This window comes from Nocardia sp. NPDC051052 (genome assembly GCF_044456045.1).
Classification (GTDB): domain Bacteria; phylum Actinomycetota; class Actinomycetes; order Mycobacteriales; family Mycobacteriaceae; genus Nocardia.
Map to the genome: position 1 here is coordinate 115,344 of NZ_JBITFL010000015.1, position 56,487 is coordinate 171,830.

At 67.0% G+C, this 56,487-nt stretch carries 51 protein-coding genes and 3 tRNA genes (2 of these 54 running past the window's edge); 33 read left to right on the forward strand and 21 right to left on the reverse strand.

The window, feature by feature from the left end; genetic code table 11:
- The 3 genes from ACIBCN_RS37360 to ACIBCN_RS37370 form a co-directional block, all read right to left on the reverse strand.
- Positions 1-586, reverse strand: partial view of a ParB/RepB/Spo0J family partition protein gene (locus ACIBCN_RS37360; protein ID WP_396996731.1) — the 5' portion only. Its footprint begins 425 nt before the window's first position; the window shows 586 of its 1,011 coding nt (coding positions 1-586); its start codon is at positions 584-586; its stop codon lies off the left edge, out of view.
- A gap of 1,448 nt (positions 587-2,034) precedes the next feature.
- Positions 2,035-2,108 (reverse strand) — tRNA-Arg (locus ACIBCN_RS37365).
- A gap of 69 nt (positions 2,109-2,177) precedes the next feature.
- A complete protein-coding gene (locus ACIBCN_RS37370; protein WP_396996733.1) occupies positions 2,178-2,564 on the reverse strand; it encodes a DUF4345 family protein in 387 nt (128 codons plus the stop codon).
- Positions 2,565-2,646: 82 nt separating this feature from the next.
- Between ACIBCN_RS37370 and ACIBCN_RS37375 the strand changes: the two genes are divergently transcribed.
- From ACIBCN_RS37375 to ACIBCN_RS37405, 7 genes are all read left to right on the forward strand, one after another.
- Positions 2,647-4,680 carry a cytochrome c oxidase assembly protein gene (locus ACIBCN_RS37375; protein WP_396996735.1) on the forward strand — a complete coding sequence of 678 codons (2,034 nt, stop codon included), beginning with the start codon at positions 2,647-2,649 and terminating at the stop codon, positions 4,678-4,680.
- Positions 4,681-4,749: 69 nt separating this feature from the next.
- Positions 4,750-5,718 carry a serine/threonine dehydratase gene (locus ACIBCN_RS37380; RefSeq protein WP_396996736.1) on the forward strand — a complete coding sequence of 323 codons (969 nt, stop codon included), beginning with the start codon at positions 4,750-4,752 and terminating at the stop codon, positions 5,716-5,718.
- Between the two features lie 188 nt (positions 5,719-5,906).
- The gene (locus tag ACIBCN_RS37385) at positions 5,907-6,398 is read left to right on the forward strand and encodes a single-stranded DNA-binding protein (protein WP_396996738.1); all 492 of its coding nucleotides are present in this window, start codon (positions 5,907-5,909) and stop codon (positions 6,396-6,398) included.
- A gap of 85 nt (positions 6,399-6,483) precedes the next feature.
- On the forward strand, positions 6,484-8,160 hold the full coding sequence (ettA, locus tag ACIBCN_RS37390; RefSeq protein ID WP_396967879.1) for an energy-dependent translational throttle protein EttA: 1,677 nt from the start codon (positions 6,484-6,486) through the stop codon (positions 8,158-8,160).
- 495 nt (positions 8,161-8,655) lie between these two features.
- On the forward strand, positions 8,656-13,605 hold the full coding sequence (locus ACIBCN_RS37395) for an NAD-glutamate dehydrogenase (RefSeq protein WP_396996740.1): 4,950 nt from the start codon (positions 8,656-8,658) through the stop codon (positions 13,603-13,605).
- An 8-nt stretch (positions 13,606-13,613) separates the two neighbouring features.
- Complete coding sequence (locus tag ACIBCN_RS37400; RefSeq protein WP_396996888.1) at positions 13,614-14,069, forward strand: acyl-CoA thioesterase; 456 nt, start codon at positions 13,614-13,616, stop codon at positions 14,067-14,069.
- Positions 14,070-14,112: 43 nt separating this feature from the next.
- Positions 14,113-14,778, forward strand: a complete 666-nt coding sequence (locus tag ACIBCN_RS37405; RefSeq protein WP_396996741.1) for a hypothetical protein — start codon at positions 14,113-14,115, stop codon at positions 14,776-14,778.
- 25 nt (positions 14,779-14,803) lie between these two features.
- Here the strand turns inward: ACIBCN_RS37405 and ACIBCN_RS37410 are convergent, their stop codons facing one another.
- Both ACIBCN_RS37410 and ACIBCN_RS37415 read right to left on the reverse strand, forming a co-directional pair.
- Positions 14,804-15,115: an AzlD domain-containing protein gene (locus ACIBCN_RS37410; RefSeq protein WP_396996742.1), complete on the reverse strand. Its 312-nt coding sequence runs from the start codon at positions 15,113-15,115 to the stop codon at positions 14,804-14,806.
- Entirely contained in the window at positions 15,112-15,861 is a 750-nt protein-coding gene (locus ACIBCN_RS37415) for an AzlC family ABC transporter permease (RefSeq protein WP_396996744.1), read from the reverse strand. The genes ACIBCN_RS37410 and ACIBCN_RS37415 overlap by 4 nt, the downstream gene beginning before the upstream one ends.
- Before the next feature lie 70 nt (positions 15,862-15,931).
- Between ACIBCN_RS37415 and ACIBCN_RS37420 the strand changes: the two genes are divergently transcribed.
- Complete coding sequence (locus ACIBCN_RS37420) at positions 15,932-16,501, forward strand: helix-turn-helix domain-containing protein (RefSeq protein ID WP_396996745.1); 570 nt, start codon at positions 15,932-15,934, stop codon at positions 16,499-16,501.
- 6 nt (positions 16,502-16,507) lie between these two features.
- On the opposite strand, the gene ACIBCN_RS37425 is transcribed toward ACIBCN_RS37420, so the two are convergent.
- Positions 16,508-17,212, reverse strand: a complete 705-nt coding sequence (locus ACIBCN_RS37425; protein WP_396996747.1) for an HNH endonuclease — start codon at positions 17,210-17,212, stop codon at positions 16,508-16,510.
- Between the two features lie 232 nt (positions 17,213-17,444).
- Here ACIBCN_RS37425 and ACIBCN_RS37430 point away from each other — a divergent pair, with 232 nt between their 5' ends.
- The 5 genes from ACIBCN_RS37430 (at position 17,445) to ACIBCN_RS37450 (ending at position 21,379) form a co-directional block, all read left to right on the forward strand.
- Positions 17,445-17,873 (forward strand): globin, encoded by a 429-nt coding sequence (locus tag ACIBCN_RS37430; RefSeq protein WP_396996749.1) that lies wholly within the window; start codon positions 17,445-17,447, stop codon positions 17,871-17,873.
- 134 nt (positions 17,874-18,007) lie between these two features.
- Complete coding sequence (locus ACIBCN_RS37435) at positions 18,008-19,609, forward strand: glycoside hydrolase family 13 protein (protein ID WP_396996750.1); 1,602 nt, start codon at positions 18,008-18,010, stop codon at positions 19,607-19,609.
- A gap of 68 nt (positions 19,610-19,677) precedes the next feature.
- Positions 19,678-19,959, forward strand: a complete 282-nt coding sequence (locus ACIBCN_RS37440; RefSeq protein ID WP_396996751.1) for a hypothetical protein — start codon at positions 19,678-19,680, stop codon at positions 19,957-19,959.
- The gene (locus tag ACIBCN_RS37445) at positions 19,946-20,410 is read left to right on the forward strand and encodes a DUF5130 domain-containing protein (RefSeq protein WP_396996752.1); all 465 of its coding nucleotides are present in this window, start codon (positions 19,946-19,948) and stop codon (positions 20,408-20,410) included. The genes ACIBCN_RS37440 and ACIBCN_RS37445 overlap by 14 nt, the downstream gene beginning before the upstream one ends.
- A gap of 174 nt (positions 20,411-20,584) precedes the next feature.
- Positions 20,585-21,379 (forward strand): NAD(P)H-binding protein, encoded by a 795-nt coding sequence (locus ACIBCN_RS37450; protein ID WP_396996754.1) that lies wholly within the window; start codon positions 20,585-20,587, stop codon positions 21,377-21,379.
- Between the two features lie 110 nt (positions 21,380-21,489).
- Here ACIBCN_RS37450 and pepN read toward each other — a convergent pair whose 3' ends face one another.
- A complete protein-coding gene (gene pepN / locus ACIBCN_RS37455; RefSeq protein WP_396996756.1) occupies positions 21,490-24,069 on the reverse strand; it encodes an aminopeptidase N in 2,580 nt (859 codons plus the stop codon).
- Positions 24,070-24,204: 135 nt separating this feature from the next.
- Here pepN and ACIBCN_RS37460 point away from each other — a divergent pair, with 135 nt between their 5' ends.
- A complete protein-coding gene (locus ACIBCN_RS37460) occupies positions 24,205-25,041 on the forward strand; it encodes a phosphoribosylaminoimidazolesuccinocarboxamide synthase (RefSeq protein ID WP_396996758.1) in 837 nt (278 codons plus the stop codon).
- Between the two features lie 3 nt (positions 25,042-25,044).
- Here ACIBCN_RS37460 and ACIBCN_RS37465 read toward each other — a convergent pair whose 3' ends face one another.
- The 4 genes from ACIBCN_RS37465 to ACIBCN_RS37480 form a co-directional block, all read right to left on the reverse strand.
- Positions 25,045-25,530 (reverse strand): NUDIX domain-containing protein, encoded by a 486-nt coding sequence (locus tag ACIBCN_RS37465; protein ID WP_396996759.1) that lies wholly within the window; start codon positions 25,528-25,530, stop codon positions 25,045-25,047.
- Positions 25,531-25,581: 51 nt separating this feature from the next.
- Entirely contained in the window at positions 25,582-26,862 is a 1,281-nt protein-coding gene (locus ACIBCN_RS37470; RefSeq protein WP_396996761.1) for an RNA polymerase sigma factor, read from the reverse strand.
- Entirely contained in the window at positions 26,859-27,260 is a 402-nt protein-coding gene (locus ACIBCN_RS37475) for a YciI family protein (protein WP_396996763.1), read from the reverse strand. Before ACIBCN_RS37475 ends, ACIBCN_RS37470 begins: the two co-directional genes overlap by 4 nt.
- A 109-nt stretch (positions 27,261-27,369) precedes the next feature.
- Positions 27,370-28,605 (reverse strand): NAD(P)/FAD-dependent oxidoreductase, encoded by a 1,236-nt coding sequence (locus ACIBCN_RS37480; protein ID WP_396996765.1) that lies wholly within the window; start codon positions 28,603-28,605, stop codon positions 27,370-27,372.
- A 182-nt stretch (positions 28,606-28,787) separates the two neighbouring features.
- Between ACIBCN_RS37480 and ACIBCN_RS37485 the strand changes: the two genes are divergently transcribed.
- On the forward strand, positions 28,788-29,435 hold the full coding sequence (locus ACIBCN_RS37485) for a disulfide bond formation protein DsbA (RefSeq protein WP_396996767.1): 648 nt from the start codon (positions 28,788-28,790) through the stop codon (positions 29,433-29,435).
- 45 nt (positions 29,436-29,480) lie between these two features.
- Here ACIBCN_RS37485 and ACIBCN_RS37490 read toward each other — a convergent pair whose 3' ends face one another.
- Positions 29,481-30,569: a M48 family metallopeptidase gene (locus ACIBCN_RS37490; RefSeq protein ID WP_396996768.1), complete on the reverse strand. Its 1,089-nt coding sequence runs from the start codon at positions 30,567-30,569 to the stop codon at positions 29,481-29,483.
- Between the two features lie 199 nt (positions 30,570-30,768).
- Here ACIBCN_RS37490 and ACIBCN_RS37495 point away from each other — a divergent pair, with 199 nt between their 5' ends.
- A complete protein-coding gene (locus ACIBCN_RS37495) occupies positions 30,769-31,242 on the forward strand; it encodes a ribose-5-phosphate isomerase (RefSeq protein ID WP_396996769.1) in 474 nt (157 codons plus the stop codon).
- A 13-nt stretch (positions 31,243-31,255) separates the two neighbouring features.
- On the forward strand, positions 31,256-32,068 hold the full coding sequence (locus ACIBCN_RS37500; protein ID WP_396996770.1) for an Fpg/Nei family DNA glycosylase: 813 nt from the start codon (positions 31,256-31,258) through the stop codon (positions 32,066-32,068).
- A gap of 4 nt (positions 32,069-32,072) precedes the next feature.
- Here the strand turns inward: ACIBCN_RS37500 and ACIBCN_RS37505 are convergent, their stop codons facing one another.
- Complete coding sequence (locus ACIBCN_RS37505; protein WP_396996771.1) at positions 32,073-33,023, reverse strand: diguanylate cyclase domain-containing protein; 951 nt, start codon at positions 33,021-33,023, stop codon at positions 32,073-32,075.
- Positions 33,024-33,936: 913 nt separating this feature from the next.
- Here ACIBCN_RS37505 and ACIBCN_RS37510 point away from each other — a divergent pair.
- The 5 genes from ACIBCN_RS37510 (at position 33,937) to ACIBCN_RS37530 (ending at position 36,952) form a co-directional block, all read left to right on the forward strand.
- Positions 33,937-34,010: transfer RNA gene (locus ACIBCN_RS37510), tRNA-Gly, on the forward strand.
- Between the two features lie 47 nt (positions 34,011-34,057).
- A tRNA-Pro gene (locus tag ACIBCN_RS37515) sits at positions 34,058-34,131 on the forward strand.
- A gap of 169 nt (positions 34,132-34,300) precedes the next feature.
- Complete coding sequence (locus tag ACIBCN_RS37520; protein WP_396996773.1) at positions 34,301-35,449, forward strand: NAD(P)/FAD-dependent oxidoreductase; 1,149 nt, start codon at positions 34,301-34,303, stop codon at positions 35,447-35,449.
- Positions 35,446-36,348: an RNA polymerase sigma-70 factor gene (locus tag ACIBCN_RS37525; RefSeq protein WP_396996775.1), complete on the forward strand. Its 903-nt coding sequence runs from the start codon at positions 35,446-35,448 to the stop codon at positions 36,346-36,348. The genes ACIBCN_RS37520 and ACIBCN_RS37525 overlap by 4 nt, the downstream gene beginning before the upstream one ends.
- A 136-nt stretch (positions 36,349-36,484) precedes the next feature.
- Positions 36,485-36,952: a flavodoxin family protein gene (locus tag ACIBCN_RS37530; RefSeq protein ID WP_396996777.1), complete on the forward strand. Its 468-nt coding sequence runs from the start codon at positions 36,485-36,487 to the stop codon at positions 36,950-36,952.
- A gap of 6 nt (positions 36,953-36,958) precedes the next feature.
- Here the strand turns inward: ACIBCN_RS37530 and ACIBCN_RS37535 are convergent, their stop codons facing one another.
- The gene (locus ACIBCN_RS37535) at positions 36,959-38,023 is read right to left on the reverse strand and encodes a serine hydrolase domain-containing protein (protein ID WP_396996778.1); all 1,065 of its coding nucleotides are present in this window, start codon (positions 38,021-38,023) and stop codon (positions 36,959-36,961) included.
- Between the two features lie 129 nt (positions 38,024-38,152).
- On the opposite strand from ACIBCN_RS37535, the gene ACIBCN_RS37540 reads away from it, so the two are divergent.
- A complete protein-coding gene (locus ACIBCN_RS37540; protein ID WP_396996780.1) occupies positions 38,153-38,581 on the forward strand; it encodes an ester cyclase in 429 nt (142 codons plus the stop codon).
- Between the two features lie 137 nt (positions 38,582-38,718).
- On the forward strand, positions 38,719-39,252 hold the full coding sequence (locus ACIBCN_RS37545) for a GNAT family N-acetyltransferase (RefSeq protein WP_396996781.1): 534 nt from the start codon (positions 38,719-38,721) through the stop codon (positions 39,250-39,252).
- On the opposite strand, the gene hspQ is transcribed toward ACIBCN_RS37545, so the two are convergent.
- Positions 39,219-39,446 (reverse strand): heat shock protein HspQ, encoded by a 228-nt coding sequence (hspQ, locus tag ACIBCN_RS37550; RefSeq protein ID WP_396996782.1) that lies wholly within the window; start codon positions 39,444-39,446, stop codon positions 39,219-39,221. The genes ACIBCN_RS37545 and hspQ overlap by 34 nt on opposite strands.
- A gap of 276 nt (positions 39,447-39,722) precedes the next feature.
- Between hspQ and ACIBCN_RS37555 the strand changes: the two genes are divergently transcribed.
- The gene (locus ACIBCN_RS37555) at positions 39,723-40,493 is read left to right on the forward strand and encodes a trans-aconitate 2-methyltransferase (RefSeq protein ID WP_396996784.1); all 771 of its coding nucleotides are present in this window, start codon (positions 39,723-39,725) and stop codon (positions 40,491-40,493) included.
- Between the two features lie 35 nt (positions 40,494-40,528).
- Here the strand turns inward: ACIBCN_RS37555 and ACIBCN_RS37560 are convergent, their stop codons facing one another.
- Positions 40,529-41,173 carry a TetR/AcrR family transcriptional regulator gene (locus ACIBCN_RS37560; protein WP_396996786.1) on the reverse strand — a complete coding sequence of 215 codons (645 nt, stop codon included), beginning with the start codon at positions 41,171-41,173 and terminating at the stop codon, positions 40,529-40,531.
- A gap of 68 nt (positions 41,174-41,241) precedes the next feature.
- Here ACIBCN_RS37560 and ACIBCN_RS37565 point away from each other — a divergent pair, with 68 nt between their 5' ends.
- On the forward strand, positions 41,242-41,637 hold the full coding sequence (locus ACIBCN_RS37565; protein WP_396996787.1) for a DUF1801 domain-containing protein: 396 nt from the start codon (positions 41,242-41,244) through the stop codon (positions 41,635-41,637).
- A 1-nt stretch (position 41,638) separates the two neighbouring features.
- On the opposite strand, the gene ACIBCN_RS37570 is transcribed toward ACIBCN_RS37565, so the two are convergent.
- On the reverse strand, positions 41,639-42,865 hold the full coding sequence (locus tag ACIBCN_RS37570) for a serine hydrolase domain-containing protein (RefSeq protein ID WP_396996788.1): 1,227 nt from the start codon (positions 42,863-42,865) through the stop codon (positions 41,639-41,641).
- 189 nt (positions 42,866-43,054) lie between these two features.
- Here ACIBCN_RS37570 and ACIBCN_RS37575 point away from each other — a divergent pair, with 189 nt between their 5' ends.
- Complete coding sequence (locus ACIBCN_RS37575; protein WP_396996790.1) at positions 43,055-43,633, forward strand: hypothetical protein; 579 nt, start codon at positions 43,055-43,057, stop codon at positions 43,631-43,633.
- Positions 43,634-43,725: 92 nt separating this feature from the next.
- Here ACIBCN_RS37575 and ACIBCN_RS37580 read toward each other — a convergent pair whose 3' ends face one another.
- From ACIBCN_RS37580 to ACIBCN_RS37590, 3 genes are all read right to left on the reverse strand, one after another.
- A complete protein-coding gene (locus ACIBCN_RS37580; RefSeq protein WP_396996890.1) occupies positions 43,726-46,311 on the reverse strand; it encodes a polynucleotide kinase-phosphatase in 2,586 nt (861 codons plus the stop codon).
- Positions 46,311-47,921 (reverse strand): 3' terminal RNA ribose 2'-O-methyltransferase Hen1, encoded by a 1,611-nt coding sequence (locus tag ACIBCN_RS37585; protein WP_396996791.1) that lies wholly within the window; start codon positions 47,919-47,921, stop codon positions 46,311-46,313. Before ACIBCN_RS37585 ends, ACIBCN_RS37580 begins: the two co-directional genes overlap by 1 nt.
- Positions 47,922-47,987: 66 nt before the next feature.
- Complete coding sequence (locus ACIBCN_RS37590) at positions 47,988-50,456, reverse strand: phosphoketolase (protein WP_396996793.1); 2,469 nt, start codon at positions 50,454-50,456, stop codon at positions 47,988-47,990.
- Between the two features lie 191 nt (positions 50,457-50,647).
- On the opposite strand from ACIBCN_RS37590, the gene ACIBCN_RS37595 reads away from it, so the two are divergent.
- The 4 genes from ACIBCN_RS37595 to ACIBCN_RS37610 all read left to right on the forward strand — a co-directional run bounded on the left by ACIBCN_RS37595 (position 50,648) and on the right by ACIBCN_RS37610 (position 54,411).
- On the forward strand, positions 50,648-51,229 hold the full coding sequence (locus tag ACIBCN_RS37595; RefSeq protein ID WP_396996794.1) for an FKBP-type peptidyl-prolyl cis-trans isomerase: 582 nt from the start codon (positions 50,648-50,650) through the stop codon (positions 51,227-51,229).
- A gap of 169 nt (positions 51,230-51,398) precedes the next feature.
- Positions 51,399-52,811 carry a trigger factor gene (gene tig, locus ACIBCN_RS37600; RefSeq protein ID WP_396996796.1) on the forward strand — a complete coding sequence of 471 codons (1,413 nt, stop codon included), beginning with the start codon at positions 51,399-51,401 and terminating at the stop codon, positions 52,809-52,811.
- A 272-nt stretch (positions 52,812-53,083) separates the two neighbouring features.
- On the forward strand, positions 53,084-53,674 hold the full coding sequence (locus tag ACIBCN_RS37605; protein ID WP_396996797.1) for an ATP-dependent Clp protease proteolytic subunit: 591 nt from the start codon (positions 53,084-53,086) through the stop codon (positions 53,672-53,674).
- Between the two features lie 65 nt (positions 53,675-53,739).
- A complete protein-coding gene (locus ACIBCN_RS37610; RefSeq protein ID WP_396996799.1) occupies positions 53,740-54,411 on the forward strand; it encodes an ATP-dependent Clp protease proteolytic subunit in 672 nt (223 codons plus the stop codon).
- On the opposite strand, the gene ACIBCN_RS37615 is transcribed toward ACIBCN_RS37610, so the two are convergent.
- Positions 54,399-54,680 (reverse strand): hypothetical protein, encoded by a 282-nt coding sequence (locus ACIBCN_RS37615; protein WP_396996801.1) that lies wholly within the window; start codon positions 54,678-54,680, stop codon positions 54,399-54,401. The two genes, ACIBCN_RS37610 and ACIBCN_RS37615, sit on opposite strands and share 13 nt — an antisense overlap.
- Before the next feature lie 180 nt (positions 54,681-54,860).
- On the opposite strand from ACIBCN_RS37615, the gene clpX reads away from it, so the two are divergent.
- Complete coding sequence (clpX, locus tag ACIBCN_RS37620; RefSeq protein WP_150403131.1) at positions 54,861-56,141, forward strand: ATP-dependent Clp protease ATP-binding subunit ClpX; 1,281 nt, start codon at positions 54,861-54,863, stop codon at positions 56,139-56,141.
- Between the two features lie 261 nt (positions 56,142-56,402).
- Positions 56,403-56,487, forward strand: the 5' end (the start) of a protein-coding gene (locus ACIBCN_RS37625) for an STAS domain-containing protein (RefSeq protein WP_396996803.1). Its footprint extends 305 nt past the window's final position; 85 of the gene's 390 nt are visible here — the first part of the coding sequence; its start codon is at positions 56,403-56,405; its stop codon lies beyond the right edge, outside the window.

Below are 56,487 nucleotides of genomic sequence, written 5' to 3' on the forward strand. Positions count from 1 at the left end.
AGCTTTCCGCACGCCGTCTGCCCTCGCCGCCGTCCAGCGGCCGGGTCCGGCCGTCTCGGCCCAACCTGGTGTTCAACTGAGGCGCGATGTCAGTTGAACGATATCTGATGGTGGATACCGTTCTGGTAGAAAGTCCGGCGCAGGCGGCGATAGCTCGATCCGACCAGTCGGGATGCATGGCAATAATCCGAGTTGCTGCTGCGGACCGGTCGCTCGCGGACAGGGGTAAGCCGTGGCTTGTATTTGCCCGGACGGATAGTATGTACGCATCGTCCGCATCCCCGTCGAAATAGAGCGCCTCGATGTGCGTGGCACCACGTTCTCGCGCAGCTCGTAATCGATGGAAGCCATCGATTACCCGCATAGTCGACCGATGAACGACGATCGGCGGAAGTGGTTCTTCCAGCTCGGCGATCCGGCGAATATGTTGCGGATCCTCGCCGTCCGATCTCGGTGAGCCGACGATCTGCAACTGTTCTATCGCGATCGAGAAAGGCCCGGATAGGTGATTCCACCTATCCGCATCAACATTCGAGTCGCCGTCAGTTTCGAGACCCATTTCACCTTCCAGTTTCAGCGTCGGCAAAGTGTGTGTCGTTCAATACGCGCGAGCTCCGCAAACGGTTCAACGGATCGGACGCAGGCTCGGTCGATCGACGTCAACAGACAGTGATAGAGCTGTCGCCATCCGTAGTAGTTCGAGCCGCGAGGTGTGACCGATCAGCGGGCCTCAACCAGTTGATCGATGGATAGCAGGATCGTCGCTCCCAGGTTACCGCTGCGGTCGCAGTAGTCGCCTCGACGAAATTGCCCGCGATATTCGAACTCGGGTTGCGGGAGTTCCGGCTCCTTGTTTTCGGTGCCGCAAACCTGTGGCACCCACAATCGCCGATCCGGATATTTCAAGCCCCTTGGCAAAAGGACAGGCATGATCGGCAGTCACGACGAACGTTCGCGGCGCCCGAACACGGGCGAGTCTTCCTAGCTGGCTAATCGGACAGATAGCGTGCCCGCGGCGCCCCAGGCACCTGGCTGCTGCCGGGTAACTGCCTCGTCTGGTCCGGTACCGCGGCGATGCCGGTTGTGTCGGCCCGTAAGGCAGATGGGCGGCGCACCCGGAAGCCCAGTATCGGACATATGTCGCATGAAAGGGCCCTCGGCAGAGTCGATCTTGCGAGCCGAACCGGTTGAGCACCAATGCAATTGCGTACAGTTTCCGGAGTAAAACCTCCGGATCCGATACCGGGGTCGTCGGTTCCGATCATGCCCAAGCTCTGCGCTTTCGCGTTGAACCCAACAACCTTCGGAGATGGCGTCGAACCGAGCATGACAAGTAGGCCGCGTGCGGAGTGAGTCGATCTCGTGAGGTGGGCCGGTGGCTGGATTCCGCGCAAACCACGCGAGTTCACCCGGTTGTTGGCATACGACACGGGTTCATCATCGGTGAGTTCGCTTGTGACTTCACCGGAATGCGGGCACACAACCGAGCGAATCGTGGTCGAGGCTCTGTATTCCGGCACTCAAGTGGTCCTTTGCCGGCGCCTCTGACCCGAGGCGTTCGCCGATCCTGGGAAGCAAGAACACTGCATCTCCAGACCCACAGGTCGATTCGTGTGTTTAGCGCGTGTGTCCCGCTGCCGAGCTGAACCCCTGTCCCTCAGTAGGGCGCGCCGATACGGCACCGCCGTGGCGAAGGACCGCTTTAACAAGGTTTGCCAACTGATAACCGGCGGAAAAATTTGTCGGCGTGTTGCATGCACGACACGCCGGTTGGGGCGACCGGGAGGTTTGTCGCGGGAATCACGCGGGTACGGAGAGGTAGACGTTGCAGTCAGGGCCGCGCCGCGGCCGAATCCGACTGGGGTGATACGGCCTGCCAGCTACAGATGAGCCATAACCTGCCATTACGGCTCTCCATTTACTCTTCACATTGGATGCCATAAGGCCCCAGAACGGGCCATATGGCGAGTTCCTCGTGGGAGGAAAGCGCCTGGTAAGGCGCCATATTTGCCATACGGCCCGTGCTGGGTTATGCGCCCCCGGCAGGAATCGAACCTGCGACCTAGGGATTAGAAGGCCCTTGCTCTATCCAACTGAGCTACGGAGGCAGTGGGTTCCACCATGACCGACATTGGTCGTGCTGTCCAGCGCGCCAATTGTAGCGACCGACCAGATGGCTAAGGGGCCAACGTGACCGCGAGTACGAGCATTGCGGCCATGATCACCTCGAGCACCAGGTAGAACCAAACGGGGAAGAAGGCGGAGGGGCTTTCCACGAAGCCCGACCAGATCCGGCCGAGCGCCATGCCGCCGAGCGCGGCGGCGACCGCCACACAGGTCCCGAATCTCAGGTCACCGACGTCGGCGGCGGCCAACCCGAGGACCACCGCGATCGCGATTCCGAAACCGCCGTAGACGGCTCGCACCTCGGCGCGGGCATCCGCACGATCAGCGAGCAGCCCGAGCGGGTCGACGAGTTGGCTGGGCCGCAACAGCCCGTAGACGCCCATGGCGGCGAAGAACAACGCCACCAAGGCAATCAACACGATCGACACGATCGACATTGCACCTCCGTGATCCGCCGACCACCCTATCGGCCCAAACCCGACGCGGCCACGCGATAACAATCGAACTACGCTCAGTCGTATGTCGTCAGCGCAGGACCCGTCCGCTTCACCTGATCTGGAGGTCACCCGGACGGCGGCGACATACGCTGCGCTGATCGCCCTGACCGGCGCGATCGCGGCGGTCGTTGCCGCGCTGGTGGTCGGGCTTTCCGCGGCGCAGGCGTTGAGTCTGCTCGGCATCCCCGATCCCGGTTCGCTGACCACCTACGGCCTGCCCGCGGTGCGCGCGCTCGCCGATCTGTCGGCGGCGCTGACGGTCGGTTCGCTGTTGTTCGCCGCGTTCCTGGTCCCGCCGCAAGCGAACGGGCTGCTCGATGTCGGCGGGTATCGGGCGGTGCGCCGCGCCTCCAATTTCGCGCTCATCTGGGCCTGCTGCGCGGCGCTGCTCATTCCGCTGACGGTGTCCGACACCACCGGACAGCCGGTCAAGGACACCCTGCGCCCGGAAGCCCTGTGGCGCGCCATCGACCAGATCGAGCTGGCCGGTGCCTGGCGTACGACGGTGCTGTTCGCGCTGATCGTCGCGGTCGGTGCCCGGGTCGCGTTGCGCTGGGGCTGGACGCCGGTGCTGTTCGGCGCGTCCATCGTGACGATGATGCCGCTCGCACTGACCGGGCACTCGTCCTCCGGCGGCGCGCACGACCTCGCGACGAACAGCCTGATCCTGCACCTGGTTTCGGCCGCGGTCTGGGTCGGCGGCCTGTTCGCGCTACTGGCGCACGCGCGCCGCGGCGGCGCGCACACCGACCTTGCCGCGCGGCGTTTCTCGCTGACCGCCAGCATCGCGTTCGTCACCATCGGCGTCAGCGGGGTGATCAACTCCTGGGTCCGTGTACCGTGGGACGAACTGTTCACCACCACCTACGGCAGGCTGGTGCTCGCCAAGGCCGCCGCGCTGATCGTGCTCGGCCTGATCGGCTTCGCGCAGCGGCGCGCCGCACTGCCCGCGCTCGCCGCGAATCCGCAGGACCGTGGCGCGCTGATCCGATTCGCCGGGGTCGAGGTACTGGTCTTCGCGGCGACCATGGGCCTCGCGGTCGGCCTCGGCCGCACCCCGCCACCACCGCCGACCTCGGTGCCGACACCCGCCGAGGTCGAACTCGGCTACAACCTGGCGGGCCCGCCGAATGTGCCACGGCTGCTGTTCGACTGGCGCTTCGACCTGACCTTCGGAACGCTCGCGATCGTGCTCGCGGTGCTGTATCTGCTCGGCGTGCGCCGACTGCGGGTGCGCGGCGACGCGTGGCCGATCGGGCGGACCATTGCCTGGCTGTCCGGCTGCGTGGTGCTGCTGATCGCCACGTCGTCCGGGGTTGGACGGTATTCGCCCGCGATGTTCAGCGTGCACATGGGCGCGCACATGGCGTTGTCCATGCTGGCGCCGATCCTGTTCGCGCTCGGCGGCGCGGTGACGCTGGCGCTGCGGGCGCTGCCTGCCGCCGGGCGGACCGGCGTGCCTGGACCGCGCGAGTGGATCCTTGCCGCCGTGCACAATCCGGTGTCGCGTTTCCTGACACAGCCGATCGTGGCGGCGGTCATCTTCGTCGGCGGGTTCTACGCGCTGTACCTGGGCGGGATCTTCGACGCGTACGCGGACTCGCACGCCGCGCACCTGATGATGAACGCGCACTTCCTGCTCAGCGGCTACCTGTTCTATTGGGTCGTCATCGGCATCGATCCCAAACCGCGTCAGGTGGAACCGCTGACCAGGCTCGGCATGGTGTTCGGCTCGCTGCCCTTCCACGCCTTCTTCGGCATCGCGCTGATGAGCATGAACACGGTGCTCGGCGGCTGGTTCTACCGCGGCCTCGGCCTCGGCTGGAACGGCGACCTGCTCGGCGACCAGCGCACCGGCGGTAGCCTGGCGTGGGCGAGCGGCGAGGTGCCGTTGGTGGTGGTGATGCTCGCGCTGCTCATCCAATGGTCGCGCAGCGATCGCAAGCTGGCGCAGCGCACCGATCGGGCCGCCGACCGCGACCACGACGCCGCCCTCTCCGCGCACAACGCGATGTTCGCTGAGCTGGCCAAACGTGACCGAGGGGTACATAAGTAGGTGACGGCGCAATGCCTTCGGGCATGAAGTCTCAGGTCATGGTGGAGTCGAGTTGGTCAAGGTGTGGTTGTGAACGAGCGGTCCGTAGTCTTCTCCGAACACAGACCGATCGATCGGATCTATCGATCCGATGTGCGGGCCGCGCGTAGGCGGCTGGCCGGGCGGATACGCAAGACGCCGGTTTTCCATACATCCGTCGTCGGGCCCAACGGTCCGGTGCCGGTCACGATGAAACTCGAATACCTGCAGTACGGCGGCACTTTCAAGGTTCGCGGCAGCTTCAACGCACTGCTGGCGGCCCCGGACGGCACCGACCAGGTGGTCATCGCCTCCGGCGGCAACGCGGGGATCGCCGCCGCGCTGGCGGCCGCGCATCTCGGAAAGTCGTGCACCGTGGTGGTTCCGGAGTCGGCGCCGCACACCAAGGTCGCCGCGATGTGGTCGCACGGTGCCGAGGTGCTCTGGCACGGAACGACTTACACCGAGGCGCTCGGCTACGCCGACCAGCTCGCCGCGGAACGCAACGCTTTGCAGCTGCACGCCTACGACCTGCCCGCCATCGTCGCGGGCGCGGGCGTGGTCGGCCTGGAGATCGAGGAGCAGGTGCGCGGGCGGCCGTCGGTGCTCGCCGCGGTCGGCGGCGGCGGTCTGGTCGCGGGGATCGCGGCCGCGATCGGCCGTCGCCAGCAGGTGGTCGGCGTGGAGCCGGAAGGTATCCCGACCCTGAATGCCGCGTTGTCGGCGAACCGGCCGGTCGAGGTCGGGGTGTCCAGCATCGCGGCGGAATCCTTGGGCGCCACCAGGATCGGGGATATCGCCATGGACATCGCGCGCCGGTATCAGGTGCGTTCGCTGCTGGTCACCGACGACGCGATCGCGACGGCCCGCGACTATCTGTGGCGCGAGTTCCGCGTCGTGGTGGAATTTGCCGGTGCGGCCGCCCTGGCGGCGGTGCAGAGCGGCGTCTACGTTCCCGCGCCCGACGAGCGCCCGGTGATCGTCCTGTGCGGCGCGAACACCGATCTCTCGGTGCTGTAACCACTTTCGCGTTAGGCACGCCCGGCCACCTCGAAAGAAGCACTGGATATCCACATTCGAGAAAGTTGTGCACATTCTCGGATCGCGCCGCCCGAACGACCGTCGCATCGGTGAGGCTGGAGCAGTCCTCCTCGCGGGGAGGAAGTCTCCGGGCAACCGCCACGGGCCGAATGCGAAGGGGCGTCATCATGTACGAGGCGAATGCGACCGTGATCGGCACCATCGTCAACACTCCACTGAAGCGCGAGCTGCCGAACGGCGACCAGATACTCACCTTCCGGATGGCGAGCAACTCGCGCCGACTCGACCACAACACGGGGGAGTGGGTGGACAACGGCACCCTGTTCCTCAACGTGAGCTGCTGGCGCAGGCTGGTGGCAGGCGTGGAGGCATCGCTGCGGCGCGGCGATCCGATCATCGCGCACGGCCAACTGCGCTCGCACGAATATCGCAGTAGAGACGGGGTGGAACGGCGTGACCTGGAGATGCGGGCCAGCGCCGTCGGCCCCGACCTCGGTCGGTGCACCGCCCGGGTGACCAGGTGGTCGGAGATGCGGAATACTGGGGACCGCTTCAGTGCTGAACATCAGGTGCCGGCAGGCGACGGGCTGGGGGAGAATGTCGCAGCCGCCTCTGCGGCGCCACCCCGAACGACCCACCCCGAGCACGCCGACGCCTGACCAGGCCGCGCACTTTTGGCCGCGCGCTGCGAGGGGTATCCGCCGGTTCAACTCACCGTTTCCGACACCGATAGGCTTCCTCCTTATGGCTGAGTTCATTTACACAATGAAGAAGGTTCGCAAGGCGCATGGTGACAAAGTCGTACTCGACGATGTCTTCCTGAACTTCCTTCCCGGCGCCAAGATCGGTGTCGTCGGCCCGAACGGCGCCGGTAAATCCAGCGTGCTGAAGATCATGGCGGGCGTGGACCAGCCGAACAACGGCGAAGCGTTCCTGGCGCCCGGCGCGACGGTCGGCATCCTGATGCAGGAGCCCGCGCTGAACGAGGAGAAGACGGTCCGCGGCAACGTCGAGGAAGGCCTCGGCGAGGTCAAGGTGAAGCTGGATCGCTTCAACGAGATCGCCGAGCTGATGGCCACCGACTACTCCGACGAGCTCATGGACGAGATGGGCAAGCTGCAGGAGTTCCTCGACCACGCCGACGCGTGGGACGTCGACTCCCAGCTGGAGCAGGCCATGGACGCACTGCGCTGCCCGCCGCCGGACGAGCCGGTCACCAACCTCTCCGGTGGTGAGCGTCGCCGCGTCGCGCTGTGCAAGCTGCTGTTGAGCAAGCCCGATCTGCTGCTGCTCGACGAACCGACCAACCACCTCGACGCCGAGAGTGTGCTCTGGCTCGAGCAGCACCTGGCCGCGTACGCGGGCGCCGTGCTCGCGGTCACCCACGACCGGTACTTCCTGGACAACGTCGCCGAGTGGATCCTCGAACTCGACCGCGGCCGCGCCTACCCCTACGAGGGCAACTACTCCACCTATCTGGAGAAGAAGGCACAGCGACTGGAGGTCCAGGGCAAGAAGGACCAGAAGCTGCAGAAGCGGCTCAAGGACGAGCTGGCCTGGGTGCGTTCCGGTGCCAAGGCTCGCCAGGCCAAGAACAAGGCTCGCCTCGGCCGGTACGAGGAGATGGCGGCCGAGGCCGACAAGCACAGGAAGTTGGATTTCGAGGAGATCCAGATTCCGGCGGGCCCGCGCCTCGGCAGCGTGGTGGTCGAGGTCGCGCACCTGGACAAGGGCTTCGGCGATCGTCAGCTCATCAAGGATCTCTCGTTCACCTTGCCGCGCAACGGCATTGTCGGCGTCATCGGCCCGAACGGTGTGGGTAAGACCACGCTGTTCAAGACCATTGTCGGCCTCGAGGCGCCGGACAGCGGCGAGGTGAAGGTCGGCGAGACGGTCAAGCTGAGCTATGTCGACCAGAACCGGTCCGGCATCGACCCGAAGAAGAACGTCTGGCAGGTGGTGTCCGAAGGGCTCGACTTCATCCAGGTCGGCAATCAGGAAATGCCGTCGCGCGCCTACGTCAGCGCGTTCGGCTTCAAGGGCCCGGATCAGCAGAAGCCGGCCGGGGTGCTCTCCGGTGGTGAGCGCAACCGGCTGAACCTGGCGCTCACCCTCAAGCAGGGCGGCAACCTGATCCTGCTCGACGAGCCGACCAACGACCTCGACGTGGAGACCCTCGGTTCGCTGGAGAACGCGCTGGAGCAGTTCCCCGGCTGCGCCGTGGTGATCTCCCACGATCGCTGGTTCCTCGACCGCACCTGCACGCACATCCTGGCGTGGGAGGGCGACTCCGACAACGACGCCAAGTGGTTCTGGTTCGAGGGCAACTTCGAGGCCTACGAGGCCAACAAGATCGAGCGCCTCGGCCTGGAAGCCGCTCGCCCGCACCGGGTTACGCACCGCAAGCTGACCCGCGACTGATCCGATGACGGGCTAGAGCCCGTCGGTTGCGGACTTGATCCGGGATCGAGTCGCAGGCGTCGAACACGACGTCACGACTCGGTCCCGGCGCTCGCCGCAATACCGTACGTCCGTTATGTCTCGTATCCGGCACAACGGCACTGGACCGGCGCCCACGGCGTCCACGAATCTCGCTACTGTGGGACACGTGAATGCGCAGGTACAGTTCGAGCAATCGGCGGTCCCCACCGTCGACCTGGTGGCCGAGCTGAACCGAGGTGCTTCGGCCCCGCTGCCGCCGCAGAAAGATCCTGTCGCGCACACCTGACGTTCGTGAGTCCGAACGATGCTGTGCCGAGAACATTTATCCGAGCTGGGCAATCGCGTGGCGAATGTTGCCGTGATGGTGAACACCCCAGGATTGGAAGGGATTTCACCCCCTCGTCTTCCACGCACAGCTACTCTCGGACCGGCGTCGCTTTGTCACGGAACCGAATCCGAGGAGTTGGCGAAAAAATGACGGTCTCGTCCGAATTGTCCAGTGCGGCGTGGGCCGCGAGTTTGCCGCAGGTACTGCGCGGCGAACTGGCGACCCTCGAGGAGGCGTATTTCCGCCACGTCGACGCTGGCGATGTGGACTGCGCGATCACCGGCATCACTCAAATCTTCCGGCGGCACATGGAGTTGGCCATGCACCGCCCGGCGGGCCGGGCCCTGGTCCGGGTGTATCACCCCGACGACGGCTCCGGCCTCGGCGCGGCGGTACAGCTGGTCACCGATGACATGCCGCTACTTGTCGAATCAATCACCTCATCGCTGACCCGGCTCGGTGTCAGCGTGAGCGAAGTGATCCACCCGATCTTCGAGGTGGATCGCGATGCGGACGGACTGCTGCAGCACGCCGCACCGCACGAAGTCGACGGCACCAACGGCGCGACCGCGCTGCGCGAGTCGTGGATGCACCTGCAACTGCACCCGTCCACCAGTCGGGCGCTGCTGAGCCGGATCGAAGCCGCGATGCCGAATGTTGTTGCCGACGTACGTCAGGTCATCGGTGACACCGAGGCCATCAAGGACGTGCAGAGCAAGTTGGCCGACGATCTGGAGCTGGCCGCGAAGTCGGGCACCGCGCCGTTCGCCGACACCGATCTGGTGGACACCGCGAACCTGCTGCGCTGGCTGGCCAGCGGCAACTTCACCGTGCTCGGCTATGCCCGCTACCAGCTGAGTGCCGAGCAGGGGCGGGAGTCGTCCAACCCGATGCCGGGTACCTGTCTCGGCGTGCTCCGGCCCGACGTCGGCACCGATTTCCGGGTGCCGATCAACGCCGCCGACCGGCCGCTGCTGATGCTGACCCAGGGTCTGGTGCCCGCCACCGTGCATCGCTCGGTGTACCCGTACTTCATCGGCGTCGCCGACTTCGACGACGCGGGCACCATCGTCGGTGAGCACCTGTTCATCGGCGTCTTCACGGTCACCGCGGTGCACGAGAACGTGCTGGACATCCCGGTGATCGAGCGCCGGGTGCGCGCGGTGATCGAGGAGAGCGGATTCGACCTGGAGTCGTTCTCCGGGCAGGCGATGCTCGAGGTCATCCAATCCTTCCCGCGCACCGAGCTGTTCTCTTCCGACACCGGGACGATGCGCCGGACCGCCCTTGCGGTTTTGAACATCGGGCTGCGTCGTCAGGTGCGGCTGTTCCTGCGCGCGGACGGTTACGGCCGATTCGTGGCGTGCATGGTCTACCTGCCGCGGGACCGCTACACCACCAGGGTGCGGCTGGAGATGCAGGACATCCTGGTCCGCGAATTGGGTGGCGTCTCCATCGATTACTCCGCCAGGGTCGGCGAAAGCGACTTGGCCAGTGTGTATTTCACGGTGCGCATGCCGGAGGCCGAGCACGGTGCGCCGCGCTACGCGGCACCGGCCGCGGACACCTCCGAGGCCAACCGGCTGCGCATCCAGGCGCTGCTCGGCGAGGCGAGCCGGACCTGGGAAGACCTGCTCAACGACGAGGTCAGCACCTCGACGATGCTCGACCCCGCGGTGGTGCAGCGCTACTCCGAGGCGTTCCCCGACGCCTACAAGGAGGACTTCGAGGCAGGCCGAGCGCTCGCCGACATCGTCCGCCTGGAGCACCTGCGCGACGGCGGCATCGATCAGTACCTGTACCGCAACGTCGCCTCCGACCCTGGTTCCTGGCGGTTCTCGCTATACGTCGCCGGCCCCGGCATCTCGCTGAGCCAGGTGCTGCCGGTGCTGCAGAGTCTCGGTGTCGAGGTGGTCGATGAGCGGCCTTACCAGCTCGAGCTGGAGGCCCAGCCCGGCGGCGACCCGAGTACCGGCGGCGAACGCTGGATCTACGACTTCGGCCTGCTGGCCAGACCCGAATTGCTGCGCAGCGCGCTCGACCGGGATCTGGACGCGGAGCTGCTCGAGTCGTCCAAGCGGGCGGCCGTGCTGGAGGCGGAGGTTCGTGGGCTGCGCGAGCGGTTCACCGAGGCCTTCGAGGCGGCCTGGTACGGCCGCGCGGAAGCCGACCCGCTCAACGAGCTGGTGCTGCGCGCGCGGCTGCCGTGGCGCGCGGTGTCGATCCTGCGCATGTACGCGAAGTACTTGCAGCAGGCCGGTTTTCCGTACAGCCAGGCCAACATCTCCCGGGTGCTGCTCACCTACCCGGATGTGGCGCGGCTGTTCGTCGACCTGTTCGCGGCGCGCTTCGACCCGGACACCGTCTCGGCCGACCATGCCGCCGAGCTCGAGGTGCAGGTGCGTGGCCGGATCGACGACGTGGTCAGCCTCGACGCCGACCGCATCCTGCGTGCCATCCTCAACCTGATCAGGGCGACGCTGCGCACCAACTACTACGTCACCGACGCCGAGGGCATGTCGCGTGACTACGTGTCGGTGAAGGTGGAGCCCCGCGAGATCAGCGAATTGCCTAAGCCGAGGCCGCAATTCGAGATCTTCGTGTACTCGCCGCGAGTCGAGGGCGTGCACCTGCGGTTCGGTCCGGTGGCCCGTGGCGGGTTGCGCTGGTCCGACCGTTTGGAGGACTTCCGTACCGAGGTGCTCGGTCTGGTGAAGGCGCAGGCGGTCAAGAACGCGGTGATCGTCCCCGTCGGCGCCAAGGGCGGCTTCGTGGTGAAGCAGCCGCCGGCCGCCACCGGTGATCCGGTCGCGGATCGTCAAGCGCTCGGTGCCGAGGGCGTCAACTGCTACCGCACCTTCATTTCCGGCCTGCTCGATGTCACCGACAATGTGGATCGCGCGACCGGCGAGGTGGTGCCGCCCGCCAGGGTGGTGCGCCGCGACGGCGACGACACCTATCTGGTGGTGGCCGCCGACAAGGGCACGGCGACGTTCTCCGATATCGCCAACGATGTGGCCAAGCGCTACGGCTTCTGGCTCGGCGACGCGTTCGCCTCCGGCGGCTCGGTGGGCTACGACCACAAGGCGATGGGCATCACCGCCAAGGGTGCGTGGGAGAGCGTCAAGCGCCACTTCCAGGAAATGGACATCGATACCCAGACCCAGGACTTCACCGTCGTCGGCGTCGGCGATATGAGCGGTGATGTCTTCGGCAACGGCATGCTGCTGTCCGAGCACATCCGCCTGCTCGCGGCGTTCGACCACCGGCACATCTTCTTGGATCCGAACCCGGACACCGCCGCGTCCTACGCCGAACGGCAGCGGATGTTCCAGCTGCCGCGCTCGTCGTGGGCGGACTACGACGCCTCGCTCATCAGCAAAGGCGGCGGCGTCTACGACCGCACGGTGAAGTCGGTTCCGATCAGCCCGCAGGTCCGAAAGGCGTTGGGGCTGGCCGACGGTGTCGAATCGCTGTCCCCGCCGGAGCTGGTGCACGCGATCCTGCTCGCGCCGGCTCAGCTGCTGTGGAACGGCGGCATCGGCACCTACATCAAGGCGAGCACCGAGGTGAACGCCGAGGTGGGCGACAAGTCCAACGACGCGGTCCGGGTCAACGGAAACCAGTTGCGGGTCAAGGTGATCGGCGAGGGCGGCAACCTGGGCGCGACGGCGCTCGGCCGCATCGAGTTCTGCCGCAGCGGCGGCAAGATGAACACCGACGCCCTGGACAACTCGGCCGGTGTCGACTGCTCCGACCACGAGGTCAACATCAAGGTGCTGCTCGACGGCGTGGTCAGCGCGGGCCAGCTGCCCGAGACGGAACGCAACCCGCTGCTCGCCTCGATGACCGACGAGGTCGCGCAAATGGTGCTGGACGACAATGTGGCGCAGAACTTCCTGATGGGCATGTCCCGCACCGACGCACCGCAGATGCTGAACGTGCACATGCGGCTCATCGACGATCTGGAAACGCGCCGTGGTCTCGACCGCGAGCTGGAGGCACTGCCCTCAGACGCGGAGCTGAAGCGCATGCTGGAGGAGGGCGCGGGGCTCACGTCACCGGAACTCGCCAATCTCATGGCACACGTGAAGCTTTCGCTCAAGGCCGACCTGCTCGACACCGATCTGCCGGACAGCCCCTTCTTCGTCACCCGGCTGCCCGACTACTTCCCGACGCCGCTGCGGGACCGGTTCGGTGCCGCGATCAAGAAGCACCGGCTGCGCCGGGAAATCCTCACCACGATGATCGTGAACGAGATGGTCGACTACGGCGGCATCACCTACGCGCACCGGTTGAGCGAGGAGACCGGCGCGACGCCCACCGACTCGGTGCGTGCGTTCGCGGCGGCCACCGAGATCTTCGGCCTGCCGGAGATGTGGGCGCGGATCCGCGCGGCCGACGCCGCCACCGCGGTGCGTGACCTGCTGGAACTGGAAACCAAGCGGACGCTGGATCGGGCATCGCGCTGGTTCCTGAGCAACCGGCCGCAGCCGATCGCGGTCGGCGCGGAGATCAACCGGTACTGCCAGGACGTGCAGGCGCTGGCGCCGAAGGTGCCGGGCTGGCTGCGCGGACATCACGTCGCGACGCTCACCGATCAGTCGGCCGAGCTCATCGCCCGCGGTGCGCCGACCGACCTGGCCACCGAGGTGTTCGGGCTGCTCAACCTGTTCCCGCTGCTCGACATCGTGGACATCGCCGACATCACCGACCGCGACGGCGACGAGGTCGGCGCGCTGTACTACGCGCTCAACGAGCACCTCAAGATCGACTGGCTGCTGCAGGCGGTCAGCCACCTCGAACGGGGCGACCGCTGGCACTCGCTGGCCCGGCTCGCGCTGCGCGACGATATGTACTCGTCGCTGCGCTCGCTGACCCTCGATGTGCTCTCCGCCGGCGACCCGGAAGAGAGCGCGGACGAGAAGATTGCATACTGGGAGTCGAAGAACCAGTCTCGGCTCGGGCGTGCCCGGGCCGCACTGTCGGAGTTGTTCGAGTCCGGAACCCACGATCTCGCCACGCTGTCGGTTGCCGCGCGGCAGGTGCGAAGCATGGTGAGCGGGGTGGGCGCCCAATCGGAGGTAGCACGTTGACGAGCTCGTTGAACGGTAACGGGAAGACGCAGGGTAGCAATGTGGTGCTGCCCAAGCGTTTTCACACCCAGGTCGAGGTCAGATGGTCGGACATGGATGCTTTTCAGCATGTGAACCATGCCCGCATGGTGACCCTGCTGGAGGAGGCGCGCATCCCGTGGCTGCTCGAGCCGGGCCGTCCGACCGCCGCCCTCGGGACCGGCTGCGTGCTGGCCGACCTTCGGGTGCGTTACCGCGGGCAGCTCAGGCATGAGGACACACCGCTCGACATCGCGATGTGGATCCAACAGCTGCGGGCGGTCGACTTCACCATCGGCTATGAGGTGCGGGCCGCTGGTGCGGCACCGGACTCGCCCGCCGCGGTGACCGCCGCCACCCAGATCGCCGCGTTCGACATGTCCGCGCAGCGCTTGCGCAGGCTCACCGATGCCGAACGCGACTATCTGGCCCAGTGGCTGGACTGATCCGCATCGGTAGTCGCTGGTCGAGAACGGCAGCACAGCCGTGATGGCAGAACAACGCGTATTGCACGTGGCCGATCCGGCGGAGCGAGAGAACCTCGCGACGTTCCTGATTCGGGCGGTGCGGCTGGACCCCGCGGCGGTGGTACGTATCCGCCGCCGCGGGCCGCAGTACGTCTCGGCCTGGGTGGCAACGGGTTTCGAGGCGCTCGCGGTCCGCACCGTCGTCGGTGAGCTCGGCGTCGACGATGTCACCGTCGGCGCCGACATGGTGCTGGCCGGGCTCGGCTCCGGCCTGCCCATCGACCTCGGCTATTCGATGGATTCCGCGTGGCGCGGCGCGCTACCCCCGGTGGACGGTTTCGCGCACATCGACGACGTGCCCGCCCGTACCCTCGTCGAGCTCGCCGAACAAGGCGCGCAATTGGCCAAGGAACACGGCAGCAGCCACGGCCCACCCGCCTCCCTGCTCGACCAAACCGTGCTCACCGTCTCCGGCGCCGACACCCAGGTGCAGGTCCCCATGCGCGTCGTCTTCGCCCTCACCGCAATGGATTTCATCCCCCATTCCGGTGACAAGGCCGACTCGCGCCGCATCCTCCCCACCGAAATAGTCCGCGTCCGCGCCACCAACACCTGGCTCCGCATCGACGCCCGCTACGGCTCGGTAGCCCGCCGCCGCGCCGGCAGCATCACCCTCTCCCCAAGCTAACGACAAGATCCCTGTCAGCGGTCGGTTAGGGGAGGCCGAGGAGGCGTAGGAGGGCGGTGGTTGCGGCGGCGGCGAGGATTACTACGAGGATGGGTTGTTTGCGCCAGGCTAGGGTTGCAGCGACGAGAACGCCTGCGGGGAGGGCGAATCCGAGTTCGCCGGAGGCGGTTGGCAGAGTCGTCACGGCTACCAATGCGGCTATCAGGACGACGGCGCCGACTTCCAATAGTCGAATCGTGCGGGCGGGGAAGCGGATACGGTCGCGTAGGGCTGGGCCGGACCAGCGGAATGCGTAGGTGCCCAGGGTGAGGGCGATAATGCTTGCGGCCAATATCATTCGGCACCTGATTCGTGTGCGGCTCGACTGTGGTTCGTAACATTCTGTGGGGCAACGGGTTCCGGTGAAACGTCACTCTCCGGCTTATGCCGACCAACGGCGAGCAGCCCCGAAAGCGCAACCAGCACAGGCATTCCCGCAGGCAAGAACGGCGCACTGACGACCGCAACCGTGGCACCGACCGCGGCCGCGCGTAACGTCGCGAGGTCCCGCAACGCCGGAATGATCAACGCGAGCAGCACCGCCGGGAACACCGCGTCCAGTCCGAACGCTGCGGTGTCCGGCGTGAAGGTCCCGATCAGCACTCCGAGTGCGGCGCCCCCGGGCCAGGCGAGCAGAACGCCAAATCCACACGCCCAGTAGGCGGCTCGTTTGCGATCAAGAGAGGGTTGAGCCAGTGACAACGCCACCGACTCGTCGTTCATCAGATGCACGCCGAGAAACCGCCGCCACCCGGTACCGACCGCCTCGGGCACCGACAACCCGTACGGCAGATGCCGGGCATTGACCACCAGCGCGGCAAGCAACGCGGCGATCGGGCTACCGCCGGCCGCGATGATCCCGATGAAGAGAAACTCCGCACCCGCGGCGAGCACCGCGAAGGCGAGCACGATGGGCAGCCACGCGGGCAGGCCGGTGGTGACTGCGGTCGCGCCGTAGGAGATGCCAATGACGAACACCGCCAGGCACACCGCCACGATCCCGGAGAACGTATCCCGACCGAGTGTTCGCCATATCGAACGCATGTAGCTTATAGTGAACGCAATGATCTGATCCGTCAACTGGCTCGGTGGTCAACCAAGCGAGGGAGGGCAAGTGGCACAGCAGGACTCGACGGCGGGCACACCGCAAGCGGTGATCGCCGCCGCACTGCGCCGCGAACGTACCCGCGCCGGCCTCTCGCTCACCGAGGTGGCGCACCGCGCGGGCATCGCGAAATCCACACTCTCCCAACTGGAATCGGGCACCGGCAACCCGAGCCTGGAAACCCTCTGGGCCCTGTGCGTCGCCTTGGACATGCCCTTCTCGGGCCTACTCGACCCACCACGTCCCGCCGTCCAGGTGATCCGAGCGGGGGAGGGCCCGGTCGTCGCCGCCGCGGAATCCGACTACCGCGCGACTCTGCTGGCCGCAAGTCCACCCAACTCTCGCCGCGACCTCTTCCGGATCACCGCCGAACCAGGCCACGCCCGCCGCTCCGAACCCCACATCCCCGGCGTCTTCGAGCACGTCCTACTGGCGAGCGGCCGCGCGAAAGTGGGCCTGATCGACGAACCCGTCGAGCTGAACCCAGGCGACTACATCACCTACCCGGGCGATCTCCCACACGTCTTCGAGGCCATCGAGCCAGGAACGTGGGCAACCTTGGTGATCGAATACACCTGACCTGTGTCAGGCGGCCCCTTCGCCGAGGTACTGCAACCACACCGGATCCAGATCGGCCGTCGTGGACAGCAGCCGCCAATGCGGCCCTTTCGGCGACACCAGCGGTGAACGCAGGTTCCAGCCCAGCTCGCTGAGCATCTTGTCCGCCTTGCGGTGATTGCACGGCGCACAGCTGGCGACGCAGTTCTCCCAGGAGTGTTCCCCGCCGCGGCTGCGCGGGATGACGTGGTCGATGGTTTCCGCCTTGCCGCCGCAATATCCGCAGCGATAGCGGTCGCGGTGCATGAGGGCGGCGCGGGTCATCGGAACGCGGGCCCGATACGGCACATGGACATAGCTGCGCAGGCGGATCACCGAGGGAATGGCGACGGCGGCTTCGGCGGAATGGACAACCGGGCCTTCGGCGTCGCCATGGACGGTGTCGGCTTTGTCGCAGATGAGCAGGACGATCGCGCGGCGCGCGGACAGAGCGGTAAGCGGCTCATAGGTGGCGTTCAAGAGCAGCACCCGGCGCTTCAACCAGCTCGGAGTCTCACTGGGCGGCGATGCTGAGCGGTGCGCATGATCGGCATGACCGTGATGCGCGCCCGGATAATGATCGGACAGGATATGCAGCGGAGTAGCCCCCGAGCCACGATTGTGGACGTCGGCGGGCTGGAGTTGTCGGTGTGTCCGCGCCTCGTGTGACCTGGCGCTGTGCCGCTGCTTCATCTGGACCTCAATTTCATGATTGGCAGGATCATGCTGTTAGCTCGGCAGAGATTGCCACCCAGTTGACCATGGAACGACGGCTATTGCACGGTGATTTTCAACAATGTCCGGTTAACTGTGGCTGAAGAGCCGCCGGTCCGCGATTTAGTGCCCTGGAAAACCGTGCTGGGGGCGGTCGATGCCGAGCGCGGGCACAATGGACGGCGGCGCATCCAGCGAATCGAGAGGGTCTATGACTTCGGGCGAGCAGACAGCAGCGGCTTCGGCAGAGCAGGCGACAGCGTCGTTCTACGAGGCGGTCGGCGGGGCGGACACGTTCCGGCGGATCGTCGCGGCGTTCTACCGCGAGGTAGCGACCGACGAGGTGCTGCGCCCGCTGTACCCCGAGGAGGATCTCGGCCCGGCCGAGCGCAGGCTGCGCATGTTCCTCGAACAGTATTGGGGCGGCCCGCGCACCTACGGCGAGGAGCGCGGCCACCCTCGGCTGCGGATGCGGCACAACCCGTTCACCATCGGTCCGCTGGAGCGCGACGCGTGGTTGCGTTGCATGCGAATCGCCGTAGCGGAGATCGAGCCGGAGCTACTCGATGACGAGCATCGCAAGGCTTTGCTGGACTACCTGGAGATGGCGGCGAATTCGCTGATGAACGCCCCCTGGTGAGGGCGTTTCCGCCGAGACCCGAGTCGAGGCGAGGGTTTTCGGCGCGTCCGATCGGACGCTGGCAATTTGCCCGAAGTTGAGATAGGTGCTCCGCCTAAGGGTTTTTGCCGCAAAACTTTGGCACTATTACGTATGTGACTGATACACCCGCCGTACTGGTGCCGGTGGATCGCACCACGCAACCATGGTGGCGGTCGGCTGTGTTCTACCAGGTCTATCCAAGATCCTTCGCGGATTCCGACGGCGACGGAGTCGGCGACCTCGGGGGCGTCCGCGAGAAGCTCGGCTACCTCGAACTGCTCGGCGTCGACGCGCTGTGGGTGTGCCCGGTGATGACGTCACCGATGGCCGACGGCGGCTACGACGTGGCCGATCCGCGCGATATCGACCCGCTCTTCGGCGGACTCGCCGCGATGGACGAGCTGATCGCCGAGGCGCACTACCGCCAGATCAAGATCACGATGGACCTGGTGCCGAACCACACCAGCAGCGAACACCGCTGGTTCCTGGCAGCGCTGGAGGCCGGTCCGGACAGCCCGGAACGCGCCCGCTATCTCTTCCGTGACGGCCGAGGCCCCGGCGGCGATGAACCACCGAACAACTGGCCGAGCATCTTCGGCGGTCCCGCCTGGACCAGGATCACCGAGCCCGACGGCACCCCGGGCCAGTGGTATCTGCACATCTTCGCCCCCGAGCAGCCCGACCTGAACTGGGAAAACCCGGAGGTCGCCGCCGATTTCGAGAAGACACTGCGATTCTGGCTCGATCGCGGCGTCGACGGATTCCGCCTGGACGTGGCGCACGGCATGGCCAAACCGGCGGGCCTGCCGGACATGGCGGTGGTCAAGTCCGCCCTGCTCGCCAATGACGACGACGATCTGCGCTTCAACAACCCGGCCGTGCACGAGATCCACCGCCGCATCCGCAAGGTGCTCGACGACTACCCCGACGCGGTGTCGATCGGCGAGGTGTGGGTCAACGACAACGTTCGCTTCGGCGAGTACCTGCGCCCCGACGAACTGCACCTGGCCTTCAATTTCCGGCTGGCCCAAACCGATTTCGACGCCGACGACGTGCGCGCGGCGATCGACAACTCCCTCGCCGCGGTCGCGCCCGTCGCCGCCGCACCCACCTGGACCCTGTCCAACCACGACATCAAGCGCGAAGTCACCCGCTACGGTGGCGGCGCGGTCGGCGTGGACCGGGCCCGCGCCATGATGCTGCTCGAGCTCGCACTGCCGGGCTCGGTATTCATCTACAACGGCGCGGAATTGGGTCTGCCCAACGTGGACGACCTCCCCGACGAGGTGCTCCAGGACCCGGCCTGGGAACGCTCCGGCCACACCGAACGCGGCCGCGACGGCTGCCGGGTGCCGATCCCGTGGGAGGGCACCGCGCCGCCGTTCGGCTTCACCACCGGAAAGCCATGGCTGCCGATGCCCGCCGACTGGGCAAGTCACACCGTCGAGGCGCAACTCGAGGAGCTCGGCTCCACTCTCTCGCTGTACCGGATGGCCATCGAATTGCGTGGCCTGCGACCGGAATTCAGCGGCGACCGGGTCGAGTGGTACGGCAGCCCGCCCGGCTGTCTCGCGTTCCGCCGCGAGGGCGGACTGGTCTGCGTCCTGAACGCGTCGAAGGCGCCGACCCAGCTCCCACCCGGCGATGTGCTGCTGGCCAGCGCGCCGCTGGAGGGCGGTCAACTGCCTGCGAACGCCGCCGCCTGGCTGGTCTGACTCGACACGAACCACCTCGAGCATGACCAGAAGACGAACTACTACACAGCATCGTCTACCGTGGCACCGTGAGCATTCTCGAGACTGTGCTGGTCTTCCTCGGCATCCCGCTGGTGATATACGGCGCGATCGCCGGATTGACGTATCTCGGTAAGCCGCTCGCCGGTGCGAAGCCCGCCCACTACGACCTCGGTCAGCAGTGGACGGCGGAGCCGGTGCTGTGGAGTGCGACCGACGAGGTGACCTCGACCGGTCATCACAATTCGGCCGACGCGTCGCACGGGCATCATGCGGCGATCGAGGCCACCCAGGCGGAGCTGATCGGAGGCCGGGCAAGTGGCAAGTTCTAAGTGGCCCGCGGTGGTCGAATCCGACCTGCCGCACGGGTACGTGGTCACCACCAGCGGACGCGTCTCCGGCGTGCACGAGGCCGGCGACGTGTTCAGGGAGGCCCCGTTCAGCGATGAAGAGCGCCTCGCTATGGACAACGTGCTGACCGAGGCGACCCGCGCGACCAAGGTGCGATTCAACGTCTACATCGGCGATCTCGGCCCCGATCCGGCCGCCGGTGCCGACGCGATCTTCCCGTCGACGCCCGAGGCGACGCGTTCGGTGCTCATCGCCGTTTCGCCCAACGACAAGGCGATCGAGGTGCGTTCCGGCCGCGAGGTCGCCGACCGCGCGAACGATCGGGTCTGCCAGCTCGGCGTCACCGCCGCGTCCAGTTCGTTCCGGCAGGGCCAGCTCATCGACGGCCTGGTTTCCGCCGTCCGCGTGATGGCCGCGGCGATCGGCCGCTGACCCTGCCGCCGTCGCGGCGGAGTAACGAGCAATGCTTCCGGCGCGCTCACCCCTGCGGTGAGCGCGCCGGTGGCGTTCGTGGGTAGCTACCCGGCTAGACGCGGAAAATTTTTTGTTCGCTAGCACCACATTTGGGGGTTACCGCCGCTCGCGCGGCTGACGCACGGTGGTGGGGTGAAAATTCTTGTGACAGGAGCCACCGGGAACATCGGCCGCATGGTCGTCGACCACCTGCTCGCGGGCGGAGCCGACGATGTCAGAGCACTGACGAACAATCCGGCGCGGGCCGCGCTGCCCGCGGGCGTCGAGATCGCCGAGGGTTACCTGGGCAGGGTGTCGTCACTGCCCGTCGCGTTCGAGGGCGTGGACCGGGTGTATCTCGCGCCGATGCTGGAGACCATCGACGAGGTCGTTTCGCTGGCGAAGCAGGCGGGCATCAAGCACATCGTCGATCTGTCCGGCGAGGCGCATTGGACGCCGATCGCGCAGGCGGTCGAGGGCTCCGGGCGCGACTGGACCCACCTGTTCGCCGGTGATTTCCTGGAGAACGCCACGGTCTGGGCCGAGCAGATCCGCGCGTCCGACGAGATCCGCGACCCGTACCCGGCGGTCGAGAGCGTGCCGATCGCGATGGACGACATCGCCCGCGTCGCCGCGAAAGTCCTGCTCTCCGAGGGCCATAGCGGCCAGACCTACGAGCTGACCGGCCCGGAAGTACTCACCAGGGCCGATCGCATCCAGCAAATCGGCACCGCGCTCGGCCGCACCCTCACCGTCCGGCAGGTGCCGCCCGACGAGGCGGTCCAGATCTTCGCGCGGACCATGAACACCGCCGAATGGTATGTGGAAATCACCGGTTCGATGGTCGGCTGGCATCCCGAGCCGACCACCACCATCGCCGACCTCACCGGCGCCCCCGCCACCACCTTCGCCCAATGGGCCGCAGCGAATACCGACAGGTTCCGCTGATCCCGCAGTACCGGCGCCGCTGACCTCCCGTACCGCAGACATGACCGAAGGCGACCTTCGCCCCGTCCCCGGGGATGAAGGTCGCCTTCGATCGGGTCTTGGGCCGGTGGTTACTTCCCGTCGTGCGCCCGTGCGCGGAGGGCGCGTTCGACGCCCGCCTTGCCCTCGATCACCAAGCGGCGCAAGGCCGGCGGGTGATCTCCGCCGAGGAACGTGTCGGCGCTGGCGACCGCGTCGTCACTGATCGCCCATCCCGGGTAGAGCCCGACGACCACGGTCTGCGCCACCTCGCTGGAGCGACGCTCCCACACGCTGGGAACGTCCGCGAAGTAGCGATCGACGTACGACGCCAGCAGCTCGCTCTGACCGGCCGGGGCGAAGCCCGCGATGATCGCGCGAGTGGTGATGTTGGAGATCGAGTCGTCGCCGATTACCTTGGCCCAGGCCTGTTCCTTCACCTCGGCCTGCGGACGGGCCGTCGCCGCGGTCGCGGCATGCCGCCTGCCCGCCGCGGTCGGATCCTTGGCCAGCTCCTGATCGATGAACGGAGTATCGATGCCGTCGGCGTCGATCTCGCCCGCCGCGGCCAGCGCGATCACGAGACGCCAGCGCAGATCGGCGTCGATCACCAGCCCGTCCAGCCCGACCTTGCCCGGGTCGCCGTCGAGCAGCTCGCGCAGCACCTCGGTGTGCCAGGCGGACAGCTTGGCGCCGGTGAGCGCGTTGACGAAGGCCAACTGGTGGTCCGAGCCCGCCTCGGCTTCGCGGGCCAGCTCCAGCAGCCGGTCCGCGTATACGGTCCAGCCGGTGCTCGCCGCCCACTCCGGGTCGGCGTAGCTGCGCAGCGCGAGGTTCGCCTGCATCAGCAGCCGTTGCACCACACCGATTTCCGATTCCGCGCCGACGCCGCTCTGCACCAGCGCGAGGAAATCACGGGCCCGGAATTCGGCCTGGCGGGTCATCTCCCAGGCCGCCGACCAGGCGAGGGTGCGTGGCAGAGGCTCGGCGATATCGGCGATCCGGTTGACGAGCACGTCGAGCGAGTCGGCGTCCAGGCGCACCGAGCAGTAGGTCAGGTCGTCATCGTTGATCAGCACGAACTTCCCGCGCGCGACACCGACCAGCTCGGCAACCTCGGTGCGCTCGGCGGCCTCGACGTCGAGCTCGACGCGCTTGGTGCGCACCAGCTTTCCGTCCTGGTCGTCGTAAACGCCGATGGCGAGCCGATGGACGCGACGCTCACCCGCGCCGGGCTCGGCGCCGCCCTGGACCACGGCGAACGAGCTGAACTTGCCCTCGTCGTCGACCGTGAAGTCCGGCCGCAGGGTGTTCAGGCCGGTGGTCTTGAGCCACTGCGTGCCCCAGCCGGAAAGGTCACGGCCGGAGGACTTTTCGAGCGCCGCGAGCAGATCGTCGAAGGTCGCGTTGCCGTAGGCGTGGTCGGCGAAGTAGGCGCGCAGACCGGCCAGGAACGGCTCCAGGCCCACATAGGCGACGAGCTGCTTGAGCACGCTCGCACCCTTGGCGTAGGTGATGCCGTCGAAGTTCACCTCGACCGCGGCCAGGTCGGGAATGTCCGCCGCGATCGGGTGAGTGGAGGGCAGCTGGTCCTGCTGGTACGCCCAGGACTTCTCCGCGTTCGCGAAAGTGGTCCAGGCACTGGTGTATTCGGTCGCCTCGGCCTGGCACAGCACGGACGCGAAGGTGGCGAACGACTCGTTCAGCCACAGGTCGTCCCACCACTTCATGGTGACCAGGTCGCCGAACCACATGTGCGCCATCTCGTGCAGCACGGTCTCGGCGCGACGCTCGTAGGACGCGCGGGTCACCTTGGACCGGAAGACGTAGTCCTCCAGGTAAGTTACCGCCCCCGCGTTCTCCATCGCGCCCGCGTTGAACTCCGGCACGAACAGCTGGTCGTACTTGCCGAACGCGTACGGCACGCCGAACTTGTTGTGGTAGAAGCCGAATCCCTGCTTGGTTTCGGTGAACAGCCGCTCGGCGTCCATGTGCTCGGCAAGCGAAGCGCGGCAATAGATGCCGAGCGGGATGCTGCCGTGCTCGTCGGTGTAGACGTCGGTCCACCGCGCGTACGGGCCCGCGATGAGCGCCACCAGATAGGTGCTCATCTTGGGCGTGCTGCGGAAGACGTGCTTACCCGGTTCCGCGGCAAGGGTTTCCACCACCGCGCTGTTGGAAATGACCTGCCACTCGGGCGCGGCCGTCACGCTGATGTCGAAGGTGGCCTTCAGGTCCGGCTGATCGAAGCAGGCGAACATCCGCTTGGCATCGGCGGTTTCGAACTGCGAGTACAGGTAGACCGAGTCGTCGGTCGGGTCCACGAAGCGGTGCAGTCCCTCGCCGGTGTGCGAGTACTCGCAGTCGGCCTCGACGACCAGCTCGTTGGTCGCGGCCAGGCCGGGCAGCGCGATCCCGGTGGACTCGTCGTAGCCGGAGACGTCGAGCGCGGTGCCGTTGAGGACCGCCGACCGCACGCCACGAGCCACCAGATCGATGAAGGTGCTCGCGCCCGGCGTCGCGGTGAAGGTGACCGTGCTGCGGGAGAAGAAGGTCTGCTCGCCCGGTTTGCCGGCACCATCGGTCAGGTCGAGGTCGATGCGGTAGTTATCGACGGTCACTGTCGACGCGCGTTCGATCGCCTGGTCGCGAGTCAGGTTCGGTGCGGACATAAGGCTCCTTCGGGTTCGAAGAACTAGCTCGGGCGTTCCCCACGATGCCACCTGGGTAAGGTTGCCCGCGCGGGAGTTTTTTCTGAATTGAACACTGCCTGGTGAACCAACCCTATCCATGATCGGAGCTGCGGAGTGAAGCATGTGCACGCCGGCAAGGTGCGCGACCTCTACGAGGACGGCGACACCCTGCTGCTCGTCGCGTCCGATCGGGTTTCGGTCTACGACGTGGTGCTGCCGACGCCGATCCCGGACAAGGGCGCGCTGCTGACCCAGCTGTCCAACTGGTGGTTCGACTACTTCACCGACGTGCCCAACCACGTGGTCTCCGCCACCGACGTGCCCGCCGAGTTCGCCGGTCGCGGCATCCGGGTCAAGCCGCTGAAGATGGTGCAGGTCGAATGCATCGCGCGCGGCTACCTGGTCGGCTCTGGGCTCAAGGAGTACCAGCGCGAGGGCTCGGTGTCCGGCGTCGCGCTGCCGCCCGGCCTGCGCGAGGGCGACAAGCTGCCCGAGCCGATCTTCACGCCGAGCACCAAGGCCGCTGAGGGCCACGACGAGCCGATGACCTTCGCCGACGTGGTGAACCAGGAGGGCCGCGCGGTCGCCGAGCAGCTGCGCGACCTGACCCTGCACGTTTACGCCCGCGGCGCGGCGCACGCCACCGAGCGCGGCGTGATCGTCGCCGACACCAAGGTCGAATTCGGCTGGGACGGCGACACGCTCACCCTCGGCGACGAGGTGCTCACCTCCGACTCGTCCCGCTTCTGGCTGGCCGCCGAATGGGAGCCCGGCCGCCCGCAACGCTCCTTCGACAAGCAGTTCGTCCGCGACTGGTCCACCTCCACCGGCTGGAACCAGGAGTACCCGGGCCCGGAGATTCCGGCCGACATCGTCGATGCCACCCGCCAGAAGTACGTGGAGGCATACGAACTCATCACCGGCCGCGCCTGGACCGGTGTGCCGCAGTAGCTGTCAGGCCTGGCTGAGGTAGTCGTTCAGCCGATCCAGATACGGTCGCTGGCCCGCGCCGAGCTTGTCGTGCGCGGTGGCCAGGTCGAACCACTCCGCGCGGTCGATCTCCGGGAAGCTGGCCATCCGTCCGGAGCGCGGCGGCCACTCCATCTCGAAGGTTCCCGGCACCACGTCGGCCGGATCGAGGTCACCCTCGACCGCCCATACGGTCAAGGTCTTCTTGCCCTTGCCGCTGCTGTATCGCACGTCGCCGAGCGGAATCCAGTCGCCGGGCGGCACGAACAGCCCGAGCTCCTCGTGGAACTCGCGGCTGGCCGCCGCCTGCGCGTCCTCCAGTTCCGGCTCGTACTCGCCCTTCGGGATCGACCACGCGCCGTTGTCCTTGCGCGAGAAGTACGGTCCACCCATATGCCCGATCAGCACCTCGACGCCCGCGTCGCCGCCCCGCCGAAACACCAAAACCCCCGCACTCGTCTTATCCGTCACCCCATGCAGTCTGCCGCACGGGCGGATAGGCAGGTGGCGGCAAGGTGCGCCTCACCGATGCCGGAGCTGAGCGGCGCGCAGGGTGAGGTAGTGGTTTTCGGGCGCGCTGGGGGTGCGGCCTGCCGCGGTGGTGTAGCAGGCGATGGCGGCATCGAAATCGCCTGCCATTTCGTATAAGTGGCCGCGGACCGCGTCGAGTCGGTGGTTGCCTGCCAGCGGATCGTCCAGTGCCGCGGCGAGTTCCAGCCCGGCTTCGGGTCCGTGCACCATCGCGAGCGCGACGGCGCGGTTGAGCGTGACGATCGGGTTGTCCGAAAGCTTTTCGAGCAGGTCGTACAGCGCGAGGATCTTGGTCCAGTCGGTCGCCTCGGCAGTGGCTGCCTGCGCGTGCAGCACCGCGATGGCCGCCTGAATCTGATACGGACCGTCAAGTCCTTGTGCGAGAGTGCTCGTCGTCAGTGTGATGCCCTCGGTGATCTGCGCACGGTCCCACAGCGCACGGTTCTGTTCGGCGAGTGGGATCAGCTCACCCCGGCCGCCCGTGCGGGCCGCGCGCCGGGAATCGGTGAGCAGCATGAGCGCGAGCAGTCCGGTGACCTCGGTGTCGTCGGGCAGCAGCCGATGTACCGCGCGCGCAAGACGAATCGCCTCGGCGGACACGTCCGCGCGCTGCAGATCCGGACCGGACGTACTCGTACTGCCTTCGTTGAAGATCAGATACAGCACGTGCAGCACGGTCCCGAGCCGAGCACGCCGCTCTGCTGAATCCCGAGTCGTTTCGCTCCTGCCCGGCGGTGCATCACCCGGTCGCGCGAACGGTCGCTCGAGCGTCGCCAGCTTCTTCTTGGCCCGCGTGATCCGTTGCGCCATGGTCGCTTCCGGCAGCAGGAACGCGTGCGCGATCTCCGCCGTGGTCAGCCCGCCCACCGCCCGCAACGTCAGCGCGATGGCGCTGGCCGAGGACAGCGCGGGATGGCAGCAGAGGAAGAACATGGCGAGCGTGTCGTCGTAGTCGACCGGCATCGCGTCGGGCACGTCGCGATCGAACGCCGTTGTCTCCCTGCGCCGCCGGGCCACCTCGGCGCGCACCGCGTCGGCCATCCGGCGCTGCGCCACCTGAATCAGCCAGCCGCGCGGGTTATCCGGGAGGCCGTCCACCGGCCACTGGGTCGTCGCCGCGAGCATGGCTTCCTGCAGCGCGTCCTCGGCGGCGTCGAAATCGCCGAACCGGCGGACCAACGCACCGAGGACCTGTGGCGCCAACTCGCGCAACAGGTCCTCGGGCCTCGCCGGGAGCGGTGTGTCGTCGGGCACCACTCGCCGGTTGGTCACAGGTCGCTGGCCGGGACGCTCATCACCGGCCGTACCTCGATGTATTCGCCGATCGGTCGGCCACCCGGCCCCGGTGCCGCCGAGGCGCGCGCGGCGATCTCGTAGGCCCGTTCCGGGCTTTCCACATCCACGATCCAATACCCGGCCAAAAACTCTTTCGTCTCCGGGAACGGTCCGTCGGTCACCACCGGCGCAGAGCGGCCGTCGGAGCTGACGATGCGAGCCTCGGTCGGACCGGTGAGCCCCTGCGCGTCTACCAGCTCACCCGACTTGGCCAATTGCTCGCCGAGGGCGCGCTGGAAGTCTATGTGCGCCTGGATCTCCTGCGGGGACCATTCGTTGATCGGTGTGTCGCAGAAGGCGGGTGCCGTATAGGTCTTCAGCAGCATGTATTTCATCGGGTCCTCTTTCCGGCTACCGGTCGGCGCCGGTGTGGCGCCTTCGCGGTGAGGTCGGAACCAAGCGTGCCGTTTCGACACATCGTCTCGCCCATCGAAGTGGTCTGCGTCACAACGGCTTCGAGGTGTCGGCCAGTGCCTCCGGATCGACCGGTTCGCCGGCCAGGATCAGTTCCTTGATCCGGTCGGTCACGTCCCACACGTTCACATTCATGCCGGCGAGCACCCGGTTGTCCGCGTCGAGCCAGAACGCGACGAACTCGCGTTTCGCCACGTCACCGCGGGTCACCACCCGCTCGTAGTCGCCGGGCGCCGCGTAGCCGGTGTACTCCATGCCCAGGTCGTACTGGTCGGTGAAGAAGTAGGGCAGCCGGTCGTAACTGGCTTCCTTGCCGAGCATGGTCGCCGCCGCGACCGCGGGCTGGTTGAGCGCGTTTGCCCAGTGCTCCACCCGAATTCGGCGATGGAGCACCGGATGCTGCTGCTCGGCGATGTCGCCGACGGCGACGATGTTCGGGTCGCTGGTGGCCAGGTGCTCGTCGACCAGCACGCCGCCGTCGACCTCGAGCCCGGCATCGGCGGCCAGGTCGATGTTCGGCTTGGCGCCGACCGCGACCAGCACCGCCTGGGCCTCGATGACGCTGCCGTCGGCGAGCTTCACCCCGGACGCCAGCGTGGTCCCGATCCCCCCGGTGGTGGTGATCTCCTCGACCTGAACGCCGAGGCGCAGGTCGACGCCGTTCGACCGATGCAGTTCGGCGAACACCTCGCCCATCTCGGGCCCGAGCGAGGCGAGTAGCGGGTGTTCGGCGTTCTCGACGATGGTCACCGCGACGTCGGCGGCCCTGGCCGCCGAGGCGACCTCGAGGCCGATCCAGCCCGCCCCGATGATCACGATGCTTTGTGCGGCGCTCGCGAAGAACTCGATCAGGGTGTCGGAGTCTTCGATATTGCGCAGCGTGTACACGTTGGGTGCGTCGGCGCCGGGGATCGACAGGGTGCGCGGCGTGGAGCCGGTGGCGAGCGCGAGCTTGTCGTAGGGGAGGGTCGAGCCGTCGGGCAGCGAGATGGTCTGCTCGCCCGGATCGAGTCCCTCGACGGTCGTGCCCACCCGAACCTCGACGTTGTGGTCGCGGTACCACTGACGCGGATGGGTGGTGAATTCGGTCAGTTGTTTCTTGCCCGCCAGATGTTCCTTGGACAGCGGTGGTCGCTCGTAGGGCAGCCATTCCTCCGCGCCGAGCAGCGTCACCGATCCGGGAAAGTCGTTGGCGCGCAATGCTTCCGCCAACTTTGCCGCGGCTAGCCCGCCACCGACGATGACGAAACGCTGATCAGGACTCATGCGGGGACTCCTTGTCGAGAGGGAACCTGGACTCCTGCCGCTAAACCCTACTGGGACCGGCGTCGGCATCTCGGGAAAACGCGGGCACCGGATGGGAACGAATCGGCGGCCGCCGTGGTTGGTTCCCTATAGCGGCGGGGCTCAGCGCCGCCCGTCCAGCATGCGATTCGAGAGGACCCGTCGTGAGTGAAAAGAGCTCCGCGAAAGACGTTGCCGATTTCTGGTTCGACCCGCTGTGTCCCTGGTGCTGGATCACCTCCCGCTGGATTATCGAGGTCGAGCAGGTGCGCGACATCGAGGCGCGCTTCCACGTGATGAGCCTGTCGGTGCTGAACGAGGGCAAAGAAGGCCTGCCGGAGCAGTACAAGGAACTCCTCGACACCGGCTGGGGTCCGGTCCGCGTCGCCATTGCGGCCGCGCAGGAGCACGGCGAGAAGGTGCTGCTGCCGCTCTACACCGCGATGGGCACCCGTATCCACAACCGTCGCGCCGAGTACCAGCGGGACTCGCGCAAGGAAAGCCTCACCGCGGTGATCGCCGATTCGCTCGCCGAGGTCGGCCTGCCCGCCGAGCTGGCGAAGGCCGCCGAGAGCACCGACTACGACGAGGCGCTGCGCAAGAGCCACCACGAGGGCATGGACAAGGTCGGCCCCGACGTTGGCACCCCGACGATCCACATCAACGGCACCGCGTTCTTCGGTCCGGTGCTGTCCCGGATCCCGCGCGGCGAGCAGGCGGGCAAGCTGTGGGACGCCGCGGTGACGCTGGCCGACTACCCGCACTTCTTCGAGCTCAAGCGCACCCGCACCGAAGACCCCGAGTTCGACTGACCGACGGCGAGTGCCGCGGGCTCGACCCGCGGCACTCGATGCTTGCTACGGAACGGTTTTCGGTGGCAGCGCCGGAGTCTGGTAGCCAGTCGGGTACCCGGCCTGCGGTGGCATCGCGCCCGCGGGCGGGGCGGGCCGCAACCAGAGCTTGCCGTGCCTGCTTCGGTCGCGCAGCGCCCACATCCGCCAGGTCAGCACCGGGTGCGACGACATGGCGTTGACCACCCACACGAAGAACCCCTTCTCGATCGCCGCCCGATCGGCCATCTCGTCGAAGCCGACCAGCGTGTTCAGGTACTTGCCCGCGGCCAGCGTGCCCATCGCCGCCGCCGCGCCCGCGTGCCGATTGCAGAAGCCGTGGTTGTCGGCGGTGTACTCCTGCGCGCGGATCAGCGAGTTGCCGACGAACGGCAGGAACGGCCCGAGGAACATGCCGAGCTGGCGCCAGTACGAGACGTGACCCGCCGCGATGTGACCGACCTCGTGGCCGATGATGAACGCCAGTGCGTCGGGTTCCCGTGCGGCACCGCCGATCTCGAACAGGTCGCTGTAGACCGCGACGAACCGGCGGAACCCGTGCCCGCTGGCGAACGCGTTGATCTGGCCGTTGCCGAGCACCACGTAGGCGTCCGGCACCTTGGCCATGCCGAACCGCGCGGCCGCCTCGACCACCATCCGGTAACCCTCCGGGAACTGGGTCGGCGACATCTTGACGCCGTTCACCCGCTGGGTCGAATACAGCACGCCGCGGCCGAGCCAGATGAGAATCGGCGCGAAGACGAACAGCAGCACGTACTGATCGAAATTGCCCGTCGCCAGCAGCAGCAACGCGATCGCGTAGGCGAGGACGGTCAGCAGGACCACCACGATGAGCATCGGGATCTCCCAGCTGTGCCTGGCAGGCATCCCGAACGGCGACAGCCCGCGCGGCTGCTGCTGTGGGGGCACGTTCGGCGGGACGGATGCGCCGTACTGCGGCGGAGTGGGAGCACCGGGGTAAGAACCGTACTGCGGCGGAGCGGGGTAGGGCGGCGGCGAGCCGTAGGTCGCGTCCTGTGGCTGCGCCCACCCGGCCTGGGCATACGGGTCGACGTGCGGGCCCGTCTGATGGGGCTGGGGTTCGTACGGCTGCATGAAATGAACTCTATTCAGTTGCTGGGGACTGGAGCGGCTCCGCGGCATGTCCACTAGAACGCTGTGGTTCAGAACACTCGCGAGATATCTCTGATTCGCGCTAGCCGTCGCGGGTGTTAATCGGGCCGGTGCGTGCGGATGCGCGAGGCGGTGTGCCCCTTCGTCACGAGCCGGAAACCGGCCTGACAGAATGCGTGCCATGCGCGTATACCTCGGTGCCGACCATGCCGGTTTCGAACTCAAGAATCACGTCAAAGACCATCTGGAAAAGGCGGGCCACGAGGTGGTCGACTGCGGCGCCCTCGAGTACGACGCGCTCGACGACTACCCGGCCTTCTGCATCGAGGCGGCCCGCCGCACCGTCGCCGACCCGGGCAGCCTCGGGCTGGTCTTCGGCGGCAGCGGCAACGGCGAGCAGATCGCCGCGAACAAGGTGCCCGGCGCCCGCTGCGCGCTGACCTGGAGCGTGCAGACCGCGCAGCTGGCCCGTCAGCACAACAACGCCCAGCTGGCAGGCATCGGCGGCCGCATGCACTCCACCGAGGAGGCGCTGGCCATCGTCGACGCGTTCGTCAGCACCGAATGGTCGGGCGAGGACCGGCACCAGCGGCGCATCGACATCCTGGCGGAGTACGAGAAGTCCGGCGAGGCACCGGCGGTTCCCGCGTACTGAGCGTTAACCGGCTGTGCCTGAAGGTCATACGCTGCACCGGCTCGCGAGGCTGCACCAGAAGCGCCTCGCGGGCGGTGTGGTGCGCGTGTCCAGCCCGCAGGGCAAGTTCGCGGCCGGCGCTGCCCGCGTCGACGGTCAGCTGCTGACCCGCGCCGAGGCGTGGGGCAAACATCTACTGCACCACTACGATTCGGGTCTGATCGTGCACGTGCACCTCGGCCTGTACGGGAAGTTCACCGAATCCGAGCTGCCGATGGGGGAGCCGGTCGGGCAGGTGCGGATGCGGATGCTCGGCGCGCCGGACGGGCAACCCGGCTTCGGCACCGATCTGCGCGGGCCGACCGCGTGCGAAGTTCTGCTCGCCCCAGAGGTTTCCGCGCTGACCGATCGGCTCGGTCCCGATCCGCTACGCCGCGGCGCCGACCCCGACCGCGCCTGGCGGCGGATGCAACGCTCGCGCAGGCCGATCGGCGCGCTGCTGATGGATCAGCAGGTTCTCGCCGGGGTCGGCAATGTCTATCGAGCGGAACTGCTGTTCCGGCACCATGTTTCGCCGTACCGGCCGGGTACCGCGCTGTCCGCCGATGACTGGGCCGCGATGTGGGTCGATCTGGTCGCGCTGATGAAGGTGGGCGTCCGGGTCGGCAAGATGGTCGTGGTCCGGCCCGAGGACGACCACGGTGAGCCGTCGTACGCGGCCGACCGGCCCCGCACCTACGTCTATCGCCGCCAGGGCGCGCCGTGCCGTGTGTGCGGTACGCCGATCGCGCACGCGGTCATGGAGGCCCGGAATCTCTTCTGGTGCCCGACCTGTCAGCCGGACTAGCTCCTCAACCGGCGACGGCCTCGTCGATCGCGGGCTCGTCGGCCAGCGCGAACCGCCGCCCGCCCGCCGTCTTCGCCGAGTACATCGCGCGGTCGGCCCGGCGGAGTAGATCGCTGAAGTCGCACGAACTTCCGGGCGGACTGAACGCGGTGCCGACGCTCGCCGAGACCGGCACCGGCCCCGCCGTCGACCACACCGGGTCGCGCAGCGCGGACACGATCTTGCTGGCCAGGTCGCCGAGCGTGTTGTGCGGCGGGTTGACGGCGAGCACGAATTCGTCGCCGCCGTACCGGCAGATCACCGTGTCCGGTGCGCACACCTCGCGCAGGCGGTTGGCCAACTCGACAAGTACCTCGTCGCCGATCGCGTGCCCGTAGCCGTCGTTGATCTGCTTGAACCGGTCCAGGTCGATCAGCAGCAGTCCGACGCCGCGGTTCGGGTCGGTCGCCATCAGCCGCACCCGGTCCTGCAGCAGGGTGCGGTTGGCCAGGTCGGTGAGCGCGTCGTGGGTCGCCTCGTGCCGGAGTCGATGTTGCAGCGCCGCGATTTCCTGCACGCGCAGCGACACCTTGGCGGAAAGGTTCTGCTCCTGCTGCGCCAGCGCACGCTCCTGCAGCGCCTGGGCGTAGCTGTCGATGGCTTGACTGGCGACGAAAGGCCAGCGGGTGGCGACCAGCGAACCCGGCGCGCCGGACGGGAAGCCGAGCAGCCACCTGGAGGCCTGCGCGAGCATCCGGATCCGATCGAACGGCGCCTCGGACAGCTTGGCGCCGAGCAGCCGCGCCTGCGGCACCGGGAACGGCTCGGACCTGGCGAGCGTGAGTAACTGGTCGACGATCTCGATGAGTACCGGTTCCAGTTGTTGGGGCGCCGCGCCGGAACCCGGCTCGGCGCACACCGCGCGGGCCCAGGCGCGGGCCATCGCGGCGACAGGGGGCTCGATATCGATCGACATCGAACTCACCCTGCGCAGGTGGCGTCGGTACCCAGAGGCCCTGTGCTGACACAGGTGCCGACGTCACCCCGATCGTTCGCACTGCTACGCGGTTGTGTCCACCTCGCTCGGCGCACGCTCACCGCCCCCTTTCCAGATACCCCCGTCCGGCAAAAAGGATCCTAGCAAGCCACTCGGCATCAAAATACGCTGTTTTGCAACGTGTTCTCGATGCCTCGCGAATGGCGATCGGATATGTGATCGCTGGAATCGCGTCGGCGTTACACCCGGATTTCGTTCGCTGAGAAGTCGCGCCGAGACGCGCTGGCGACACGCTGTAGCGCCGCGCCATGCGGGTCCCCTCGGCCACTCGCGACACCGCGACGCCATGTGGCCGTGCGGTCGGCCCGATGAGCCGCCCGCCTGGTCGCGGCGCCGAAGTAGCGGTGTGGGTAGCCGAGGGTCTGCGGGTCTTCTGCCCAGTGGTGGTGTGGAGCCGGATTTTCCTGCCACAAGCACACCCGGCGGTCGGTTGCACAGCGCAATTTCCTGCTAGTGCGATTTCGGCGAGTCGTGATGTCCCCATAGGTGGCATCCTCTCCGCGACCGGTCGGGCGTGACTGGTGGCCACCCCGTGGGCCACGGCTCCCCCCGACAGGAGTCGTCACGCGTCCCATATGCTCCCCGCTTCCCATCCGACACGCCCGAGTTTCAAGGAAGAGATCCCTCTTAATTTCATTAAGTTCTGCACCGCGTGCCACGCCCTGACCGGGGCGGCTGGCATGCGAGACTCACCATAGGGCGTCGCGGTGACGACCGGACACACGCCTGCGCTATCCCCGTGCGCGGGGGGCTGATTGGCATTTGCGAAGCAGGGTTCGGTACAGTCGGGACGCACACGGCATCGTGGCGATCCCATCGATGTCGTTTGCCTGCGGGTGTAGTTCAATGGTAGAACCTCAGCCTTCCAAGCTGATGGTGCGGGTTCGATTCCCGTCACCCGCTCCACACAGAATTCAGCCTCGACGGCGGCCGGTAACCGCCGCGAGGGACAACGGGGTGTAGCGCAGCTTGGTAGCGCATCCGCTTTGGGAGCGGAGGGTCGCAGGTTCAAATCCTGTCACCCCGACAACGAATTGAGCGTTCCGGCGCTGGTCGAGGGCCCTGTGAGAGGGGTCCGGTGGCCAGCGCCATTTTTCTGTGGTCAGTGTGACCGCCGCCACGGCCCGCCGATGTCACGGTCGCCGGTCGGGCGGTGTCTTCGAGATGTCAGGACGAGCTGATCGGAGGTGGTTGCGGTGGCGCACGTGGTGGTTGTCGGCGCGGGCTACGCGGGTGTGATGGCGGCGAATCGGCTTGCCGCCGTTGGGCGGTCGGACGTGCGGGTGACGGTGGTGAATCCTCGGCCGGAGTTCGTGGAACGGATTCGTTTGCACGAGCACGCGGCCGGTGGATCGATCGCGGTGCAGCAGCGAAGGGGGCTATTGCACCGCGACGTTCGCGTGCGGGTGGCGACCGTGGACGAGATCGCGGAGCGTTCGGTGCGGCTCGAGGGCGGTGCCGCACTCGATTTCGACTATCTGCTGTACGCGGTGGGTAGCACGGCCGCCCCAGGGCCGCCCGGGTGCGAATACGCGTGCGGTATCGCCGACCTCGCCGGCGCCCAAGCGTTGCGCGGGCGATTGCCTGAACTGGCGGCGGGGGCGCGGGTCGTGGTGATCGGCGGCGGGCTGACCGGAATCGAAACTGCTGCCGAAATCGCCTACCGGTACCCGTCTTTGGCGGTCGAGTTGGTTTCGCGGTCGGTCGCCGGGTGGCTGCCGGAGTCGAGCCGGGCGAGTATCGAGGGCAAGCTCGCGAAAGCGGGGGTGCGACTGCGCACCGGGCTGCGGGTTACCGGAATCCGGCCCGACGGCGTCGCGACCGACGCGGGACTGCTGCCCAGCGATTGCACGGTGTGGGCCGGCTCGTTCGGCGTGCCGGACCTGGCACTGCGCAGCGGCCTGCCGGTGGCTGCCGACGGCCGGTTGCGCACCGACGATACGTTGGTGTGTGTTGATCATGAACGGATCGTCGGCATCGGTGACGCCGTCGCACCACCTCGACATGTGGGGGAACACTTGAGGATGAGCTGTCAGGCGGCGATACCGATGGGCGCGCACGGCGCCGATACGGTGCTCGCGTTGATCAAGGGGGAACGACCGGAACCGCTGTCGCTCGGCATGGCCGGACAGGCGATCAGCCTCGGGCGGCGCGACGGATTCATTCAGGCCACCCATCGCGACGACAGCGCGCGCGAGTTCGTGCTGTCTGGTCGGGTGGCGGCGGTGGTGAAAGAACGGGTGTGCCGCTTCACCCTCACCTCGATGCGGATTCCACGCGCCTACCGTTGGCTGCCTGGTCCGACTTCGGCAGTACCCGTGCCGAACTCGATCGCGGTCCGATGACCGAGCAAGCCGAACCCAGCGTGTTCGACCAATTCCGGCCGCTGCTGTTCACCATCGCCTACGAGATCCTCGGCAGCGCGGCCGACGCCGAAGATGTGTTGCAGGACAGCTATCTTCGCTGGCGCGACATCGATCAGGACGAGGTCGAGCATCCACGCGCCTACCTCGTGCAGATCGTTACCCGGCAGGCGCTCAACCAGTTACGGTCCGCGCGCCGCCGCCGCGAGGACTACGTGGGCAACTGGCTGCCCGAACCGATCCGCACCGAACACGACGCCAGCCACGACGTGCTGCTGGCCGAATCGGTGTCGATGGCCATGCTGCTGGTGCTGGAAACCCTGCGTCCGACCGAGCGGGCCGTGTTCCTGCTGTCCGAGGTCTTCGGCCACAGCCTCGTCGAGATCGCCGAGATGGTCGGCAAGACCGACACCGCCGTGCGCCAGATCGCGCACCGGGCCCGCGAACACGTCCAGGCCCGCCGTAAACGTTTTCACCCCGACGCCGAGACCAATCGTGCGGTGATCGACCGCTTCCTGCTGGCCGCGCGCACCGGCGAGGTGCAAAACCTGATGGACGTGCTCGCCCCCGACGTCGTCCAGATCTCCGACGGCGGCGGTCACGTCATCGTCGCGGGCCGCCCGGTGATCGGTGCCGCGCCGGTCGCCAAATTCCTCATCGGACTCGCCCGGAACAGCATGGCGGACATGGCCGTCGAGTTCGGCAGCTTCAACGCGCTGCCGGCGCTGCTGTTCCGGTCCGGCGTCGAGCGGCGTCTCGATACCGTCCTGATGATCGAAATAGACGGTGACCGCATCACGGGTCTGTACGCGATGCGCAATCCGGAAAAGCTGCGCTCCGCCGACCTGCTGCGCACCCTCGACCGACCGCGAAACGCCTGATGGAAACCGTTGCCGTGCAACGCGTTATCGCGTACCACGAAAGTGATCGAGACCACAGTCGTCCGGATGTCACGGTCGCGGATCGGGCGGTGTCTCCGAGGATGACCGGATCAACACAACATGAAGGAGCATCGTCATGAAGGCCATCCTCGTGTGCACCTCGGTGTCCCATGGCAACACGAAAAGAATCGCCGACCTCATGGGCCAAGTGCTCTCGGCCCGAGTTGTCACTCCCGATCAGATCGATCCGGCCGAACTCGCCGGCTACGACCTCGTCGGGTTCGGCTCGGGCATCTTCCTCGGCTCCTTCCACGCCCAGTTGCGTGAGTTCGTCGAATCCCTTCCGCAGGAACCGCGGCGCAAGGCCTTCGTCTTCGCCACCAGCGGTTTTCCCGAGGCACGCTTCCAGCGCTTCTCCCGCCCGCTGGTAAAGCTGCTGCAGCAGAAGGGCTTCGAGGTCACCGACACCTTCTCCTGCCGCGCCTTCGACACCTACGCTCCGTTCAAGCTCGTCGGCGGTATCCGAAAGGACCGGCCGAACGGCGCCGACCTCGCGGCGGCACGCACGTTCGCGGAACGGCTCCGAGCCCACATCGCGGCCTGAACCGACTCAGGCGGTGACCGCTTCGTAGGCGGCCATCAGGACGCTGAGGGACCGGTCGTAGCCTGCGTCCCACAGCACCTGGTTCATCACATACGACACCGTCATCCGACGGTCGAAGTCGACGAGCACCAGCGAGCCGCCCCAACCGCCCCACGAGCAGGTGCGGCTCTCCAGGCGGTAGCCCATGCCCCACCGAATCGGTTGGCCCAGAATGCGATCGGTCCCACGGAACTGCTCCTCGAAGACCCGCGCGCAGCCCGCCTCCGACAACAGTCGAACGCCGCCGACGGTGCCGCCGCACGCCAGCACGGACTGCACCAGGCCGACGGAGCGGGCGTTGCCGTGGCCGTTGACGGCGGGTATCTCCGTCCGCCGCCAGGCCGCTGTATTGGCATCGGCGACCCCGACCTCGAACCCCTCGGGTTTATCGCCCTCGGGTGCGGCGATCAGTGTCGCCACCCGATGATCGTGCTCAGCGGCCAGCCCGATATGAAAGTCCGCGCCGAGCGGCCCCGCCACCTCCTCGGCGAAAAACCTGCCGACGCTGCGTCCGGTCACCCGCGCGATGACCTCGCCCACCAAGTAGCCGAACGTGATCGAGTGATATCCGCCGGTACTCCCGGGTTCCCACTGCGGAGCCTGTGCGGCCAGCCGAGCCGTCACGGTCGGCCACGAGTACAGATCGGCCGCGGTGATCGGTTCATCCCAAACCGGTAGTCCCGCAGTGTGACCCAGCAGATGCCGCACCAGCACATCCTGTTTCCCCGCCGCCGCGAACTCCGGCCAATACGCGGCGACCGGCGCGTCCAACTCGAGCTCGCCCCGATCCGCCAAAATCAACGCACACAGCGCCACCATCGTCTTGGTCGTAGACCACACATTGACGATGGTGTCCCGCTCCCACGCCACCGTGCGCGCCGCGTCGACATACCCACCCCAAATATCGACCACCGCTTCACCGTCGACATACACCGCCGCCGAAGCGCCGACATCATCGCCATCCAACGAGACCGTCAAGGCCTCCGCGACCGCACCGAACCGGTCAGCACACCGGCCTTGGATCTCCGCCATCAGCGCAACTTAGCCCGCTCCGACCCCGTCCAGCCACTTGTTTTCCGGGGGACCTATAGCACCCCGTCACATTCCTCGCCCGGCGTCGCTCTTATGGACAGCCCGTTCACCCGACTCGAGGAGCACCTGATGTCGTCAGACCAGGAAACGACCAACACCACGATCTTCCGGCGCTTTCATGACGTCGTGAATACCGGTGACCTGAAAGCGATCTCGCAGACCATCCACGAGGTCGTCGACCCAGCGGCCCTGCTGCACACCCCACTACCGGCCACTGCTAAGGGCGCCGACGCACTCGCGCAAGTGTGGGCAATGCTCCTACAGGCCTTCCCCGATATTCACGTGGCGATCGAGGACGTGATTGCCAAGGGCGACAAGGTCGTCTGCAGATCGCTCGTCACCGGCACCCACCAGGGCGACTTCCAGGGCCTCGCCCCAACCGGCACCTCCGTCAGCTACCACGAGGTCTTCTTCCTGCGCTTCGCCGACAGCCGAATCACGGAGATCTGGGGCCTGGTCGACACCTTCTCCCTCAGACAACAGCTGGCCTCGGCCTGAGCCGAGTTGGTCGGCCGATCACGTGGAACTGGTGCAGGCATCGCCCGAGAGCGCGCCAGCACCAGTTCCACGTGATCGCTTGTCCAGCTGCAGATCGTCGATTGCGGTGCACCCTCGCAGACGGGCACTCTCGCATCGTGATCGGTGTGCGGGTGGTGGGTTCGGATGATTGGCAGGTCTGGCGAGAACTGCGGCTCGCGGCGCTGGCGGATGCACCGGAGGCGTTCGCGTCGCAGCTCGCGGATTGGCAGGGCGACGGTGATCAGGAGGAGCGGTGGCGGGGTCGGCTGAGCATTCCGGGATCGTGCAATGTGATTGCCGTGCTGGATGGGCGGCCGGTCGGTATGGTGAGCGGCTTCCCCGGGGCGCGGGACGGCGTGGCTGAGCTCGGCACGCTGTGGGTCAGCCGGGTAGCGCGGGGGCAGGGGATCGGGGATCGCCTGGTGCAGGCGGTCGAGCGGTGGGCGATGCAGGCTGGTATCGGGATGCTGCTGCTCACGGTCTCGCCCGACAATGAACGTGCTATTGCGCTCTACCGGCGCAACGGATTCGACGACGCCGGATGCTCCGGGGCCGATGGACGGCAGCACAGCAGGATGGCAAAGGTGCTGCCGGAGTTGATCCAGCCAGGTTCTGGCTATTCGGAGTCCAGTTGGGATTCGGAGAGGTAGCTGTCGACCGGCTGGCCTTGTTCGTCTTCCAGCGTCACCTTGTACCAGGGGCTGGCGCGGATGGCTTGGTTGAGGCTGAGGTCGTTGCTGTCGTGGGCGGTGGAGTGTTCTTTGTCGACAGCGACTACGACACCGTGATGACCCATGGATACGTGGCGGACTCGATCGCCGATCGCGAATTTGGGTTCCGTCATGATTCACGCACCTTTCCGATACAGCTCACTGTATCTGGCTTGCGTGCAACGACATTGATCAACCGGTACCGACCGGGGCGGCAACGCGGATCCGAGCGGCACCTGCCGCAGGTGATCGTTCTAACCGAGTACCCCTGCACTACGCATGGCAAACTGGTCGGTTTCTTCCCCGTGAGCTGCGTTCGGGTCGGCGGCGCGCGCGGCGTCACCGAGGGGGGATGGCATACAGTACAATCGTACTAAGTACGCTCGTACTGTTTACGAGAAGGGTTTCGTATGTGGGATCCGAAGAAATATCTGGACTTCGCCGATCACCGGGCACGCCCGTTCTTCGAGCTGATCGGCCGGATCGACGCCGAAAAGCCGCGCCGCGTAATCGATTTGGGCTGTGGTCCGGGCAATCTCACCGGTGTGCTCGCCGAACGATGGCCGGACGCACAACTGGACGCGCTCGACTCCTCGCCGGAGATGGTTCAGGAGGCGCGGGAGCGGGGGATAGACGCCAGAGTCCTCGATGTCAACGACTGGGCGCCGGAGGCCGAGACCGATGTCGTCGTCAGTAACGCTGTCCTGCAATGGGTTCCGGATCACCTGACGCTGCTCCCGGAATGGCTCGACGCGCTGCCGCCCGGCGCCTGGTTCGCTATGCAGGTGCCCGGCAACTTCGACGCGCCATCACACCGGGAGATCCGCGCGCTGGCAACCGAAGCGCGCTGGCAGGCGAAGTTGGGCGAGATCGCCTTGCGCAGTGCCGATGCGGTATCCGGACCCGCTGAATACGCAACCGTCCTCGCGGTCGACGACACGGTGGTCGACGTGTGGGAAACCATATACCTGCAACGACTTTCGGGGCCGGATCCGGTGCTGGAGTGGGTATCCGGCACCGCACTGCGACCGCTCCGCGCGGCCTTGGATGACGAAGACTGGCGCGAATTCCGCACCGAACTGGCACCCCGGTTGCGCGTGGCTTACCCGGCCAGATCCGACGGCACCACCTGGTTCCCGTTCCGCCGAATCTTCGCGGTCGCGCACAAGCCTTCGGCCTGAGCCGTATTCGCGCGGCCGGTTCCTGCCGCCCGCGGTCAGGGCGAAGTCAGGAAGCCGTCGATGACGCGCCACGCGCGGCGGATCGCGTTGTTGTCGTCGAGGCGCAGCGCCGTGTTGGTCGCGCACAGCACGGCGTCGATCTGAAAAGCCGCGAGCTCCGCGTCGATCTCGACGATCTCGCCCGCGGTCACCGCGTGCCGCAGTTCACGCTCGAGGGTGCGCACCCACGCCTGGCGATCGCGGAACAGCGCGTCGCGGACCGGTCCCGGCCTGCTGTCCTGTTCGGGCATGTTCGCCACCCAGAAGCAGCCACCGGCGAACAGCGGGCTCTCGACATAGGCCAGCCAGTTCTCGACCAGCGCCCGAAACCGGGGGACACCGTGTGGCGCGGGCGTGGCCGGTTCGACCACCGCCTCGACGAACAGGTCACGCGCGTAGTCGATGGCGGCCAGCTGCAGGGCTTCCTTGGTCTTGAACAGCGTCTGAATGCCCGCCTTGCTCAGCCCCGCATCGGTGGCGAGCCTGCCGAAGCTCAGCCCCTCCAGCCCGTCCAGCGAGGCGATGTCGACCGCGTGCCGCAGCACGGTCTGTCGCGTCTTCGCTCCGCGGAGCAGGCGCTTGTCGGTGATCTCGGCGGGCTCGCGCCGGGCGAGGACCGCGGAGTCGGGGCCACTTTCCATACGGTCGATCGTACTCAGGCTGGCGAGAAACGGTCACCGGTGGAGCCGGTGTGTGTTTGGATCGGCTCATGTCCTACGAGGCTGATCCGCGCGTCGACACCTATATCGACGCGCTGCCCGCCTGGCAGCAAGCGATCTGCCGGGAGGTGCGCGAGCTGGTGCACGCCGCCGACCCGGCGGTCGTCGAGACCATCAAGCGCACCGTGCAGCCGTACTTCGTGCTCGACGGCAATATCTGTGCCCTGCTCGCGGCGAAGACGCACGTCAACGTCTTCCTCTACGACGGAGCCATGGTGGCGGACCCCGACGGCATCATCACCGCGGGGCACGACAACAAGACGGCACGAACCGTCTCTGTGCGAGAAGGCGAAAAAGTCCCTGCCGCACCGCTTCTCGCGATGTTCCAGCAGATCATCGCGAACAATCGCGCCGGTGGCTGGCGCAAGCTCAAACGCGAAAGCTGACTCAGCCGACCGCGACGTCGAGTGAATCCGGCAGTTCGCCAGTGTCTTCCAGGCCTCGGGCAGCTCGCTGCGCGAGCATGGCGAGTACCGGCAGCCGCGCGTCGCCCAATGACATCGCATGGTTGCCGAGGTGATTGGTGACGAACGCGACGGACAGGCCGAGCCCGGGTATCGCGATGCCGCCGGAGCCGCCGATCCCGAAGTGCCCCAACGCCTGCCGGGTCAGCTTGGTGCCGACGATGCCGCGGTGGTAGCCGAGCGCGAAATGCGGTGCGGCGCCGAGCACATAGTCGAACCGCCCGTTCGGCGGCATCTGCGCGATCAGCCGGGTGGTCTCCGGTCGCAGCAGCCTGCGGTGCCCGACCATGCCGTCGTTGGCGATCGCGCCATACATTTTCGCCAGTGACCGGGCCGTGAAAACCCCGTTCCAGCCGGGCATTATCGTGTCGTAGGGCTGCTCGCCCAGCGTCATGTCCGCCCACCCGTCGTACACCGCACCGCGCGCCGAGTGCACGGCGCGCATCGAGGCGAACGGGGCGATCATCCGGTCGAACGGCACCCGCGCGACACCTAGTCGCGGCGAGAGCTTGGCCAGTCGATGCCGCTGATGCTGCGGAACGCCGAAGTAGAAGTCGTTGTCGCCCAACGGTTCCGCCAGTTCGGTGCGGATCAGTTCGGGGAACGGGCGCCCGGTGGCGCGCTGCGCGATCTCCGCGACGATGGTGCCGAAGGTGAGCCCGTGATAACCGGTCGCGCGCAGCCGCAGCGGGTCCGGCGCGGAGGCGGCGATGGCGGCTGCCAAGGCATCGTGGTCGAGTAGATCCGCCGGGTCGTCGACCAGCCCGCGGGTGCGCTGTAATCCCGCGCGGTGATTCAGCACGTCGCGGACGGTGATGGCGGCCTTACCGTTCGCCGCGAACTCCGGCCAGTAGGTCGCCACCGGCGCCTCGTAGTCGAGCACACCCCGTTCGGCCAGCCGGTGGATGAGCGTGGCCGCGACGCCCTTGCCGGTCGAATACGACAGCGCCATCGTGTCGGCGTGCCAGCGCCGCTCGCTGTCCGCCCAGCCTGCCCAGATGTCCAGCACGGGTGCGCCGTGCAGGTAGACCGCGAGGGCGCCGCCGCCCTGCCGCTTGCGCCGGAACAGGCCGAAGAACTTCGCGGCCACGAGGGTGAAGCGGTCGTCGATGAGCATGGTCCCGGGACTGTCCGAGCTCGCTAACGGCATGGTCAGACTCCTTTGTCCAGTACGCAAGCCAAGCCGCCGCGGTAACACTTGCAAGCAGCTTGCTAACACCCACGGTAACGCGTGTCAGTTGTCGCGTGCAATGGGTCTGAGACAGTTGCCGGGGTGCTGTGCGACCGGTGATTCGCGGCTGAGCGCCGAATTTCCCCTGGTCGTGCGACACTTTGTGAGGTGAACAATCTTGTCGCCGCGCTGCTGTCCGGCCTGATCGGGCTGCTGGTTTCGGCGATTGGCACCTACTTGGGGATTCAGTGGAAGGTCCGGAAGGACCTGGAAGCCAAGTACGACGAGAGCTTGCGCACGCTCCGGCTGGACGCGTACTGCGAACTCTGGCGGAAGACGAAGCCGCTGGCCGCGTTCCGGGACAGCCGCCCGACCCGCGACGAGCTGGCGCAGGTCTCGGAGTGGATGATGGACTGGTACTTCGACGTGGGCGGGTTATATCTGTCGACGGAGACCCGGGAGGCGCGCGTCGCCTTGCAGAGAACAGTGCGGGCCGTCCGCGCCTCCGAGCGTTGGTCGGCGGCGGCGGATCAGACCATCGACGCCGAAACCTTCGACCACATCCGTGTCATCGCCAGCACGCTGCGCACGCGGATGACCTACGACGTGGGGACCAGGCGCTCGTTCTCCCAGCAGGACAAACAACACCTGACCCCGGACTTACAGCCTGCCGAACCGAACGCGTTGGCCGCCAACGCAACCGCCGATGAGCGGTGGATCGTCGACCACTGGACCGGACGAACCTGACGCCGCGAAGCCGGCGCGACAACTTGCCGTACTGACACGCGCGCGGATGTCAGAAGTTGGGCGGCTGCGCAGGGTCCAGGATCCGCGCCCCGTCACAACCTCGGATCGACCGGTTCCGACTCCAGTGCGAGCGCTGCGAAGACGGCCTCGTGTACTCGCCACAGGGGTTCGCCCGCGGCGAGCCGGTCCAGCGCCTCGAGACCGAGGGCATACTCGCGCAATGCCATTGAGCGCTTGCGGCCGAGGCCGCGGGAACGCAGGCGGTCGAGGTTGTTCTCGCGCAGGTATTCCGGGCCGTAGATGATCCGGAGGTATTCGGAGCCACGGCATTTCACGGCGGGCTGCACCAGTCTGCCGTCCCCTTCGGACTTCTTCGGCCCGCGAACCAGCGCCTGTCGCGGCTTGACCACCATGCCTTCGCCGCCCGCCGCAGTGAGTTCGGTCCACCATGCGGTGGCGGCCGCTGCGCTGTCCTGGTCGGTCAGGTCGACGAACACGCGTCCCGTCGGCGCGAACAGCTCGGCGTCGGCCGCGACCAGTCGGTCGATCCGCGCAAGGTGCCAATCATGCTCGCGCACGGCATAATTCGCGCCCTCGCCAGCAAGGATCTGGAACGGCGCGAGCCGGAGTCCGGCCATGCCTTCGACCGGCCAGCAGTAGCGGCCGTACGCGTCGGTGAACGCTGCTGCATCGTCCTTGCGCGCGCCGGTACGGCTCGCGAGATCGCCGACATCCATGCCCCGTTCCGCCACCGCCGCCAGCACCTCGGCGGTGGCGCTCAGCGCCGCCCGCGCCGCCGTACCGACGGCCGCGTACTGGTTGCGCAGCAAGCCGATTGCCTTCGCCGACCACGGCATCAGCTCGGTGTCGAGCAGCAGCCAATCGCTGCCCAACTCGTCGAACAGCCCGGCGGTCTCCGCGGCCACGCGTACCCGGGCGAGCAGCGTCTCGGTATGTACCGGGTCGTCGAAGAACGGGCGACCGGTGCGGGTGTAGATCACGCCGGTGCCGCCGTCGTCGACGCCGAAACGGTCTCGCGCGGCCGGTGCGGACCGGGCAACCAGGACCACCGCCCGCGACCCCATGTGCTTCTCCTCGCACACGAGCTGGTCGACCCCTTCGCCACGGTAGTACGCGAAAGCCTCCGCCGGGTGCTCCAGGTAGCCCGGCAGCTCTGACGTCGCGCACGGCGACATCGTCGGCGGCAGATACACCAGCCAGCGCGGGTCGACGGCGAACCGGCTCATCACTTCCAGTGCGGCGCAGGCGTTTTCCTCCTGCACGCCGACCCTGCCGTGGTGCCGGGTCTCCACCACGCGCCGGCCGATCACGTCGTCCAGGTCGAGTACGCCGGGATCCCGATGCACCACACCTTCGGCCGTGCTGATCGTGGTGGCCGCCAACGGCCGCACCGGTTCGTACCAGACCGACTCCGCCGCAACCGAAACCGGCTCACGCTCGGGGTAGCGCAGCGCCGACAGCCTGCCGCCGAACACCACGCCGGTGTCCAGGCACAGCGTGTTGTTCACCCACTGCAGGTCGAGCACCGGCGTGTGCCCGTACAGCACGGTGGCGCGGCCGCGGTAGTCGTTGGCCCACGGGTAGCGCACCGGCAGCCCGTATTCGTCTGTCTCCCCGGTGGTCTCGCCGTACATGGCGAAGGACCGCACCCGGCCAGACGCGCGCCCGTGGAACTCCTCCTTCAGCCCCGCGTGCGCGACGACGAGCTTGCCGCCGTCGAGGACGTAGTGGCTCACCAGCCCGCGGCAGAATTCGTGCGCCGCCTTGCGGAAAACCTCGTCCTCGGCGTCGAGCTGCGCCAGCGACTCGGCCAGACCGTGCGCCACCCGGACCTGCTTGCCGTCGAGGGCGCGCACGAGCTTGTTCTCGTGATTCCCGGTGACGCACAGCGCGGTTCCCGCCGCCACCATGCCCATCACCAGCCGCAGCACGCCGGGGGTATCCGGCCCGCGATCGACCAGGTCGCCGACGAACACCGCGGTGCGACCCGCCGGATGACCCGCACCGATCGCGCGGCCCGCGTCGTCGCGGTCGAGGGCATAGCCGAGTTCGCCGAGCAGCGTTTCCAATTCGCCGCGGCAGCCGTGCACGTCACCGATCACGTCGAACGGTCCGGTGAGTTCCCGCTTGTCGTTCCACGCCTTCTCGTCGACGATGGTCGCCGCTTCGACCTCCGCGACCCCGCGCAACACATACACCTTGCGGAAGCCCTCGCGCTCCAGCCCGCGCAGGCTGCGCCGCAGCTCGCGCTGCTGCCGGGCCACCACGTGCGCACCGAGCGCGGCCCGGTCCGGACGCGACGAATTACGTTCCAGGCATACCGAATCCGGCACATCCAGCACGATCGCCACCGGCAGCACATCGTGCGCCCGCGCCACCGCGATCAATTCCTGTCGCGACTTGGCCTGCACGTTGGTCGCGTCGACGACCGTACGCAGTCCGCGCCGCAGTCGAACACCCGCGATGTGGTGCAGCAGGGCGAACGCCTCGGCGGTGGCCGACTGGTCGTTCTCGTCGTCGCTCACGACGCCGCGACACGCGTCCGACGACACCACCGCCGTCGACCGAAAGTGCTTGCGCGCGAACGTCGACTTGCCCGATCCGGTGCTGCCGATCAACACCACCAGGGACAGCTCGGGGACCGAAAGTTCCGCCATCATGCCACCCCTTCCCTCGTCGAAGTCGCCGTGACCTCGGTGTTGTCGAACTCGTTCTTAGTGAATACCGCCATTTGCGTCGGCGCACCGAACTCCGGGTCCGGCGCGCCGATCGGCACGAACCGCACCGTATACCCGTGCCGCGCCGCCACCGCGTCGGCCCAGGCCGCGAATTCCGCTCTGGTCCACTCGAATCGGTGATCGGCATGCCGAAACGTACCGGCCGCCAACGTCTCGTAGCGCACATTGAACTCCGCGTTGGGCGTGGTGACGAGCACCGCGCCCGGCGCCGCAGCCGCGAACACCGCGTGCTCGAGCGCACCGAGACGCGGCAGATCCACGTGCTCGATGACCTCCATCAGCACCGCGGCGTCATAACCGCGCAACCGGGCATCGGTGTAGGTGAGCGCGCCCTGCCGCAGCGTCAATCGCCGCGCCACCCGTTCCGGCATCCGCTCCAGCCGCAGCTTGCGTTCGGCGATATGCAACGCCCGCATCGACACGTCCACACCGACGATCTCGGTGAATGCCTTGTCCGACAGCAACTCCCGCAGCAGCGTGCCCTCGCCGCAACCGAGATCGAGCACCCGCCGGGCACCGACCTCGTGCAGTGCGGTGCGCACAGCGGCACGCCGAGTCACCGCCAGAGACGGCGTGTTCCGCGTCGTTTCGACCTCGCCGTGCTCATGGTCCATCCGCGCGCCGAGGCCGTCGGTCATGGTCCCACCGCCGTCGCTATCGATTGCGGCCACTTTTCCTGTCACGGATGGTGTTTCGCTGGTAGCAGTGGTCGGCCCGACCTCGCTCGAGTCACCGTCGTCCACCTCCTCCACCGCGTCCAATGCCTCCGGCTCCACCTCTTCCACCTCGGCCAGCCGCGCCAGCGCGGTACGCACCAGCGACTGTCGTCGCGCCAGGTACCGCCGCGCGATCCAGCCACGCTCCGGATGCTCGGCCAGCCACCCGCCACCAGCCCGGATCAGCTTGTCGACCTCGTCAGCGGCGACCCAGTAGTGCTTGGCCCCGTCCAACACCGGCAACAGCACGTAGAGATGCGAAAGCGCGTCGGCCAGGCGCACGGTCCCGGACAACTCGACCCGCAGGTAATGTGAGTCACCCCACTCCGGGAACGCCGGATCCAACCGCAGGGGAGTGGCCGTCACCGTCCACCCGAGCGGCGCGAACACCCGTTCCGTCACCTCCGCCCCGCCGCGACACGGCACCGCGGGCAGCTCGATACGCAACGGCAGCGCGGTCTCGACAAGCTCCGGCCGCAGCGTGCACCGCCCGTGCAGCGCGGTGCGGAACACCGCGCCGATCGCGACGGACAACAGCGACGACGCCGCATACGGCCGATCGTTGACGTACTGTCCGAGACTGAAATCCGGTGTGCCACCTGAACGTCCACGCACCAGCCGGATCGGATCGATCTCCAGCACCAGCGCCGCGGTACACCGGGCGGCCGTAGCCTCCGGATACACCACGTGCGCCGTGCCGTAGGACTGCTCGAACGCCTGCACCCGGTCGGGATTCTTGTGCAGCAAGAATCCCAGGTCGGTCGCCGGCCATGCGGCGCCGTCCGGTGGTGTGCAGGTGATCGTCAGGAGCATCTAGCGATCGTCGCTTAGCCGCCGTAACCTGCGCAAGGAAGTTTCATCCTGGCCACCGATCGACTCTCAAGAGGTCGGATACGGCCAAGTCCAGTCCGCGACCCTGGGGATGTCTTCCCCGTGCTCGCGAGTCCACGCCCGCGCCTCCCACCGCGCGTCCACCATTTCCTGCCGCAATCCCGCCGCTCGCTCGCCCAGATTCGGCACCCGGTCGATCACATCCATCACCAGGTGAAACCGATCCAGATCATTGAGCATCACCATGTCGAACGGCGTGGTGGTGGTGCCGCGCTCCTGATATCCGCGCACGTGCAGTCCGGCGTGATTGGCCCGCCGGTAGGTGAGCCGGTGCACCAGCCACGGGTACCCGTGGAAGGCGAAGATCACCGGCCGGTCATGGGTGAACAACGTGTCGAACTCGCTGTCGGGCAACCCATGTGGGTGATCGTCCTGCGGCTGCAGCCGCGTCAGATCGACCACATTGATCACCCGAACCCGCAAGCCGGGCAGCCGATCGCGCAGAATCGCCGCCGCCGCAAGGGTTTCCAGCGTCGGCACGTCACCGGCGCAGGCCAGCACCACATCCGGAATGGTGCCGAGCTCGTCGTTGTGCCCGGCCCAGTCCCAGATGCCGATCCCGCGCGCGCAGTGCTCGGCCGCGTCGTTCACCGAAAGCCAGTCCGCCTGCGGCTGTTTGCCCGCCACCACCACGTTCACGTAGTGCCGCGAGCGCAGGCAGTGGTCGTAGGTGGACAACAGGGTGTTGGCGTCCGGCGGCAGATAGACCCGCACGATCGAGGCCTTCTTGTTGAGCACCACGTCCAGGAATCCAGGGTCCTGATGCGTGAACCCGTTGTGGTCCTGCCGCCAAACATGCGAGGACAGCAGGTAATTGAGGCTCGCGATGGGCCGCCGCCACGGCACCGCCGCGCTCGCGTCGAGCCACTTCGCGTGCTGGTTGAACATCGCGTCGACGATGTGGATGAACGCCTCGTAGCAGGTGAACACCCCGTGCCTGCCGGTCAGCAGATAGCCCTCCAGCAGTCCCTGGCACATGTGCTCCGACAACACCTCGATCACCCGGCCGGTGCGGTCGAGCTTCTCGTCGTATTCATCGATCTCGGCCTGCCAGTTGCGGCCGGTCACCTCGAGGATGTCCTGTAGCCGGTTGCTGGCCAGCTCGTCCGGCGCGAAGGTGATGAAGTTGTCCGGGTTGTTCCGGGTGACCTCGCGCAACCAGCCGCCGAGCACCCTGGTCGCCTCGTGCTGCGACCCGCCCGGCGTGGCGACCTCGACCCCGAAGTCGCGCCAATCCGGCAGGTTCAGGTCGCGAACGAGCGTGCCGCCGTTGGCCACCGGGTTGGCGCTCATCCGCTGATCGCCGACGGGCACCTGGTCGAGCAGTTCCGACACCGGCCTGCCCGACTCGTCGAACAGCTCCTCCGGACGATAGGACCGCAGCCACTGTTCCAGCACCGCACGATGATTCGCGTCGGTGCGCGCCGCGGGCAGCGGTACCTGATGCGCGCGGAAGGTGCCCTCGACCGGATCGCCGTCCACCATCGGCGGACAGGTCCAGCCCTTCGGCGTGCGCAACACGATCATCGGCCAGGTCGGCCGCACCCCGTCGGTGCCGCCGCGCGCGGCCCGCTGGATCTGCGCGATGCGTTCCATACAGGTATCGACCGCGACCGCCATCGCCTGGTGCACCGCCGCCGGCTCGCTGCCCGACACGATGATCGGCTCGTAGCCGTACCCGCGCAGCAGCGAAACCAGCTCCGTCTCCGGAATCCGCGCCAGGATGGTCGGATTGGCGATCTTGTACTGATTCAGCGCGAGGATCGGCAGTACCGCACCGTCGCGCGCCGGATTGAGGAACTTGTTGGCATGCCAGCTGGTGGCCAGCGGGCCGGTCTCCGCCTCGCCGTCACCGATCACACAGAACACCGTCAGATCCGGCTGATCCAGCGCCGCGCCGAAGGCATGCATGAGCGAATAGCCGAGTTCGCCGCCCTCGTGAAACGACCCGGGCGTCTCCGGTGCGCAGTGGCTCGGCACCCCGCCGGGGAAGGAGAACTGCCCGAAGAACGTACCCATGCCCGCCGCGTCCTGCGGAATGTGGCTGTACAGCTCGGAGTACGTGCCCTCCAGCCAGCCACACGCGTTCGGCCCCGGCCCGCCGTGACCCGGCCCGGCCACGAACACCGCATTGAGCCCACGCTGCCGGATCGCCCGGTTGGCGTGCACCCACACCAGATTCAAACCGGGCACCGTGCCGAAATGGCCGAGCAGCCGCGGCTTGATGTGTTCGGCCCGCAGCGGTTCCCGCAGCAGCGGATTCGCCATCAGATAGATCTGCCCGACGGCCAGGTAATTCGCCGCCCGCCACCAGGCGTCCATCGACACCAGTTCGTCGGGCTCCAGCGGCCCGGCTACCTCGCCCAGCCGATAGGACCGCGGCGCGACCGTCTCGCCGCTGGCGCTGCCGACATTGTCCGCCGCGGTGTCGCCACCCGCGCTCGCCATGTGGGTCATGTGCCGACTCTCCTCACGTTCTCGGGCCGTGTGGGAGCGGTACCCAGCGGAACCGCGTTCACCAGTCCGGTACGGATTCCGATCACCATCGGCATCGCCGGATGAAGGATTCATCGGCCAGCCTAATGGGATTTCGCGGTGCGGAAGGTCGACTCGGGCCTTCGCCGCCGCGATGGTCTAGGGTCCGCCGCATGCACACACTCGGCAGGATCATCGGGATCGGCACCATGGCCGCGGCAGCGTTCACTCTGGTCGCCTGTGGCTCGGACGACAAGGCGTCGTCGACTCCTTCTTCTTCCCCTTCCTCCGTCGCGAAGGCCACCGCGTCGGCGCAGGGCGCACCCGCCGCAAGCAAGGGCCGGGAATGCACCGCGGAGGACATCGGCGTGAGCGGCGACTTCGGCACCGCCCCGAAGATCACCCTCCCCGACAATTGCGACCCGCCCAAGAAGCTCATCACCAAGGACCTCATCCAGGGCACCGGCCCCGGCGCGGCCTCGGGTCAGCAGCTCACCATGAACTACGCGCTGATCACCTGGTCCAACGGGCAGAAGAAGGACAGCTCGTTCGATCGCGGCACTCCGTTCCAGCTCACCCTCGGTGGCGGACAGGTCATTCCCGGCTGGGACCAGGGACTTGTCGGCGTGCAGCAGGGCGCGCGCCGACTGCTGATCGTGCCGCCGGACCTCGGCTACGGCGCCAGCGGTCGCAGCGGCATCGCGCCGAACGAGACGCTGGTCTTCGTCACCGACGCGGTGGCGGTCGGCAAGTAGGACCCGAAAAGCGGCCGAGTGCAGCCCGCCCCGGCCGGTCAACTAACCTGGTCGGGATGCGTACGCCGCGTCCCTCGCCAACCCGGCGGGTGCCGGGGTCCCGGTAGAAGTCCGGGACAGCGGGGGATCGCGTCTCAACCAGAACAGACGACGAACAAGGAGCATGTCCGTGAAGAGCACCGTCGAGCAGCTGAGCCCGACCCGGGTCCGGATCAATGTCGAGGTGCCCTTCGAGGAACTGAAGCCGGACTTCGATCGCGCGTACAAGGCACTGGCCAAGCAGGTCAAGATCCCCGGCTTCCGTCCAGGCAAGGCCCCGGCCAAGCTGCTCGAGGCTCGTCTCGGCCGCGGCGCGGTGCTGGAGCAGGTCGTCAACGACGTGCTGCCCGGTCGCTACAGCGAGGCCGTCACCGCGGCCGACGTGAAGGTCATCGGCCAGCCGGAGATCGAGATCACCAAGATCGAAGACGGCGAAGAGCTGGCGTTCACCGCCGAGGTCGACGTCCGCCCGGAGCTCACGCTGCCGGACTACGAGACCATCGAGGTCACCGTCGACACCTTCACCATCGGCGACGAGGACATCGACGAGCAGCTGCAGTCGCTGCGCCAGCGCTTCGGCACCCTCACCGGTGTCGAGCGCGCGGTGCAGGAGGGCGACTTCGTTTCCATCGACCTGTCGGCGACTGTCGATGGCGAGGATGTCCCCGAGGCGGCCACCACCGGCCTGTCCCACGAGGTCGGCTCCGGCCAGCTCATCGAGGGCCTGGACGAGGCGCTGATCGGCCTGTCGGCCGGCGAGTCCAAGGACTTCACCTCGACCCTGGTCGCCGGTGAGCACGCGGGCAAGGAAGCCGTCATCAAGGTCACCGTGCAGTCCGTCAAGGAGCGCGAGCTGCCCGAGGCCGACGACGACTTCGCCCAGCTGGCAAGCGAATTCGACACCCTCGACGAGCTGAAGACCGACCTGCGCGGCCGGGTCGAGCGCAGCAAGAAGGTCGAGCAGGCGGGCCAGATCCGCGACAAGGTGCTGGAGACCCTGCTCGAGCAGGTCGAGGTGCCGCTGCCCGAGGCGGTCGTGCAGGCCGAGATCGACGCCGTCACCCACGACGCCGTGCACGGCTTCGACCACGACGAGGCCAAGCTGGCCGAGGCGCTGGAGGCCCAGGGCTCCAGCCGCGAGGAGTTCGACAAGGACGCCAAGGAGTCCGCCGAGAAGTCGGTGCGCACCCAGCTGCTGCTGGACGCCATCGCCGAGGCGGAGAACACCCAGGTCGGCCAGGACGAGCTCACCGAGCGGATCCTGTTCCAGTCGCAGCGCTACGGCCTGGCGCCGGAGCAGTTCATCCAGCAGGTGCAGCAGGCGGGCCAGCTCGGCGCGATCTTCGCCGACGTCCGGCGTGGCAAGGCCCTCGCGGGCGTTGTCGGCAAGGTGAAGGTGACAGACTCCGAGGGCAACGCGGTGGACACCGCCGAAATGTTCGGTGCCCCAGATGATTCTGTCGACGCCGACGATGTCGAGGTGATCACCGACGTGGCCGCCGACGACGAGTCGACCGAGACCGCCGCGGCGAAGGCCGAATAGTTTTATGAAATGCCAGCGTGACGAGTGGCTGCGAGCTGCGCTGATTGCGCTGTGAACGAGCGAAGCGAGTGAACCAAAAACACAGCGCGCCCTCGCGAACAGTGCAACTGAGCGCTAGCGAAGTTGCGCTGTGAGCGAAGAAGGGCGGTACCGGGAGTTCGGTGCCGCCCTGCTTCGTTAATGTTTGTGACAACGAACCAGAGATGGCCGTCGGCCAACGAGCCGGTAAGAAAAGGCAGGTATCCGTGACAGTCAATCAGGCAGGGGTCGTCATGACATCCGCGACTGCTGGTCTCAACCTCAGCGATTCGGTGTACGAGCGGCTGCTTACCAATCGCATCATCTTCCTCGGCACCCAGGTCGACGACGACATCGCGAATAAGCTCTGCGCGCAGATCCTGCTTCTCACGGCGGAGGATCCGACCAAGGACATCGCGCTCTACATCAACTCGCCCGGTGGTTCGGTGACCGCGGGTATGGCCATCTACGACACCATGCAGTTCGCCGAGTGCGACATCGCCACCTTCGGCATGGGCCTGGCCGCGTCGATGGGGCAGTTCCTGCTCACCGCGGGCACCAAGGGCAAGCGCTTTGCCCTGCCGCACGCCCGGATCATGATGCACCAGCCGTCCGCGGGCATCGGTGGTTCCGCCGCCGACATCGCGATCATGGCCGAGCAGTTCGCGCACACCAAGCGGGAACTCAACGAGCTGCAGGCGCTGCACACCGGCAAGTCCGTGGAGCAGGTCGCGCTCGACGCCGACCGCGACCGCTGGTTCACCGCCAAGCAGGCGCTGGAATACGGCTTCATCGATCGGGTGATCAGCCACGCCAACCAGACCAACGGCGTAAGCGACAACTAGCGCCCTCCGGACCTTTGTCCGTTCAGCGCATCCGCGGCTTACACACACAGACTTTGGAGACGAAGATGGCCAACCAGTTTGACCCACGCGCAGCGCTCGGCGGTATGGCACCGCAGGGCGCCCAGTCGCGCTATATCCTGCCGTCGTTCATCGAGCATTCGAGCTTCGGCGTCAAGGAGTCCAACCCGTACAACAAGCTGTTCGAGGAGCGCATCATCTTCCTCGGCGTGCAGGTGGACGACGCGTCGGCGAACGACGTCATGGCGCAGTTGCTGGTGCTCGAGTCGCTCGATCCCGACCGCGACATCACCATGTACATCAACTCGCCCGGTGGCTCGTTCACCTCGCTGATGGCCATCTACGACACCATGCAGTACGTGCGTGCCGATGTCGCGACCGTCTGCCTCGGCCAGGCCGCCTCGGCCGCGGCCGTGCTGCTCGCCGCCGGTACCCCCGGCAAGCGCGCCTGCCTGCCCAACGCCCGCGTGCTGATCCACCAGCCGTCGCTGGAGGGTGGCATCCAGGGGCAGGTGTCGGACCTGGAGATCCAGGCCGCCGAGATCGAGCGGATGCGTCGCCTGATGGAGACCACGCTGGCCCACCACACCGGCAAGGACGCGGATCAGATCCGCAAGGACACCGACCGCGACAAGATCCTGACCGCCGCGGAGGCCAAGGAATACGGGATCATCGACCAGGTGTTCGACTACCGCAAGCTCAGCGCTCAGAAGAAGTGAGATGAACAGGGAGAATCGCCGATCCCGGCGGCGATTCGCTCGTAAGTTGCTGTAACCCAGGGAATTCCGGCCGGGAAGTGTGCCTCGTGGCGTGCTGCCCGGCCGGACTGCTTCAGTGTCACGGCTGGCCCGGAAACGCTCAGGTCTTCAGCCTCGATGAAATAAGCGGCCGGCGCACGAAAAGGCCGCTGAACGGACACAACGCGCTCCGGTGCGGTGAGAACTCGCACAACCCGGCCGAGAAACATGCTCGAGTTGTCGACCTCCATCGCACACAACAGGTACGGTCAACCTAGGGACCTTTGCTCCTGGTTGACAGCACTGCCTCACCCACCGGAACCGGTCGATGCGTTTGCGATCACGGCCGGTGGCGCTGACAAGTAACGCGGCAGATAGCTGGCAACCTGGACGGACGGTTGCACGCGGACAAGGAAGTAGGGACCCACGAGATGGCGCGCATCGGAGATGGCGGCGATCTGCTCAAGTGCTCGTTCTGCGGAAAGAGCCAGAAGCAGGTCAAGAAGCTCATTGCGGGACCAGGGGTGTACATCTGCGACGAGTGCATCGATCTATGCAACGAGATCATCGAGGAGGAGCTCGCCGAGTCCAGCGAGGTCAAGCTCGATGAGCTGCCCAAGCCCGCGGAGATCCGGGACTTCCTGGAGAACTACGTGATCGGGCAGGACACCGCCAAGCGCACCCTCGCGGTGGCCGTTTACAACCATTACAAGCGCATTCAGGCCGGCGACAAGGGCCGCGACAGCCGCGGCGAGGTCGTCGAGCTGACCAAGTCGAACATCCTCATGCTCGGCCCCACCGGCTGCGGCAAGACCTACCTGGCGCAGACGCTGGCCAAGATGCTCAACGTCCCGTTCGCCATCGCCGACGCGACCGCGCTCACCGAGGCCGGGTATGTCGGTGAAGACGTCGAGAACATCCTGCTGAAGCTGATCCAGGCCGCCGATTACGACGTGAAGCGCGCCGAGACCGGCATCATCTACATCGACGAGGTCGACAAGATCGCCCGCAAGAGCGAGAACCCGTCGATCACGCGCGACGTCTCCGGCGAGGGCGTGCAGCAGGCGCTGCTGAAGATCCTGGAGGGCACGCAGGCGAGTGTGCCGCCGCAGGGCGGACGCAAGCACCCGCACCAGGAGTTCATCCAGATCGACACCACCAACGTGCTGTTCATCGTCGCGGGCGCGTTCGCGGGCCTGGAGCGGATCGTCTCCGAGCGCACCGGCCACCGCGGCATCGGCTTCGGCTCCGAGGTGCGGTCCAAGTCCGAGATCGACACCGCCGATCACTTCGCCGAGGTGATGCCGGAGGATCTGATCAAGTTCGGCTTGATCCCCGAGTTCATCGGCCGCCTTCCGGTCGTCGCCTCGGTGACCAACCTGGACAAGGAATCGTTGGTCAAGATCCTCTCCGAGCCGAAGAACGCGCTGGTCAAGCAGTACGTTCGACTGTTCGAGATGGACGGCGTCGACCTCGAATTCACCACCGACGCACTGGAAGCGATCGCCGATCAGGCGATCCTGCGCGGCACCGGTGCTCGTGGCCTGCGCGCCATCATGGAGGAAGTCCTGCTGCCGGTGATGTACGACATCCCCAGCCGCGATGACGTCGCCAAGGTGGTCGTCGACTCCGACACCGTCACCGAGAACGTGCTGCCGACCATCGTGCCGCGCAAGGCGCAGCGGACCGAACGCCGCGAGAAGTCGGCATAGGCCCGAGCTGATCTGAGAAAAGCCATCGCACACCGCGGTGGCTTTTTCCTTTGTGTAAAGACCCCCCATTCTGGGTACCTGGTATTCAGGGTTGAGCAGACAGCCTAGCTCTGGAGCGCATGTGCAGCCCGGGGCGCAACGCATTGCCGGCAACGGACGTCAATTGCCGTGCGCGACAGGACTGAGATCCTCATGTCGACCCCTCTTGCTCCCGCTACGTTCCCCACGAGTACCACGTCGAGACCGATGTCGAACCGAGGTATGGCACCGAGTCGAGCGACATTGCCGAGTCGACCCGAGCCGGAAGCCCGGCTGAGCGTCTCCGTCACCGCTCCCAGCGAGCAGG

Excerpts from the sequence above, each read along its gene's own strand:
- ACIBCN_RS37555 (WP_396996784.1), top strand. The coding sequence starts at position 39,723 with ATGTGGGATCCGAAGAAATATCTGGACTTCGCCGATCACCGGGCACGC.
- ACIBCN_RS37375 (WP_396996735.1), top strand. The coding sequence starts at position 2,647 with ATGTCGTCAGCGCAGGACCCGTCCGCTTCACCTGATCTGGAGGTCACC.
- ACIBCN_RS37480 (WP_396996765.1), bottom strand. The coding sequence starts at position 28,605 with ATGAGTCCTGATCAGCGTTTCGTCATCGTCGGTGGCGGGCTAGCCGCG.
- ACIBCN_RS37565 (WP_396996787.1), top strand. The coding sequence starts at position 41,242 with ATGTCCTACGAGGCTGATCCGCGCGTCGACACCTATATCGACGCGCTG.
- ACIBCN_RS37370 (WP_396996733.1), bottom strand. The coding sequence starts at position 2,564 with ATGTCGATCGTGTCGATCGTGTTGATTGCCTTGGTGGCGTTGTTCTTC.
- ACIBCN_RS37595 (WP_396996794.1), top strand. The coding sequence starts at position 50,648 with ATGCACACACTCGGCAGGATCATCGGGATCGGCACCATGGCCGCGGCA.
- ACIBCN_RS37490 (WP_396996768.1), bottom strand. The coding sequence starts at position 30,569 with ATGCAGCCGTACGAACCCCAGCCCCATCAGACGGGCCCGCACGTCGAC.
- ACIBCN_RS37430 (WP_396996749.1), top strand. The coding sequence starts at position 17,445 with ATGACTTCGGGCGAGCAGACAGCAGCGGCTTCGGCAGAGCAGGCGACA.
- ACIBCN_RS37495 (WP_396996769.1), top strand. The coding sequence starts at position 30,769 with ATGCGCGTATACCTCGGTGCCGACCATGCCGGTTTCGAACTCAAGAAT.
- ACIBCN_RS37525 (WP_396996775.1), top strand. The coding sequence starts at position 35,446 with ATGACCGAGCAAGCCGAACCCAGCGTGTTCGACCAATTCCGGCCGCTG.
- ACIBCN_RS37535 (WP_396996778.1), bottom strand. The coding sequence starts at position 38,023 with ATGGCGGAGATCCAAGGCCGGTGTGCTGACCGGTTCGGTGCGGTCGCG.
- ACIBCN_RS37425 (WP_396996747.1), bottom strand. The coding sequence starts at position 17,212 with ATGAAGCAGCGGCACAGCGCCAGGTCACACGAGGCGCGGACACACCGA.
- ACIBCN_RS37615 (WP_396996801.1), bottom strand. The coding sequence starts at position 54,680 with ATGGAGGTCGACAACTCGAGCATGTTTCTCGGCCGGGTTGTGCGAGTT.
- ACIBCN_RS37475 (WP_396996763.1), bottom strand. The coding sequence starts at position 27,260 with ATGAAATACATGCTGCTGAAGACCTATACGGCACCCGCCTTCTGCGAC.
- ACIBCN_RS37505 (WP_396996771.1), bottom strand. The coding sequence starts at position 33,023 with ATGTCGATCGATATCGAGCCCCCTGTCGCCGCGATGGCCCGCGCCTGG.
- ACIBCN_RS37415 (WP_396996744.1), bottom strand. The coding sequence starts at position 15,861 with ATGCGTTCGATATGGCGAACACTCGGTCGGGATACGTTCTCCGGGATC.
- ACIBCN_RS37610 (WP_396996799.1), top strand. The coding sequence starts at position 53,740 with ATGGCCAACCAGTTTGACCCACGCGCAGCGCTCGGCGGTATGGCACCG.
- ACIBCN_RS37585 (WP_396996791.1), bottom strand. The coding sequence starts at position 47,921 with ATGCTCCTGACGATCACCTGCACACCACCGGACGGCGCCGCATGGCCG.
- pepN (WP_396996756.1), bottom strand. The coding sequence starts at position 24,069 with ATGTCCGCACCGAACCTGACTCGCGACCAGGCGATCGAACGCGCGTCG.
- ACIBCN_RS37570 (WP_396996788.1), bottom strand. The coding sequence starts at position 42,865 with ATGCCGTTAGCGAGCTCGGACAGTCCCGGGACCATGCTCATCGACGAC.
- ACIBCN_RS37395 (WP_396996740.1), top strand. The coding sequence starts at position 8,656 with ATGACGGTCTCGTCCGAATTGTCCAGTGCGGCGTGGGCCGCGAGTTTG.
- ettA (WP_396967879.1), top strand. The coding sequence starts at position 6,484 with ATGGCTGAGTTCATTTACACAATGAAGAAGGTTCGCAAGGCGCATGGT.
- ACIBCN_RS37405 (WP_396996741.1), top strand. The coding sequence starts at position 14,113 with ATGGCAGAACAACGCGTATTGCACGTGGCCGATCCGGCGGAGCGAGAG.
- ACIBCN_RS37590 (WP_396996793.1), bottom strand. The coding sequence starts at position 50,456 with ATGACCCACATGGCGAGCGCGGGTGGCGACACCGCGGCGGACAATGTC.
- ACIBCN_RS37560 (WP_396996786.1), bottom strand. The coding sequence starts at position 41,173 with ATGGAAAGTGGCCCCGACTCCGCGGTCCTCGCCCGGCGCGAGCCCGCC.
- ACIBCN_RS37530 (WP_396996777.1), top strand. The coding sequence starts at position 36,485 with ATGAAGGCCATCCTCGTGTGCACCTCGGTGTCCCATGGCAACACGAAA.
- ACIBCN_RS37410 (WP_396996742.1), bottom strand. The coding sequence starts at position 15,115 with ATGATATTGGCCGCAAGCATTATCGCCCTCACCCTGGGCACCTACGCA.
- ACIBCN_RS37580 (WP_396996890.1), bottom strand. The coding sequence starts at position 46,311 with ATGGCGGAACTTTCGGTCCCCGAGCTGTCCCTGGTGGTGTTGATCGGC.
- ACIBCN_RS37540 (WP_396996780.1), top strand. The coding sequence starts at position 38,153 with ATGTCGTCAGACCAGGAAACGACCAACACCACGATCTTCCGGCGCTTT.
- ACIBCN_RS37605 (WP_396996797.1), top strand. The coding sequence starts at position 53,084 with ATGACATCCGCGACTGCTGGTCTCAACCTCAGCGATTCGGTGTACGAG.
- ACIBCN_RS37385 (WP_396996738.1), top strand. The coding sequence starts at position 5,907 with ATGTACGAGGCGAATGCGACCGTGATCGGCACCATCGTCAACACTCCA.
- hspQ (WP_396996782.1), bottom strand. The coding sequence starts at position 39,446 with ATGACGGAACCCAAATTCGCGATCGGCGATCGAGTCCGCCACGTATCC.
- clpX (WP_150403131.1), top strand. The coding sequence starts at position 54,861 with ATGGCGCGCATCGGAGATGGCGGCGATCTGCTCAAGTGCTCGTTCTGC.